The sequence below is a fragment of the Paracoccus sp. MA genome (assembly GCF_020990385.1).
Classification (GTDB): domain Bacteria; phylum Pseudomonadota; class Alphaproteobacteria; order Rhodobacterales; family Rhodobacteraceae; genus Paracoccus.
Genome location: NZ_CP087597.1, coordinates 1140876 through 1196457, shown reverse-complemented (window position 1 = coordinate 1196457; position 55582 = coordinate 1140876). Strand labels below are relative to the sequence as shown.

The 55582-nt window shown below is 67.7% G+C and carries 48 protein-coding genes, 1 tRNA gene and 1 other RNA gene (1 of these 50 running past the window's edge); 27 read left to right on the top strand and 23 right to left on the bottom strand.

Annotation, left to right across the window (positions count from 1 at the left end):
• Positions 1-139 precede the first annotated feature (139 nt).
• A complete protein-coding gene (locus LOS78_RS05985) occupies positions 140-1525 on the bottom strand; it encodes a M20/M25/M40 family metallo-hydrolase (RefSeq protein ID WP_230376137.1) in 1386 nt (461 codons plus the stop codon).
• 170 nt (positions 1526-1695) lie between these two features.
• On the opposite strand from LOS78_RS05985, the gene hemA reads away from it, so the two are divergent.
• From hemA to ispG, 3 genes are all read left to right on the top strand, one after another.
• A complete protein-coding gene (gene hemA / locus LOS78_RS05980) occupies positions 1696-2925 on the top strand; it encodes a 5-aminolevulinate synthase (RefSeq protein WP_028711415.1) in 1230 nt (409 codons plus the stop codon).
• 109 nt (positions 2926-3034) lie between these two features.
• Positions 3035-4255, top strand: coding sequence for a helix-turn-helix domain-containing protein (locus tag LOS78_RS05975; RefSeq protein WP_230376136.1), 1221 nt, complete (start codon positions 3035-3037; stop codon positions 4253-4255).
• 130 nt (positions 4256-4385) lie between these two features.
• Entirely contained in the window at positions 4386-5510 is a 1125-nt protein-coding gene (ispG, locus tag LOS78_RS05970) for a flavodoxin-dependent (E)-4-hydroxy-3-methylbut-2-enyl-diphosphate synthase (RefSeq protein ID WP_230376135.1), read from the top strand.
• A gap of 89 nt (positions 5511-5599) precedes the next feature.
• Here the strand turns inward: ispG and LOS78_RS05965 are convergent, their stop codons facing one another.
• The gene (locus tag LOS78_RS05965) at positions 5600-6352 is read right to left on the bottom strand and encodes a DsbA family protein (protein ID WP_230376130.1); all 753 of its coding nucleotides are present in this window, start codon (positions 6350-6352) and stop codon (positions 5600-5602) included.
• Positions 6353-6487: 135 nt separating this feature from the next.
• On the opposite strand from LOS78_RS05965, the gene LOS78_RS05960 reads away from it, so the two are divergent.
• The 5 genes from LOS78_RS05960 to LOS78_RS05940 all read left to right on the top strand — a co-directional run bounded on the left by LOS78_RS05960 (position 6488) and on the right by LOS78_RS05940 (position 13903).
• Positions 6488-7624 (top strand): pyridoxal phosphate-dependent aminotransferase, encoded by a 1137-nt coding sequence (locus LOS78_RS05960; protein WP_230376123.1) that lies wholly within the window; start codon positions 6488-6490, stop codon positions 7622-7624.
• Positions 7621-8856 (top strand): N-acetylmuramoyl-L-alanine amidase, encoded by a 1236-nt coding sequence (locus LOS78_RS05955; RefSeq protein WP_230376121.1) that lies wholly within the window; start codon positions 7621-7623, stop codon positions 8854-8856. The genes LOS78_RS05960 and LOS78_RS05955 overlap by 4 nt, the downstream gene beginning before the upstream one ends.
• Before the next feature lie 70 nt (positions 8857-8926).
• A complete protein-coding gene (locus tag LOS78_RS05950) occupies positions 8927-11464 on the top strand; it encodes a penicillin-binding protein 1A (RefSeq protein WP_230376119.1) in 2538 nt (845 codons plus the stop codon).
• Positions 11465-11541: 77 nt separating this feature from the next.
• Positions 11542-12669, top strand: a complete 1128-nt coding sequence (prfB, locus tag LOS78_RS05945; RefSeq protein WP_028711408.1) for a peptide chain release factor 2 — start codon at positions 11542-11544, stop codon at positions 12667-12669.
• 178 nt (positions 12670-12847) lie between these two features.
• On the top strand, positions 12848-13903 hold the full coding sequence (locus LOS78_RS05940; protein WP_028711407.1) for a patatin-like phospholipase family protein: 1056 nt from the start codon (positions 12848-12850) through the stop codon (positions 13901-13903).
• Here the strand turns inward: LOS78_RS05940 and LOS78_RS05935 are convergent.
• The 4 genes from LOS78_RS05935 to LOS78_RS05920 form a co-directional block, all read right to left on the bottom strand.
• Complete coding sequence (locus LOS78_RS05935; protein WP_230376117.1) at positions 13900-14814, bottom strand: pseudouridine-5'-phosphate glycosidase; 915 nt, start codon at positions 14812-14814, stop codon at positions 13900-13902. The two genes, LOS78_RS05940 and LOS78_RS05935, sit on opposite strands and share 4 nt — an antisense overlap.
• Positions 14811-15707, bottom strand: a complete 897-nt coding sequence (locus LOS78_RS05930; RefSeq protein ID WP_230376115.1) for a PfkB family carbohydrate kinase — start codon at positions 15705-15707, stop codon at positions 14811-14813. Before LOS78_RS05930 ends, LOS78_RS05935 begins: the two co-directional genes overlap by 4 nt.
• A gap of 66 nt (positions 15708-15773) precedes the next feature.
• Positions 15774-15870, bottom strand: an RNA gene (gene ffs, locus LOS78_RS05925) — signal recognition particle sRNA small type.
• 47 nt (positions 15871-15917) lie between these two features.
• The gene (locus LOS78_RS05920; protein WP_230376111.1) at positions 15918-17774 is read right to left on the bottom strand and encodes a bifunctional 2',3'-cyclic-nucleotide 2'-phosphodiesterase/3'-nucleotidase; all 1857 of its coding nucleotides are present in this window, start codon (positions 17772-17774) and stop codon (positions 15918-15920) included.
• Between the two features lie 157 nt (positions 17775-17931).
• On the opposite strand from LOS78_RS05920, the gene LOS78_RS05915 reads away from it, so the two are divergent.
• On the top strand, positions 17932-18393 hold the full coding sequence (locus LOS78_RS05915) for a hypothetical protein (RefSeq protein ID WP_230376108.1): 462 nt from the start codon (positions 17932-17934) through the stop codon (positions 18391-18393).
• Between the two features lie 32 nt (positions 18394-18425).
• Here LOS78_RS05915 and LOS78_RS05910 read toward each other — a convergent pair whose 3' ends face one another.
• Positions 18426-19316, bottom strand: coding sequence for a prephenate dehydratase (locus LOS78_RS05910; RefSeq protein ID WP_230376107.1), 891 nt, complete (start codon positions 19314-19316; stop codon positions 18426-18428).
• Between the two features lie 154 nt (positions 19317-19470).
• Here LOS78_RS05910 and LOS78_RS05905 point away from each other — a divergent pair, with 154 nt between their 5' ends.
• The 6 genes from LOS78_RS05905 (at position 19471) to LOS78_RS05880 (ending at position 27144) form a co-directional block, all read left to right on the top strand.
• Positions 19471-19995, top strand: a complete 525-nt coding sequence (locus tag LOS78_RS05905) for a cytochrome c family protein (protein ID WP_230376106.1) — start codon at positions 19471-19473, stop codon at positions 19993-19995.
• A 191-nt stretch (positions 19996-20186) separates the two neighbouring features.
• Positions 20187-22049, top strand: coding sequence for an extracellular solute-binding protein (locus LOS78_RS05900; protein WP_371824696.1), 1863 nt, complete (start codon positions 20187-20189; stop codon positions 22047-22049).
• 43 nt (positions 22050-22092) lie between these two features.
• Complete coding sequence (locus tag LOS78_RS05895; RefSeq protein WP_230376104.1) at positions 22093-23232, top strand: microcin C ABC transporter permease YejB; 1140 nt, start codon at positions 22093-22095, stop codon at positions 23230-23232.
• Positions 23232-24338, top strand: a complete 1107-nt coding sequence (locus LOS78_RS05890; RefSeq protein WP_230376103.1) for an ABC transporter permease — start codon at positions 23232-23234, stop codon at positions 24336-24338. Before LOS78_RS05895 ends, LOS78_RS05890 begins: the two co-directional genes overlap by 1 nt.
• Positions 24335-25930, top strand: coding sequence for an ABC transporter ATP-binding protein (locus LOS78_RS05885; protein ID WP_230376102.1), 1596 nt, complete (start codon positions 24335-24337; stop codon positions 25928-25930). The genes LOS78_RS05890 and LOS78_RS05885 overlap by 4 nt, the downstream gene beginning before the upstream one ends.
• The gene (locus LOS78_RS05880; RefSeq protein ID WP_230376100.1) at positions 25927-27144 is read left to right on the top strand and encodes a glycosyltransferase; all 1218 of its coding nucleotides are present in this window, start codon (positions 25927-25929) and stop codon (positions 27142-27144) included. Before LOS78_RS05885 ends, LOS78_RS05880 begins: the two co-directional genes overlap by 4 nt.
• A gap of 42 nt (positions 27145-27186) precedes the next feature.
• Here LOS78_RS05880 and LOS78_RS05875 read toward each other — a convergent pair whose 3' ends face one another.
• The 6 genes from LOS78_RS05875 to LOS78_RS05850 form a co-directional block, all read right to left on the bottom strand.
• Positions 27187-27684, bottom strand: coding sequence for a hypothetical protein (locus LOS78_RS05875; protein WP_230376098.1), 498 nt, complete (start codon positions 27682-27684; stop codon positions 27187-27189).
• 56 nt (positions 27685-27740) lie between these two features.
• Positions 27741-28466: a molecular chaperone DjiA gene (locus tag LOS78_RS05870; RefSeq protein ID WP_028711395.1), complete on the bottom strand. Its 726-nt coding sequence runs from the start codon at positions 28464-28466 to the stop codon at positions 27741-27743.
• A gap of 61 nt (positions 28467-28527) precedes the next feature.
• A complete protein-coding gene (gene cysW / locus LOS78_RS05865) occupies positions 28528-29352 on the bottom strand; it encodes a sulfate ABC transporter permease subunit CysW (RefSeq protein ID WP_028711394.1) in 825 nt (274 codons plus the stop codon).
• Positions 29352-30197, bottom strand: coding sequence for a sulfate ABC transporter permease subunit CysT (cysT, locus tag LOS78_RS05860; RefSeq protein WP_028711393.1), 846 nt, complete (start codon positions 30195-30197; stop codon positions 29352-29354). Before cysT ends, cysW begins: the two co-directional genes overlap by 1 nt.
• Positions 30194-31192: a sulfate ABC transporter substrate-binding protein gene (locus tag LOS78_RS05855; protein WP_230376096.1), complete on the bottom strand. Its 999-nt coding sequence runs from the start codon at positions 31190-31192 to the stop codon at positions 30194-30196. The genes cysT and LOS78_RS05855 overlap by 4 nt, the downstream gene beginning before the upstream one ends.
• The gene (locus LOS78_RS05850) at positions 31189-32289 is read right to left on the bottom strand and encodes a sulfate/molybdate ABC transporter ATP-binding protein (RefSeq protein ID WP_230376094.1); all 1101 of its coding nucleotides are present in this window, start codon (positions 32287-32289) and stop codon (positions 31189-31191) included. Before LOS78_RS05850 ends, LOS78_RS05855 begins: the two co-directional genes overlap by 4 nt.
• Positions 32290-32567: 278 nt before the next feature.
• Here LOS78_RS05850 and LOS78_RS05845 point away from each other — a divergent pair, with 278 nt between their 5' ends.
• Positions 32568-33050, top strand: a complete 483-nt coding sequence (locus LOS78_RS05845) for a GNAT family N-acetyltransferase (protein WP_230376093.1) — start codon at positions 32568-32570, stop codon at positions 33048-33050.
• A 44-nt stretch (positions 33051-33094) separates the two neighbouring features.
• Positions 33095-33171, top strand: a tRNA-Arg gene (locus LOS78_RS05840).
• A 345-nt stretch (positions 33172-33516) separates the two neighbouring features.
• Here the strand turns inward: LOS78_RS05840 and LOS78_RS05835 are convergent.
• From LOS78_RS05835 to LOS78_RS05825, 3 genes are all read right to left on the bottom strand, one after another.
• A complete protein-coding gene (locus tag LOS78_RS05835) occupies positions 33517-34710 on the bottom strand; it encodes a Hint domain-containing protein (protein WP_198019300.1) in 1194 nt (397 codons plus the stop codon).
• 445 nt (positions 34711-35155) lie between these two features.
• A complete protein-coding gene (locus LOS78_RS05830) occupies positions 35156-35926 on the bottom strand; it encodes a Bax inhibitor-1/YccA family protein (protein ID WP_028711389.1) in 771 nt (256 codons plus the stop codon).
• A gap of 122 nt (positions 35927-36048) precedes the next feature.
• Positions 36049-37017, bottom strand: a complete 969-nt coding sequence (locus tag LOS78_RS05825; RefSeq protein WP_230376091.1) for an NADPH:quinone oxidoreductase family protein — start codon at positions 37015-37017, stop codon at positions 36049-36051.
• 178 nt (positions 37018-37195) lie between these two features.
• Between LOS78_RS05825 and LOS78_RS05820 the strand changes: the two genes are divergently transcribed.
• From LOS78_RS05820 to LOS78_RS05790, 7 genes are all read left to right on the top strand, one after another.
• Entirely contained in the window at positions 37196-37555 is a 360-nt protein-coding gene (locus LOS78_RS05820) for a helix-turn-helix domain-containing protein (protein ID WP_028711387.1), read from the top strand.
• An 84-nt stretch (positions 37556-37639) separates the two neighbouring features.
• A complete protein-coding gene (locus tag LOS78_RS05815) occupies positions 37640-38455 on the top strand; it encodes an inositol monophosphatase family protein (RefSeq protein WP_028711386.1) in 816 nt (271 codons plus the stop codon).
• A gap of 67 nt (positions 38456-38522) precedes the next feature.
• Complete coding sequence (gene mgtE / locus LOS78_RS05810) at positions 38523-39908, top strand: magnesium transporter (protein WP_028711385.1); 1386 nt, start codon at positions 38523-38525, stop codon at positions 39906-39908.
• Positions 39905-40477: a 5-formyltetrahydrofolate cyclo-ligase gene (locus tag LOS78_RS05805; protein ID WP_230376090.1), complete on the top strand. Its 573-nt coding sequence runs from the start codon at positions 39905-39907 to the stop codon at positions 40475-40477. The genes mgtE and LOS78_RS05805 overlap by 4 nt, the downstream gene beginning before the upstream one ends.
• Positions 40478-40881: 404 nt before the next feature.
• Positions 40882-44499 carry a vitamin B12-dependent ribonucleotide reductase gene (locus tag LOS78_RS05800; protein WP_230376089.1) on the top strand — a complete coding sequence of 1206 codons (3618 nt, stop codon included), beginning with the start codon at positions 40882-40884 and terminating at the stop codon, positions 44497-44499.
• A 62-nt stretch (positions 44500-44561) separates the two neighbouring features.
• On the top strand, positions 44562-44813 hold the full coding sequence (locus tag LOS78_RS05795; RefSeq protein ID WP_028711382.1) for a hypothetical protein: 252 nt from the start codon (positions 44562-44564) through the stop codon (positions 44811-44813).
• Between the two features lie 213 nt (positions 44814-45026).
• Positions 45027-46571 carry a DegQ family serine endoprotease gene (locus tag LOS78_RS05790; RefSeq protein ID WP_230376087.1) on the top strand — a complete coding sequence of 515 codons (1545 nt, stop codon included), beginning with the start codon at positions 45027-45029 and terminating at the stop codon, positions 46569-46571.
• A 74-nt stretch (positions 46572-46645) separates the two neighbouring features.
• Here the strand turns inward: LOS78_RS05790 and LOS78_RS05785 are convergent, their stop codons facing one another.
• Positions 46646-47395 carry an invasion associated locus B family protein gene (locus tag LOS78_RS05785; RefSeq protein ID WP_230376085.1) on the bottom strand — a complete coding sequence of 250 codons (750 nt, stop codon included), beginning with the start codon at positions 47393-47395 and terminating at the stop codon, positions 46646-46648.
• A gap of 507 nt (positions 47396-47902) precedes the next feature.
• Between LOS78_RS05785 and LOS78_RS05780 the strand changes: the two genes are divergently transcribed.
• Positions 47903-49486: a helicase HerA-like domain-containing protein gene (locus LOS78_RS05780; protein WP_230376082.1), complete on the top strand. Its 1584-nt coding sequence runs from the start codon at positions 47903-47905 to the stop codon at positions 49484-49486.
• Here the strand turns inward: LOS78_RS05780 and LOS78_RS05775 are convergent.
• Positions 49473-49808 (bottom strand): DUF6477 family protein, encoded by a 336-nt coding sequence (locus tag LOS78_RS05775; protein WP_230376078.1) that lies wholly within the window; start codon positions 49806-49808, stop codon positions 49473-49475. The two genes, LOS78_RS05780 and LOS78_RS05775, sit on opposite strands and share 14 nt — an antisense overlap.
• Before the next feature lie 212 nt (positions 49809-50020).
• Here LOS78_RS05775 and LOS78_RS05770 point away from each other — a divergent pair, with 212 nt between their 5' ends.
• Positions 50021-51205, top strand: a complete 1185-nt coding sequence (locus LOS78_RS05770; RefSeq protein WP_230376076.1) for a DUF6456 domain-containing protein — start codon at positions 50021-50023, stop codon at positions 51203-51205.
• Positions 51206-51277: 72 nt separating this feature from the next.
• Here LOS78_RS05770 and LOS78_RS05765 read toward each other — a convergent pair whose 3' ends face one another.
• Entirely contained in the window at positions 51278-51826 is a 549-nt protein-coding gene (locus tag LOS78_RS05765) for a peroxiredoxin (protein WP_230376074.1), read from the bottom strand.
• A gap of 141 nt (positions 51827-51967) precedes the next feature.
• Here LOS78_RS05765 and lipA point away from each other — a divergent pair, with 141 nt between their 5' ends.
• Positions 51968-52915 (top strand): lipoyl synthase, encoded by a 948-nt coding sequence (gene lipA, locus LOS78_RS05760; RefSeq protein ID WP_028711375.1) that lies wholly within the window; start codon positions 51968-51970, stop codon positions 52913-52915.
• A 169-nt stretch (positions 52916-53084) separates the two neighbouring features.
• Here the strand turns inward: lipA and LOS78_RS05755 are convergent, their stop codons facing one another.
• From LOS78_RS05755 to LOS78_RS05740, 4 genes are all read right to left on the bottom strand, one after another.
• A complete protein-coding gene (locus LOS78_RS05755) occupies positions 53085-54077 on the bottom strand; it encodes a tyrosine-type recombinase/integrase (RefSeq protein WP_230376072.1) in 993 nt (330 codons plus the stop codon).
• Positions 54078-54372: 295 nt separating this feature from the next.
• Positions 54373-54579, bottom strand: a complete 207-nt coding sequence (locus tag LOS78_RS05750; RefSeq protein WP_230376070.1) for a hypothetical protein — start codon at positions 54577-54579, stop codon at positions 54373-54375.
• A gap of 63 nt (positions 54580-54642) precedes the next feature.
• Complete coding sequence (locus LOS78_RS05745) at positions 54643-55404, bottom strand: hypothetical protein (protein ID WP_230376069.1); 762 nt, start codon at positions 55402-55404, stop codon at positions 54643-54645.
• On the bottom strand, positions 55401-55582 hold the 3' portion of the coding sequence (locus LOS78_RS05740; protein WP_230376068.1) for a hypothetical protein. It continues 445 nt past the right edge of the window; 182 of the gene's 627 nt are visible here — the last part of the coding sequence; its start codon lies off the right edge, out of view — the gene reads right to left on this strand; the stop codon is at positions 55401-55403. The genes LOS78_RS05745 and LOS78_RS05740 overlap by 4 nt, the downstream gene beginning before the upstream one ends.

Genomic DNA, 55582 nt, shown 5'->3' with positions numbered 1-55582 from the left:
GCGCGCAGCGAGGATGCGCGCCTTTGCCGGTGCTGCCGACATGAACAACGCGGCCGCATCCGGGCGGGCAGGATGCGCTGGGGCGCACCCCGCGAAGCATCCTGCGGCCCTTGGGGCCGGGATGCCTGCGCCGCCGGGTTCAGGCCAAGGCCGCGAGGATGCGCGCCCAGCTGCGCGCGCCCTTGGCAAAGCTCTGCAGGTCGTATTTCTCGTTCGGCGAATGGATGCGGTCGTCGTCGCGGGCAAAGCCGATCAGCATGGAATCCATGCCTAGGATCTCCTTGAAATCGCCGGCGATGGGGATCGAGCCGCCGGCGCCGATATAGGCCGCCTCGCGGCCCCATTCCTGCGTCAGCGCCGCCTTGGCCGCCGCGAAGGCCGGGTCCGAGATGTCCATGCGGCTGGCCGGGCTGGCGCCATGGCCGTGGAAGGCCACCGTGCAATCGGCGGGCAAGGCGGCGCGGACATGGGCGCGAAAACTCTCGCGGATGCGCTCGGGGTCCTGCGCGCCGGTCAGGCGGAAGCTGACCTTGGCGCGGGCCTCGGCGGGCAGGACGGTCTTGAAGCCCTCGCCGGTATAACCGCCGCTGATGCCGTTGATCTCGAAAGTGGGGCGGTTCCAGATCATCTCAAGCCCGGTGCGGCCCGCTTCGCCGACCGGATGCTTCAGCCCGACCCGCGACAGGAACTCGCCCGCATCGAAGCCGAGCGCCGCCCAATCGGCGCGCAGCTCGTCCGAAAGCTCCTCGACGCCGTCGTAGAAGCCGGGCAGGGTGACGCGGCCGCTGGCATCCTTGGCCGTCGCCAGCGCATTGACCAGCACCTGGATCGGGTTCGCCGCCAGCCCGCCGAAACTGCCCGAATGCAGGTCGCGGTCGGCCGCCCGCACCACGATCTCGTCGCCATAGAGGCCGCGCAGCTGGGTGGTGATGGCGGGGCGGCCGTCGGCGTAAAGCCCGGTGTCGCAGATCATGGCGATGCCGGCGCGCAGCTCTTCGGCATTCTCGCGCAGGAAGGGGCGCAGGCTGGGCGAACCGGATTCCTCCTCGCCCTCGAACAGCAGCACCAGGTCCGAGGGCAGGCTGCCATGCACCGCCTTCCAGGCCCGGAACGCCTCGACGAAGGTCATCAGCTGGCCCTTGTCGTCCGAGGCGCCGCGGCCGCGGATCACCTTGCCCTGCGGCGTGTCCTCGATCTGTGGCTCGAAGGGCGGGCGCTCCCACAGCTCCAGCGGATCGACCGGCTGCACGTCATAATGGCCGTAGAACAGCAGCGGCCGCCGGTCGCCCCGGGGCGAATGGGCGACGACCATCGGATGGCCGGGCGTGTCGCGGACCGAGGCGTCGAAACCCAGCGCGGCCAGCTCGGCGCAAAGCCATTCCGCTGCCCGCCGCACCTCGCCCGCATAGGCCGGATCGGTCGAGATCGAGGGGATGCGGAGGAACTCGGCCAGCCGGTCAAGCGCCCGGGGCAATTCCTCATCCAGCGTTGAAAGCACTTCGTCGATTCTGGAATTGTCCTTCATTCTCTGCCTTTCCTGATTGGTTTTCTCGGAGAAAATTGTCTGCGATCTTGGTCCCAGTGCGACATTTTTGCGCTATATTTTCCTTGAATTGACACGTATCAAGTCACGACCCGCGGGATCGGAGCATGATCCCCCAAGCAAGCAAGTTCAAGCAAGGCAAGGGATCTGTCATGGACTACTCAGCCGCCCTCGACCAGGCCATCGGCAAGTTGCACGAGGAGGGCCGCTACCGGACCTTCATCGACATCGAACGCCGCAAGGGGGCCTATCCGCAGGCGGTCTGGACGCGGCCGGACGGCACCGAGACCGAGATCACCGTCTGGTGCGGCAACGATTACCTGGGCATGGGCCAGCATCCGGTGGTGCTGGCGGCGATGCACGAGGCGCTGGATGCCACCGGGGCGGGTTCCGGCGGCACGCGCAACATCTCGGGCACGACGGTCTATCACAAGCGGCTCGAGGCGGAACTGGCCGACCTGCACCAGAAAGAGGCCTCGCTGGTCTTTTCCAGCGCCTATATCGCCAATGACGCGACGCTCTCGACCCTGCGCAAGCTGTTTCCCGGGCTGATCATCTATTCCGACGCGCTGAACCACGCCTCGATGATCGAGGGCATCAAGCGTTTCGACGGCGCCAAGCGCATCTTCCGTCACAATGACGTGGCGCATCTGCGCGAGCTGCTGGAGGCAGACGATCCCGAGGCGCCGAAACTGATCGCCTTCGAATCGATCTATTCCATGGATGGCGATTTCGGCCCCATCGCCGCGATCTGCGACCTCGCGGACGAGTTCAACGCCCTCACCTATCTGGACGAGGTCCATGCCGTCGGCATGTATGGTCCGCGCGGCGGCGGCGTGGCCGAGCGCGACGGGCTGAGCCACCGCATCGACATCTTCAACGGCACGCTGGGCAAGGCCTTCGGCGTCTTCGGCGGCTATATCGCCGCCTCGGCCAAGATGGTGGACGCGATCCGCTCCTATGCGCCGGGCTTCATCTTCACCACCTCGCTGCCGCCGGCGGTGGCGGCGGGCGCGGCGGCCTCGATCGCCTTCCTGAAGACGGCCGAGGGGCAGCTGCTGCGCGACCGCCAGCAGCTGAACGCCCGCATCCTCAAGATGCGGCTGCGCGGCCTCGGCATGCCGATCATGGACCATGGCAGCCATATCGTGCCGGTGCATGTCGGCCACCCGGTGCATTGCAAGGCGCTGTCCGACATGCTGCTGGCCGATTTCGGCATCTACGTGCAGCCGATCAACTTCCCCACCGTGCCGCGCGGCACCGAGCGGCTGCGCTTCACGCCCTCGCCGGTGCATGACCCCAAGCAGATCGACCATCTGGTGCGGGCTATGGACAATCTGTGGTCGCAGTGCAAACTGAACCGTTCAACTTCGGCTGCCTGACGCGGTTTCGGGGTGAAGACCTCTCGCGCCCGTGATAACCTTGCTTTAATCAAGTTGTGAGAGTCTTCCGATTCGGGGAGGACGAGCAGCAAAGAATGGGGCAGGCGCGATGATCGGGCTAAGGGGGAATCCCCCGTCGCATGGCCATGAGGAACCGGCGGCATTGCCGCCCGGTTTCGACGATCCTGATATTCGTCTCGGCGACCTGATGCGGGGCGAACGGGCCACGCTGGGCAAGTCGCTGCTGGATGTCCAGCGCGAGTTGCGCATTCGCGCCTCCTATGTCGCCGCCATTGAGAATTGCGACATCTCGGCCTTCGACACGCCCAGTTTCATCGCCGGCTATGTGCGCTCCTATGCGCGCTATCTGGGCATGGATGCCGACTGGACCTTCCGCCGCTTCTGCCAGGAATCGGGCTTTCAGCCCACGCATGGCATGGCGCCCGCCGCCGCCGGGCCCAAGCCGCAGCGCCGGCCCGCCGACCCGGCCGAGGCGCTGGCCAATCCGCATCCGATCTTCCTGCCCAGGCAGGAAAGCCTCTGGAGCTCCATCGAGCCGCGCGCCATCGGCTCGCTTCTGGTCATGGTCGCGCTGGCCTGCGGTCTGGGCTATGGCGGCTGGGCCGTGCTGCAAGAGGTGCAGAAGGTCAACCTGACCCCCGGCGACCAGGCCCCCGGCGTGATCGCAGCACTCGACCCGGTGCAGGAGGCGGCCGAACCCGAGACGGTCGAATCGGCCCAGGTCAACCTGCCGCGTCCCGAGGGGCTGGACCGCACCTATCGCCCGCAGGCGCTGGAGGTGCCGGTGCTGATCGCCCGCGACGGTCCCATCGCCGCCATCGATCCCGGGCTGAACGCGCCGGCCATGCAGCCCGAAAGCACCGAGCCCGCGAACCGGACCGCCTTGGCCCAGGACCGAGTCTACGGGCCGCAGATGCCGGCCGAGCAGGCCGCGGTGCGCACCGTGGCCCCCGACGCGCCGGAAGTCGAGATCCTCGCCGCCCGGCCGGCCTGGGTGCGGGTGACCTCGGCCGATGGCACGGTGCTGCTGGAAAAGACCATGGATGCGGGCGAGCGTTTCGCCCTGCCCAAGCTCGAGGCGCCGCCGGTGCTGCGCGCGGGCAATTCCGGCGCGATCTATTTCGCGGTGAACGGCCGCACCTACGGCCCTGCCGCGCCGGGCGCCAAGGTGGTCAAGAATGTCGAGCTTTCGCCCAATGCGCTGACGGCGAAATTCGCCTTTGCCGACCTCGCCAAGGACCCGCAGCTGGCCGAGATGGTCGCGCTGGCCTCTGCCGGCCAGCCGGAACAGCCCCCCGTGCAGGAGTGATCTGCGCCCGCGCGCCGGTCACGGATGCGATAGCAGGCGCCCCGCCGGGACCGCACGGCTTGCCCGCAGGCCCGCATCGGCCTATTTCTCACGGGTGAATCCGCCTCTGGCGCAGGAAAAGGCTCCAGCCATGTCGCATAATCCGATCCGCCCCTGGCGCAATATCGACCGGCGCAAGTCGCGCCAGATCATGGTCGGCGCGGTGCCGGTGGGGGGCGATGCGCCGATCAGCGTGCAGACCATGACCAATACGGATACCAGCGACGTCAAGGCGACGCTGGACCAGATCCTGCGCGCCGCCGACGTGGGCGCCGATATCGTGCGCGTCTCGACCCCCGATCAGGCCTCGACCCGGGCGCTGCGCGAGATCTGCCGCGAAAGCCCGGTGCCGATCGTGGCCGACATCCATTTCCACTACAAGCGCGCCATCGAGGCCGCCGAGGCGGGCGCCGCCTGCCTGCGCATCAACCCCGGCAATATCGGCGATGCCGCCCGGGTGCGCGAGGTCATCAGAGCCGCCCGCGACCATGGCTGCTCGATCCGCATCGGCGTGAATGCCGGCAGCCTGGAACGGCACCTGCTGGAGAAATACGGCGAGCCCTGCCCGGATGCGATGGTGGAATCCGGCCTCGACCACATCAGGATCCTGCAGGACAACGACTTCCACGAATTCAAGATCAGCGTGAAGGCCAGCGACGTCTTCCTCGCCGCCGCCGCCTATCAGCAACTGGCCGAGGCGACCGACGCGCCGATCCACTTGGGCATCACCGAGGCGGGCGGGCTGATGTCCGGCACGGTGAAATCCGCCATCGGCCTCGGCAACCTCTTGTGGATGGGCATCGGCGACACGATCCGCGTCAGCCTGTCCGCCGATCCGGTCGAGGAGGTCAAGGTCGGCTTCGAGATCCTGAAATCGCTGGGCCTGCGCACCCGCGGCGTGCAGATCATCTCTTGCCCCAGCTGCGCGCGGCAAGGCTTCGACGTGATCCGGACGGTCGAGATCCTGGAAAAGCGCCTCGAACACATCAAGACCCCGATGAGCCTGTCGATCATCGGCTGCGTGGTGAACGGCCCGGGCGAGGCGCTGATGACCGATATCGGCTTCACCGGCGGCGGTGCGGGCTCCGGCATGGTCTATCTGGCCGGCAGGCAGGACCACAAGATGACCAACGACCAGATGGTCGATCACATCGTCGAACTGGTCGAGAAACGCGCCGCCGAACTCGAGGCCGCGCAAGCCGCCGCCGCCGAATAGGCGAAAGGGCGGTCGAGGCGCCGCCCTCTGCCATTCACCGTTTTCCAAATACTCCTGCCGCCCGCGCAACCTGCACCGGCGGCACCGGCTCAGCCCTCGGCCTCGGCCGCACGCGCCCGGGCGATGGCGCCTTCCAGCCCCTCGGCCGGCACGCCGCGCAGCATCTCGCCGCCGATGATGAAGGTCGGCGTGCCCATGATCCGCATCTGCTCGGCCAGCTGGTGGTTCTTGCGCAGCACGGCCGAGACCTCCTCGGTGTTCATCCGGTTCAGCACCGCCTTGCCGTCCACGCCCAGATCGCCGGCCAGCGCGGTCAGGCTTTCCAGATTGACCGGCCCGCGCGATTCCATCAGCGCGTCATGCGCCTTCTTGTAGGCCTCGGGCCCGGCCTCCTGCTGCACCGCGATGGCGAAACGCGCGGCCATGTCGCTTTCCTGGGTCAGGATCGGGAATTCCTTCAGGATCCAGCGGATGTTGCCATCGGCCGAGATCAGCTTTTCCAGCTCCGGGTTCACCCGCTTGCACACCCCGCAGCGGTAATCGATGAACTCGACCAGGGTCACGTCGCCCTCGGGATTGCCGCCGATCCAGCTGTGGCCGTCGTCGAAGATCGCCTCCCTGTTGTTCTCGACCAGCAGTTGGTCGTTCTTCGCCTCGTCGGCGGCGCGGCGCTCTTCCAGCACGTTGATCGACTCGATCAGCACGTCGGGATTGGCCATCAGGTAATCGCGCACCGCCTCGCCGAAGGCGGCCTTTTCGGCCTCGGTCATGTTCGCCGGATCGAAGGCGAAAGAGGGCAGGGCGGTTGCCGTCAGCAGCGCGGCGGTCAAAAGGGCTTTCATCCGAGGATCCTTTCCAGTTGCCGGCAACTTGGCCTGTCCGGGACAGTGTTGCAAGCGATCCGCCCCGGTCTCACGCGGGCTTGACCGGGCCGCCCGCAGGTCCGATACCCGGCCAAAACCATGAGGCAGGCAGACATGAGACAATCCCGCCGCGGGCAGGTCGACCCCTTCATCGTCATGGATGTCATGGAGGCCGCTCGCAAGGCCGAGGCCGGGGGCCGCCGCATCATCCATATGGAGGTCGGCCAGCCCTCGACCCCGGCCCCCGAGGGCGCGCGCCGGGCGCTGGCCGCCGCGCTGGACCGGCCGCTGGGCTATACGGTCGCGCTTGGCCTGCCAGAGCTGCGCGCCGGCATCGCCGGGCTTTACCGGCGCTGGTATGGGCTCGACCTCGACCCGAGCCGCGTGGTGGTGACGCCGGGCTCCTCGGGCGGCTTCATCCTGGCCTTCTCGGCGCTGTTCGACGCGGGCGAGCGGGTGGCCTTGGGCGAGCCGGGCTATCCCAGCTATCGCCAGATCCTGCGCGCCATGTCGCTGGAACCCGTCGGCATCCCGACCCGGGCCGAGGACCGCTACCAGCCGCGGCCGCAGGACCTGCCGGCGGATGCGCAGGGGCTGATCCTCGCCTCGCCCGGCAACCCCTCGGGCACCGTGCTGCGGCGCGAGGAACTGGCGGGGCTGACCGCGCGGGCGGCGGAGCTGGGCATGAGCGTGATCTCGGACGAGATCTATCACGGGCTCGACTATGGCGCCGGCTTCCATTCGGCGCTGGAAGTGACGGATGAGGTTTTCGTCATCAACAGCTTCTCGAAATATTTCAGCATGACCGGCTGGCGCGTCGGCTGGATGGTGGTGCCGGACAGCATGATCCGCACCGTCGAGCGCATCGCGCAGAACATGTTCATCTGCCCGCCCCATGCCAGCCAGGTCGCGGCGCTGGCCGCGCTGGATTGCGTGGAGGAGGCCGAGGCGAACCTGGCCGTCTACGCGCAAAATCGCCGGCTGATGCTGGAGCGCCTGCCGCAGATCGGCTTCTCGCGCATCGCTCCGCCGGAAGGCGCCTTCTACATCTATGCCGATGTGTCCGACCTGACCGGGGACAGCCTGAGCTTCGCCGCGGAAATTCTTGAAAAGGCGGGTGTCGCTGTCACGCCGGGCCTGGACTTCGACCCGCATCGCGGCGCCCGCACCCTGCGCTTCAGCTATGCTGCGGGGACGGCCGAGATTGCCGAGGGGCTGGAGCGGCTGGCAGCCTTCATGGCGGCGCGATGAGATGGCTCTGGGCCCTGCTGCTGGTCTGGCTGGCGCTGCCGGCGCTGGCCGATGACGGCACGCGCTCGGCCCTGGCGACGGTCGATCTGGCGGGCTCCTCGCTGGCGGCCGAGGGCCGCGACCGCGGCAGACCGCGGCCGATGGAACTGCGGCTGACCATCAGCCAGCCGGTGCCCTACCGGGTCTATTTCCTCGACGGCCCGCCGCGCCTGGTGGTCGATTTCCGCGAGATCGACTTTTCCGGCACCAGCGCCGAGGATCTGCCCGGCCGCGAGCTGGTGCCGGCGCTGCGCTGGGGCCGGTTCCGGCCCGGCTGGTCGCGGCTGGTGATGGAACTGCCTGGCCCCTATGCGCTGCGCACCGCCGTGCAAAGCCCGGCCGAGGGCGGCGCCCGGGGCGCGCTGGTCAAGCTGCGCATCGAGCCGGTGAAGCCCCAGGCCTTCGTCACCCGCGGCAATGCGCTTTCGGCGCTCTGGGACCTGCCCAGCCCGGCCGAGGTGACGCCGCTGCCGCCGCGCCGCACCGCCAAGCGGCCGTTGCGCGTCGCCCTCGACCCCGGCCATGGCGGCCACGATCCCGGCGCCCAGGTCGGCGCCATCTACGAGGCGGCGCTGATGCTGGGCTTTGCCCGCGAACTGGCCGAGATCCTGACCCGCGCCGGTTTCGAGGTCGTCCCCACCCGCGAGGATGACAGCTTCGTCCCGCTGGAGCGGCGCATGACCATCGCCCGCGCCGCGCAGGCCGACCTGTTCATCTCGTTGCATGCCGATGCGCTGCCGGCGGGCGAGGCGGCGGGGCTGTCGATCTATGTCTGGAACCCGCAGGCCGACGACCGCGCCACGCGCGAGCTGGCGATGCGCCACGACCGCGCCGACCTGCTGGCCGGGCTGGACCTGGCGGGCACCGACGACCAGCTGGCCGACGTGCTGATGGACCTGGCGCGGACCGAGACGCATCCGCGCTCGGAAGCCTTCGCCAAGTTCGCGGTTTCCGAGCTCAATCGCGCGGGCGTCGGCATGCATCGCACCCCGGTGCGCGGCGCGGCCTTCTCGGTGCTGAAATCGCCCGACATCCCCTCGGTGCTGATCGAGCTGGGCTTCCTGACCGATGCGGGCGACCGGACGAACCTGTTCGACCCGGACTGGCGCGCGCGCACCGCGCAGGCCTTGGCCCAGGCGATCGGCCTCTGGGCGCAGGATGACGCCGCCCGCGCCGCGCTGTCGCGAAAGTAGCGCAAGGTTGCTTTGACGGGACCGGCCCCGCTGTCTATAGAGACGCAGGTTATCCCCAGAGGCTTGCCCATTGCTGCGCTTCCTTCTGTCCTTCATCGGTGCGATCTTTTCCTGGTTCGTGACCGCCGTCTTCTTCATCGCCCTGACCGTCGGGGCGGTGTTCTGGATGTATTCGCGCGACCTGCCGAGCCATGAGCAGCTGGCGCAATATGCGCCCAAGACCATCAGCCGGGTCTATTCCGGCGAGGGGCGGCTGATCGACGAATTCGCCGAGGAGCGCCGCATCTTCGTGCCGATCGACGACATCCCGCCGCTGGTCAAGGAGGCCTTCATCAGCGCCGAGGACAAGAATTTCTACCATCACCACGGTTTCGATCCGCGCGGCATGATGGGCGCGCTGGTGCAGGCGGTCCGCACCCGGGGCGAGAACGTGCGCGGCGCCTCGACCATCACCCAGCAGGTGATGAAGAACTTCCTGCTCTCCAGCGACCGCAGCGTCGAGCGCAAGATCAAGGAACTGATCCTGGCCACCCGGCTGGAATCGACCCTGTCCAAGGACCAGATCCTCGAACTTTACCTGAACGAGATCTTTCTGGGGCAGAACAGTTTCGGCGTCGCCGCCGCCGCGCAGACCTATTTCAACAAGCCCCTGACCGAGCTTGCCCCGCATGAGGCCGCGACGCTGGCCGCGATGCCGCAGGCGCCGGGCCGCTATCACCCCGTCCGCGCCAAGGAGCGGGTGACCGAGCGGCGCAACTACGTCCTGCGCGAGATGTGGCAGAACGGCTATATCGACCAGGCGACCTACGAGGCGGAATCGCAATTGCCGCTGCGCTCGGTGCAGAACGGCGATTTCCCCGCCTTCCAGCAGCAGCTGCCGGCGCGCGACTATTTCACCGACGAGATCCGCCGCCAGCTTTCGGCGCAGTTCGGCGAGGAGGAATTCTTCGGCGGCGGCCTGGCGATCCGCGCCACCGTCGACCCCAGGCTGCAGAAGGTCGCCGCGCGCGCCCTGCAGCAGGCGCTGGAGAAATACGACCGCGGCCGCGGCGTCTGGCGCGGCACCCGCGTCTCGATCCCGGCCGAGCGGCTCGGCAGCGAGCAGGACTGGCGCGCCGCGCTGGCCGAGACCCGCGTGCCGCGCGACATCGAGGGCTGGTTCCCGGCCGTGGTGCTGTCCCTGGAAGGCAGCGACGCCACCATCGGCATCGAGGATCAGGAGGGCACCGCGACCATTCCCGCCAAGGACGTGCAATGGGCCAGGAAGCGCCGCGCCGACGGCACGCTGGCGCCCAAGGCCAAGGTGGCCTCGGACCTGCTGGAGGTCGGCGAGGTGGTGCTGGTGCGCCGCATGACCAGCGACAGCGACGGCAGCTTCATCCGCTGGACCCTGCGGCAGGTGCCCGAGGTGCAGGGCGGCTTCATGGCCATGGACGTGAATACCGGCCGGGTCATCGCCATGCAGGGCGGATTTTCCTATCAAAGCTCGGTCTTCAACCGCGCGACCCAGGCGCAGCGCCAGCCCGGCTCCAGCTTCAAGCCCTTCGTCTATGCGGCGGCGCTGGATTCCGGCTTCAACCCGGCCACCATCGTGGTGGACGAGCCGATCACCGTGAACACGCCGCAGGGGCTGTGGACCCCCAAGAACGCCAGCGGCAAGTTCTACGGCCCCACGCCGATGCGCACCGGGATCGAGCAGTCGCGCAACCTGATGACCATCCGCATCGCCCGCGATATCGGCATGGATACCGTCGCGTCCTATGCCGAGAAATTCGGGGTCTACGACAATCTCGGCCATTTCCTCGCCAATTCCCTGGGTGCGCAGGAGACGACGCTGTTCAAGATGGTCGCCGCCTATGCCATGTTCGCCAATGGCGGCGAGCGGGTGGAACCCACGCTGGTCGACCGCGTGCAGGACCGCCGCGGCCGCACCATCTATCGCCACGATCGCCGCGACTGCGTGACCTGCGGCCAGCCGACCCTGCCCGCCGGCGCCGCGCCCGAGATCCGTTCCAACCGCGAGCGGGTGATGGATGCGATCACCGCCTATCAGCTGACCTCGATGCTCGAGGGCGTGGTCAAGCGCGGCTCGGGGCGCGGGGTGAACCTGCCGGTGCCTGTGGCCGGCAAGACCGGCACCACCAACGACGCCAAGGATGTCTGGTTCATCGGCTTCACCTCGAACCTCGTCGCCGGCTGCTATCTGGGCTATGACCAGCCGCGCACGCTGGGGTCCAACGCCTATGGCGGCACGCTTTGCGTGCCGGTCTTCAACGAGTTCATGCAGGAGGCGGTGAAGGAATTCGGCGGCACCGAGTTCAAGGTTCCGCCGGGCGGGCATTTCGTCAACATCGACCGCTTCACCGGCGCGATCCTCGGCCCCGACGCCAAGGGCGACAATGTCATCGCCGAATATTTCCGCGACGGCCAGTCGCTGACCGGCATCGCGCTGGTCGACGGCGGCTTCGGCCGGGCCGATCCGGGCACGCTGCCGCTGTTCACCCAGGGCCGCGACGGCGGGCAGGCGGTGACCACCTCGACCGGCAAGAAGAGAGTGATCCCGAAGAAGGCCGATTTCGGCACCCTGTCCTCGGGCGGGCTGTATTGAGGGCCGGCGCTTGCCGCCGCCCGCCGCCCGCGTTATCTGTCTTGCCCTGATCCGAAATCCGAACCCAGAGAGTGCCCATGCGCGCCGAAACCCAAGCCACCATCGAGGCGATCCGCAAATCGCTGAAACTGCTCGGCCAGCGCATGGACTGGGAGACCGCGCCGCACCGGCTGGAAGAGCTGAACGCCATGATCGAGGCGGGCGACATCTGGTCCGACCCGGCCCGCGCCCAGAAGCTGATGCGCGACCGGCAGATGCTGTCGGATGCGGTCGAGACCTATCGCCGGATCGAGACCGAGCTGAAGGACAATGCCGAACTGATCGAGCTGGGCGAGGCCGAGGACGATGCCGAGATCGTCGCCGAGGCCGAGACCTCGCTGAAATCGCTGGCCGAACTGGCCGCGCAGAAGGAGCTGGAGGCGCTGCTGAACGGCGAGGCCGACGGCAACGACACCTTCCTGGAGATCAATGCCGGCGCCGGCGGCACGGAAAGCGCCGACTGGGCCAGCATGCTGGCGCGCATGTATGTCCGCTGGGCCGAGAAGAAGGGCTATGATGTCGAGCTGCTTTCCGAGACACCGGGCGAGGAGGCGGGCATCCGTTCCGCCGCCTACAAGATCTCCGGCCCCAACGCCTATGGCTGGCTGAAGTCGGAATCGGGCGTGCATCGGCTGGTGCGCATCTCGCCCTATGATTCGGCGGCGCGGCGGCACACCTCGTTTTCCTCGGTCTGGGTCTATCCGGTGGTGGACGACAATATCGAGATCACCATCCCCGACAACGAGATCCGGATCGACACCTACCGCTCCTCGGGCGCCGGCGGGCAGCATGTCAACACCACCGATTCGGCGGTGCGCATCACCCACCTGCCGACCGGGATCGTGGTGACGAGCTCCGAGAAGTCGCAGCACCAGAACCGCGCGAACGCCATGGCGGCGCTGAAGGCGCGGCTGTATCAGCTGGAGCTGGACAAGCGCAATGCCGCGATCAACGCCCAGCACGAGGCCAAGGGCGAGGCGGGCTGGGGCAACCAGATCCGCTCATACGTGCTGCATCCCTATCAGATGGTGAAGGACCTGCGGACCGGGCACGAGACCTCGGACACGCAAGGGGTGCTGGACGGCGACCTGGATGCCTTCATGGCCGCGACGCTGGCGCTGGATGTCGCGGGCAAGTCGCGGGCCGAGGCGCAGGCCGAGGACTGATCCGCCGCGCCTGTTGCGCGGCCGCACGAGTATTTGGGAAACGGTGAAGCCCAGGCTTGCGCATCGCGGGGCGGGCCGCGACTGTGGCGCCCATGCACCTTTTCGCCGGCGCGGGAACGCCGCGGTTGGATGCTGCGTCGCGGCATTGTATGCTGCGAGTGCGAAATGCGGGGTGGGCATGGACGTGAAGCGGATCAACCTGGCGCTTCAGGGCGGCGGCGCGCATGGCGCGTTCGCCTGGGGCGTGCTGGACCGGCTGCTGGACGAGCCCGCGATCGAGATCCGCGGCATCAGCGGCACCTCGGCCGGGGCGCTGAACGGCGCGGCTCTGGCGGCCGGCCTGTCCTGCGGGCCGGGCCGGCGCGGGCGCGAGGCGGCGCGGCAGAACCTGGCCTATATCTGGTCGCAGGTCGGGCAGGTCAGCGACAATTCCGTGGTGCGCTGGCTGCATTCCATGTTTCCTGCGCCGCGCGCCTGGCAGCGGCTGACCGAGCTTTTCTCGCCCGTGGCCTGGCTTGGTTCGCTGACGCGGGTGTTCAGCCCCTATGATTCGGGGCCGTTCTACACCAACCCGCTGGCCGCCATCCTGCGCGAGATGCCGCATCCCCGGCTGGGCCGCGAGGAGGGGCCGGCCTTTTTCGTCACCGCGACCAATGTGCGCACCGGGCTGGTGCGGGTCTTCGGCGGCGCCGAGGTGACGGTGGACACCATCCTGGCCTCGGCCTGCCTGCCCGAGCTGTTCCGCGCCGTCGAGATCGACGATCCACTGACCGGCCGGCGCGAGGCCTATTGGGACGGCGGCTATTCCGGCAATCCGGCGCTGTTCCCGCTGTATCGCGGCGACCTGCCGCGCGATATCGTCATCGTGAACATCAACCCGATGCTGCGCGACGCGATCCCCAAGACCCCGGCCGCGATCCAGGACCGGGTGAACGAGATCAGCTTCAACGCCGCACTTCTGGCCGAGCTGCGGGCGATCAATTTCGTCAAGCGGCTGCATGCCGAGGACCGGCTGACCGGCCGGCCGATGAAGAACGTGCTGCTGCATGCGATCATGGACGAGGAGTTGATGAACTCGCTGAGCGCCAGCACCAAGCTGATCCCGAATCCCGGCCTGTTGCAGCGCATGCACGATGCCGGGGTCGAGGCGGCCGACCGGTTCCTGGAACGCGATGCCGGCAATATCGGCGAGCGCGATTCCTACGACCTGGCGCAGCTGTTCGGCCGCCGCTAGCGGGTCATGGCCGCGGCGATGCGCGCGGCCAGCCGGGCGTTGTTCAGCACCAGCGCGATATTGGCGTCGAGCGAGCGGCCCCGGGTCAGGTCGAAGATGCGCTGCAGCAGGAAGGGCGTGACCGCCTTGGCGGCGATGCGCTGCGCCTCGGCCTCGGACAGCGCCTGCTCGACGATGGGGATCATCTCGGCGCGCGGGATCTCGGCCTCTGGCGGGATCGGGTTCACCACCAGCTGGCCGCCTCCGAGGCCCAGTTCGCGGCGCAGCCGGGCGCTGGCGGCGATCTGGACCGGGTCGTCCATGCGCAAGGGCGCCGGCAGGCCCGATTCGCGCGACCAGAAGGCCGGCAGCTGGTCCTGGCCAAAGGCGATCACCGGCACGCCCAGCGTTTCCAGCACCTCGAGCGTCTTGGGCAGGTCCAGAATCGCCTTGGCCCCGGCCGCGACCACGGTGACCGGGCTTTGCGCCAGTTCCTGCAGGTCGGCCGAGATGTCGAAGCTGGTTTCGGCGCCGCGATGCACGCCGCCGATGCCGCCGGTGGCGAAGACCTCGATCCCGGCCAGATGGGCGCAGATCATCGTCGCCGCCACCGTCGTGGCCCCGGTCCGCCCCAGCGCCAGGCAGGCGGCGAGATCGGCGCGCGACAGCTTCATCACCTGCGCGGCCGGGGTCGAGGCCAGCGCCTCGAGCGTCTCGGCATCGAGGCCGACGCGAATGCGCCCGGCCATCACCGCGATGGTGGCGGGCACGGCGCCTGCCTCGCGCACCGCGGCCTCGACCTGTTGCGCGACCTGCAGGTTCTGCGGATAGGGCATGCCATGGGTGATGATGGTCGATTCCAGCACCACGACCGGCCGGCCCTCGGCCAGGGCCTGCGAGATTTCGGGGGAAAGCGCGATCAGGGGGTTCATGGCTGGTCCTTTCCACAGACATGGTCGGATGCGGCGTTCATGGCGCGGGTCAGGGCCTCGGCGCGGGTGGCGCCGCGGCTTTCGGCCGCAAGATGCGCGGCGAGGAAGCTGTCGCCCGCACCGGTGACGCGGATGGCCGCCACCGGGCGCGGCGTCGCGGTCAGCGTGGGCGCGCCTTGCGCCGCATCGGCGGCGGTGCCGGCGCCGTCGGTCACCAGCACCCGGCGGGCGCCGAGCGCCAGCACGGCCTCGGCGGCGCGGGCGGCGTCGGGCAGGCTGCGGCCGGCCAGGGCCTCGGCCTCGGCGCGGTTCAGGTGGAAGATGGCGCGGGGATCGTCGATCAGCACCCGCAGCCGGGCCGCCTTGTCGGGGCTGGCGGGCACGATGCGCAGGTCGGCATCGGCAAGGCAGGGATCGCGGGCGATTTCGGTCAGCACCGGCGCGGAGGGGTTGCCGTCCACCACCAGCGTGCCTCGCCAGGGCCGGGCGGCATCGCCCAGCCGGCCGTCGCGCAGCGGCGCGAGGAGGGCCGTGCCGGCGGTTTCCAGCGCCCGGGCATCGGCGATGGCCGCGACCAGCCCCTCCGGGCTTTCGATGGCCAGATAGCTGTCGGTGACAAGGCCGGTGTCGCGCCAGAGCCAGCGGGTGTCGACGCCGCGCCGGCCGGCCTCGGCCACCAGCGCCTCGCCCGCCGGGTCGCGGCCGACGGCGGAAAGCATGGCGGGTTCCAGCCCCTGCCGGGCCAGAGCCAGCGCCACGTTCAGCGCCACGCCGCCGGGCTGGCGGGTGATGCGTCCCGGCAGGTCGGCGCCGGGCAGAACCCGCACCGCGCTGCGCCCGATCACGTCCCAAAGCATGGCGCCGAGGCAGAGAATGCGGGGAGGGGCGGTCATCGGGGAGGGCCTTCGGGCGGGTTGCGCCGGCGCAGGCTAGCTTCTGGCGATGCCGGGGAAAAGGGGGGTGAGAGGCTGGACAGCGACCCAGACGGGACTCGTTACGGCTGCTTCCTTCCGGACCTGACCGGTTTGGCGAGACGCCTGCCCGCGCCAACCTCTCGCCGCCTAGATAGGCGCGCGCGCGGCCGGATGCAAGCGGCTTGCCCGCTAGAGATGCAGGCGCAGGCGCAGGAAACCGTCCGGGCCCATGCCCGCCGGCTCGACCCGCGCGGAAAGCCCGTCCAGATGCCGCGCGGCGGCCGGCCCGGTCTCGAACAGGACCGAGGTGCCGGGCAGGGGGCGGAAGCTCCAGCCGGCGCGGGAATCGGGTGCCAGCACGCGGCGCTGCGCGACATAGCGCCGCAGCACCTCGCGGGTGCGCGAGGTGCCGTCCAGCAGCACCGGCCGTCCCGCCGCCACCGGGGCGAACAGCCCGCAATCGGACAGCCGGTAGCTGTTCGTCACCAGGATGAAGGGCTGGTCCGGCGCCACCGGGCGGCTGCGATGCGAAAGCGCGCCGATGCGGCGCGAATCGGCATGGGCCAGGCGGCCGTCCGGGGCGTAGCGCGGCGGGCGGCTGAGGTCGATCTGCCAGTCCAGCCCGTCGATGATATCGAAATTGTAGCTGGGGAATTCCGGGTCGATCAGCGGCTGGTCGGGCTTGCCCGGCTCGATGCGCAGGAACAGGCTGGCCGAGCGTTCCAGCCATTCGTGCAGTTCGGCCCCGGTCAGGCGGATGGCGCAGATCCGGTTCGGGAACAGGTAGAGATCGGCGATGTTGCGCAGCGTCAGCCGCCCGGCCGGCACGTCGGTATAATGCTGCGGCCCGCCGCGCCCGCCGGCGCGGAACGGGGCGGCGGCCGAAAGGATCGGCAGGTCCTGCCAGCGCGTGCCGCGCAGCGCGCGCCGCACATGCCAGCGCTGCGCCATGGTCACCAGCCGCAGGCCCGGATCCTCGCCGATGAGGGCGAAATAGCTGCTCAGCGGCCGCTCGGTCCTGCCGATGCGGCGGCGGAAATGCCGCAGGGTCCGGCGATGCGCCGCCAGCGCCGGGCCGGTGACGGCGGGGTGGTCCTCCTCGGCGCCGACCGGCTCGGCGCGGCAGGTGAAATCGGCGATGCGCCAGCCCTGGCCCGCGGGTTCCAGCCGCAGGTCGATCAGACCCAGATGCGAGCCCCAGAAGCCGGGCATCACCGCCGGCTTGCCGGCCAGCGTGCCGCGCCGGGCGTCGATCCCCGGCCCCTGCGGATGGTCCGGCGAGGGAAAGACCCGATGCGTATGCCCGGCGATCACCAGGTCGATACCGGGAAGGGCGGCCAGCGCGGTGGCGGCGTTCTCCATCATCGGCGCGGGGGCAAGCGCGCCGATGCCGCTATGCGACAGTGCCACCACCAGATGCGCGCCCTGCCGACGCAGCGCCGCGATGCCGGCCCGCGCCGCCAGCAGGATGTCCTGCACCTCGATCTCGGCCTTCAGCCCCGGCTCCCATTCCACGGTCTGCGGCGGCAGAAAGCCCAGCACGCCGATGCGCAGCCGCTGGGGGCGGCCCCGGCGGTCGCGGAACTGCCGCTCCAGCAGGACATGGTTCTGCACCGGCAGCGGGCGGCGCGGGCGCAGGTTGCTGGCGACGAAGGGGAATTCCGCCTCGTCCAGCGTGCGGCGCAGAAAGCCGAGGCCGAAGCTGAAATCATGGTTGCCGACCGTGGCGGCGTCATAGCGCAGCGCATTCATCGCCGCGATGGCGGGATGCGGCTGGCGCGGTCCCAGGGCGCCCGCCTCGGCCAGGTAATCGCCCATCGGGCTGCCCTGCAACCCGTCGCCATTGTCGAACAGCAGGCAGTTGGGCGCCGATTGCCGCGCCTTGGCGATCAGCGCCGCCGCCCGCGACAGGCCCAGCCGCCCCGAGGGTCGATCCGCGAAATAGTCGTAGCCCAGCACATGCATGTGCAGGTCCGTGGTCGCCAGGATGCGAAGGTCGAGGGCATCGCCGGGCTGCGGATCGGGCGGAGGGATTTCGGACGTCATGCTGTCTGCATGCGGTCATTATCGACATAATGCAACCATGGATTGCATTTCTGCCCTGGTTCCGCTTAGCGGATGTGGCAGCCTTGCATGCTGCGGTGCAACATGGGATTAACCGGGGCCAAGGTTCAGCGCCCCCTCTTGTTCGATCGGATAAGCGATGAAGTTCTCGACCCGACAGGATACCGACCTTGCCGCGGAAGGGCTGTTCCGCGCGGTCAGCAATTTCCACGCCATCGAGCGGCTTTTGCTGCGGCGCGGCGCCACGGTGCGCCGGCTGGACGACCTGGCCGAGCCGGGCGTCGGCATGCGCTGGCTGATCGGCTTCGACTGGCGCGGCCGGCATCGCGAGCTGACCGCCGAGGTCACCCGGCTGGACGCGCCCGAGGTGGTGGCCATCGACGCGCGGTCCGAGCAGTTCGAGGTCACGCTGCGCATGACCGTGGTGGCGCTGACCAAGGCGAAATCGCGGCTGATCTTCGAGACGGACATCCATCCGCGCGGCATGAAGGCGCGGCTGCTGCTGCAGACGGCCAAGCTGGGCAAGGCGCAGCTGGACCGCAAGTTCGCCAAGCGCGTGGGCGAATTCGTCACCCACCTGGCCGCGGGCGAGCACGCCTGAACCCGGCTGCCCGCCGCCGCCGCGGGCCGGCGCTATTGCGGCGCGGCTGCCTGCAGCTGCGCCGCGCGCAGCGGATCGGCCGGATAGACGCCCAGGATGTTCAGGCTGGAGGTGAAATAGTCCAGCTCCTCCAGCGCGCGGGCGACATGCGGGTCCTCGGGGTGGCCTTCGATATCGGCGTAGAACTGCGTCGCGGTGAAGACGCCGTCCACCATGTAGCTTTCCAGCTTGGTCATGTTGACGCCGTTGGTGGCGAAGCCGCCGAGCGCCTTGTAAAGCGCCGCCGGGATGTTGCGCACCCGGAAGACGAAGCTGGTCATCATGGTGGTGCCGCCCTGGGCATTGGTGCGGCGGCTGAAATCGGGCTGCCGCGCCATGACCAGGAAGCGGGTGGTGTTGTTTTGGCGGTCCTCGATCCCCGAGGCGAGCTCTTCGAGGCCGTAGATCTCGCCGGCCAGGGGCGCGGCCAGCGCCGCCAGCGCCTTTTCGCCGCGCCGCGCCACTTCCAGCGCCGAGCCGGCGGTGTCGGCCCCGACGAGGCCGCGGATGGCGTGGCGGCGCAGGAAGCCGCGGCACTGGCCCAGAAGCACCGGGTGGCTCATCGCATCGGTGACCTCGGACAGGCGGGTGCCGGGCACCGCCAGCAGGCTGATGCGGACCCGCACGAAGCCCTCGTCGATGATGTGCAGGCCGGTTTCGGGCAGCAGGTGATGGATGTCGGCCACCCGGCCATAGGTCGAGTTCTCGACCGGCAGCATGGCCAGCTCGGCCCGGCCGCCGCGCACCGCCTCGATCGTGTCCTCGAAGGTGCGGCAGGGCAGGGCCTCCATCTGCGGACGATAGAGGCGGCAGGCCTGATGGCTGTATGCGCCGGGTTCGCCCTGGAATGCGATCACGTTCTGGTTCGGGACATCATCGGTCATGGCTCACACCTCGGCTTGGGGCGGCGCGCGCCCCGTATCGGGGCGGTTCTACCCCGGTTTTGTGTTCTGCGAGCGACAACTATACCTTGAACCGACGGAACAAAAGCGGATAGATACGGCCAAATCCACGGACAGACCCAAGGGATCCGCAGACATGTTCGACACCATGACCGTCACCAAGGCAGCCGGGGCTCTGATCGGCTCGCTTCTGTTCCTTCTGCTGATGGGCTGGGCGGCCTCGGGCATCTATCACGTCGGTCCCGCCGGTCATGGTGACGAGGAACATGCGCAGGCCTATTCCATCCCGGTCGAGGATGCGGGCGCCGATGCCGGCGAGGCCGAGGAGGAGGGCATCGATTTCGCCGCCGTCATGGCCTCGGCCGATGCAGCCGCCGGCGAGAAGGTCTTCGGCAAGTGCAAGGCCTGCCACAAGATGGACGGCACCGACGGCACCGGCCCGCATCTGAACGGCGTCGTCGGCCGCCCGGTCGCCGGGATCGACGGCTTCAACTATTCGGACGGCATGAAGGCGCATGGCGGCGACTGGACGCATGACGCGCTGCAGGAATTCCTGACCAACCCGAAAGCCGTGGTCAAGGGCACCAAGATGGCCTTTGCCGGCCTGCCCAAGGTCGAGGACCGCGCCAACCTGATCGCTTATCTGGAAGCCCATCCCTAAGGCCCCTGCGTGCCGCAAAACCATGGCGGGCGTCCCCTTGGGGCGCCCTTTTTCTTGCCGGCACGGCGGCTTGCACGGGGCTGGCCGGGCGGATCACGCATTTGCATGTTGAACCGGGGCGGATGGCTGCTAGCCTTGCGCCCGAGGCGGCCGATGCCCGAGCCGGACAGAACAAGGATCAGCAAGACCCGATGACGATGCCCTTCCTGCGACATGCCCCGATGGTTGCGCTTATGGCTCTGATGCCCGGCTGGTCCCTGGCGCAGGAGCAGCCGCAACCCGGAACCATCCGCTCGCATGGAATCGCGATCTTCGGCACGCCGGAACTGCCTGCGGACTTCCCGCATCTGCGCTATGTGAACCCCGAGGCGCCGAAGGGCGGCGAGATCTCGGAATGGGCCAGCGGCGGCTTCGACAGCTACAATCCCTATACCCATCGCGGCCGCGCGGCGGCGCTGTCCAACGCCATGCTGGAGCCGCTGATGGAAAGCGTGGCCGACGAGATCGGCACCGCCTATTGCCTGCTTTGCGAGACCATCGAATACCCCGAAAGCCGCGACTGGGTGATCTTCCACCTGCGCCCCGAGGCGAAATTCTCGGACGGAACGCCGGTGACCGCGCATGACGTGCTGTTTTCCTTCGAGCTCTTGCGCGACAAGGGCCTGTCCTCCTATCGCACGATCATCTCGAAGATCGTCGCCAAGGCCGAGGTGATCGACGATCACAGCATCAAGTTCATCTTCCGGCCGGATTATCCGCGCCGCGACGTGATCCAGTCGGTGGGCGGCCAGATCGTCTTCTCGCGCGAGGATTTCCGCAAGAACAAGCGCGACATCGAACAGTCGAGCAATATCCCCTTCGTCGGCTCGGGGCCCTATATGTTCGACCGCGCCGACATGGGCCGCTCGATCACCCTGCGCCGCAATCCCGATTACTGGGGCAAGGACCTGCCGATCAATGTCGGGCGGCACAATTTCGACCGCATCCGCGTCGAGTATTTCGGCGATTACGACAGCGCCTTCGAGGCCTTCAAGGCCGGGGTCTACACGTTCCGCAACGAGGCGAGCTCGATCCACTGGGCGACGCGCTACGATTTCCCCGCCGTGCAGTCCGGCGCGGTGAAGAAGGAGGCGCTGCCCGACGGCACCATCGCCTCGGGCCAGGGCTGGGTCTTCAACCTGCGCCGGCCGAAGTTCCAGGACATCCGCGTGCGCGAGGCCATCGGGCTCATGTTCAATTTCGAATGGTCGAACGAGACGCTGTTCTATGGGCTCTACGAGCGGGTGAACTCGCCCTGGGAAAACAGCCCGCTCATGGCCGAGGGCAAGCCCAGCGAAGCCGAGCTGGCGCTGCTGCAGCCGCTGGCCAAGGATCTGCCGCCGGGCGTGCTGACCGATGACGCCGTGCTGCAGCCGGTTTCGGGCAAGACGCAGCTTGACCGCAGGAACATGCGCGAGGCCGCCCGGCTGCTGGACGAGGCGGGCTGGAAGCCGGGCGCGGACGGGCTGCGCCGCAATGCCAAGGGCGAGCTGCTGCGGGTCGAGTTCCTGAACGACAGCGCCACCTTCGACCGAGTGATCAACCCCTTCGTGCAGAACCTGCGCGCCGTGGGCATCGACGCGGTGAACCTGCGGGTGGACGATGCGCAACTGACGGCGCGCACCCGCAGCCATGATTTCGACATCGTGACGGATCAGCTGGCCCAGAGCTATTTCCTGTCCGGAGACACCGAGCAGACCTTCGGTTCGGAAAATGTCGGCGACGTGTTCAACCCGATGGGCCTGGCCAATCCGGCCATCGACCGGCTGATCCAGCTGGGCATCGAGGCGACCACGCAGGAAGAGATGACCACCGTTGCCCATGCGCTGGACCGCAGCCTGCGCGCCCTGCGCTTCTGGGTGCCGCAATGGTTCAAGGCCGAGCATACCGTCGCCTATTACGACATCTTCGGCCATCCCGAGACCTTGCCGCCCTATGCGCTGGGCGAGCTTGATTTCTGGTGGCATGACGCGGATAAGGCGGCAAAGCTGAAACAATCCGGCGCGCTGCGCTAGGGCCTTCGGGACCGGCGCGGATCAAGGCGGAGCAAGGGGACGGATGGCAGCCTATATCCTGCGGCGCTTGCTGCTGATCATACCCACGCTGATCGGCATCATGCTGGTCAATTTCACGCTGACGCAATTCGTCCCCGGCGGCCCGATCGAACAGATCATCGCCCGCGTCCAGGGCGAGGGCGACGCGCTGCGCAACATCACCGGCGGCGCCGGCGAGGCGCCGCAGAACACCGAATATGCCGGCGCCCGCGGCATCCCGCCCGAGCTGCTGGACCAGCTGGAAGTGCAGATGGGCTTTGCCAAGATCGTCTGCGCGTCCGATCATCAGGGCGAGCCTGACCTGAGGTCGCCCGATTGCGACAAGGAAAAGATCGGCGCGGCCGAGCGTTTCCTGATCATGCTGGGCAATTACGTCCGCTTCGATTTCGGCATCAGTTTCTTCCGCTCGATCTCGGTGATCGACCTGGTGCTGGAAAAGATGCCGGTCTCGATCACGCTGGGGCTGTGGTCGACGCTGATCGCCTATCTGATCTCGATCCCGCTGGGCATCCGCAAGGCGGTCCGGAACGGCACGCCCTTCGACACCTGGACTTCGGGTGCGATCATCGTCGGCTATGCCATCCCGGCCTTCCTGTTCGCGGTGCTGCTGATGGTGCTGTTCGCGGGCGGCAGCTACTGGCAGATCTTTCCGCTGCGCGGGCTGACCTCGGACAACTGGGCCGATCTGAGCCTTTGGGGCAAGGTCAAGGACTACCTGTGGCACATCGCCCTGCCGGTGACGGCCACCACCATCTCCAGCTTCGCCACGCTGACGCTCTTGACCAAGAACAGCTTCCTGGACGAGATCAACAAGCAATATGTGATGACCGCCCGCGCCAAGGGCCTGACCGAGGGCCGGGTTCTTTACGGCCATGTGTTCCGCAACGCCATGCTGATCGTGATCGCCGGGTTTCCGTCGATGTTCCTCGGCGTGTTCTTCGGCTCCTCGATCCTGATCGAGACCATCTTCTCGCTCGACGGCCTCGGGCGGCTGGGCTTCGAGGCGGCGGTGCAGCGCGACTACCCGGTGATCTTCGGCACGCTTTACGTCTTCGGCCTGCTGGGCCTGCTGGTCGGGATCCTCTCGGACCTGATGTATGTGCTGGTCGACCCGCGCATCGATTTCGAGCGGAGGGCCGGCTGATGGCGATGACCGAGCTGAACCGCCGCCGGCTGCGCAATTTCCGCCGCAACAAGCGCGCCTTCTGGTCGCTGGTCGTCTTCACCATCCTGTTCGTCGCCTCGCTGTTCGCGGAACTGATCGCCAACGACAAGCCGATCCTAGTCAGCTATCGGGGCGAGCTGCATTTCCCCGTCTATCGCTTCTATCCCGAGACCGCCTTCGGCGGCGATTTCGGCACCGAGGCGATCTATACCGATCCGGGCGTGCAATGCCTGATCCGCACCGGCGGAAGGCCCGAATGCTGGGACGACCCCGAGGCGACCGAGCAGGAGGCGCGCGAAACCGGCACGGTCGCGGGCGAGCCGATCGAGAAGGGCTGGATGCTCTGGCCGCCGATCCCCTATCACTATCGCACCATCAACAATGTCGGCACCGCCCCCAGCGCGCCGGACAGCGCCCATTGGCTGGGCACCGACGACACCTCGCGCGATGTGCTGGCGCGGGTGATCTACGGCTTCCGCCTGTCGATCCTGTTCACGCTGATCGTGACCGTGGTCGCCTCGCTTCTGGGCATCGCGGCGGGCGCAGTGCAGGGCTATTTTGGCGGGCGCACCGATCTGGTCTTTCAGAGATTGCTTGAGATATGGAGCTCAACCCCTTCTCTTTACGTGATTATTATCCTGTTCGCGATCCTGGGGCGAAGTTTCTGGCTGCTGGTCTTCGTCTCGATCCTGTTCGGCTGGCCGGCATTGGTCGGCGTGGTGCGGGCCGAGTTCCTGCGGGCGCGCAACTTCGAATATGTCCGGGCGGCGCGGGCGCTGGGGGTGAATGACCGCACGATCATGTTCCGCCATATCCTGCCCAATGCCATGGTGGCGACGCTGACCATGCTGCCCTTCGTGGTCACCGGCACCATCTCGTCGCTGGCGGCGCTGGATTATCTGGGCTACGGCCTGCCCAGCTCGGCCCCATCGCTGGGCGAGCTGGCCCTGCAGGCCAAGCAGAACCTGCAGGCGCCCTGGCTGGGCTTCACCGCCTTCTTCAGCTTCGCCATCATGCTGTCGCTGCTGGTGTTCATCTTCGAGGGCGTGCGCGACGCCTTCGACCCAAGAAAGACCTTCCGATGACGCCGGTTCTGGAAGTCAGCGACCTGCGGGTGGGGTTCCGGCAGGACGGGCAATTGGTGCCCGCCGTCAAGGGCGTCAGCTTCACCGTGGGCAAGGGCGAGACGGTGGCGCTGGTCGGCGAATCCGGCTCGGGCAAGTCGGTCACCGCCCTGTCGACCGTGCGGCTGCTGGGCGAGGCGGCCGAGGTCGCGGGCTCGGTCCGCTACGGCGGGCGCGAGCTTCTGGGCGCTTCCGAGCCCGAGCTGCGCCGGGTGCGCGGCAATGACATCAGCTTCATCTTCCAGGAGCCGATGACCTCGCTGAACCCGCTGCACACGCTGGAGCGGCAGCTGGCCGAAAGCCTGGCGCTGCATCAGGGGCTGCGCGGTGCGGCGGCGCGGGCGCGGATCATCGAGCTGCTGACCCGCGTCGGCATCCGCGACCCGGAAACGCGGCTGGCCGATTATCCGCACCAGCTCTCCGGCGGCCAACGCCAGCGGGTGATGATCGCCATGGCGCTGGCGAACGGGCCGGAGTTGCTGATCGCCGACGAGCCGACGACGGCGCTGGACGTGACCATCCAGGCGCAGATCATGGAGCTGCTGGCCGAACTCAAGGCTGCCGAGGGGCTGTCGATGCTGTTCATCAGCCACGATCTTGGCCTGGTGCGCCGCATCGCCGACCGGGTCTGCGTGATGAAGGGCGGCGAGATCGTCGAGCAGGGCCCGGTCGAGCAGATATTCTCCGATCCGCAGCACGACTATACCCGCATGCTGCTGGCGGCCGAGCCCAAGGGCCGGGCCGAGCCGGTCACCGGCGATGCGCCGCAGATCGTGGCGACCCGGGACCTCAAGGTCTGGTTCCCGATCCAGCGCGGCTTCCTGCGCCGCACCGTCGGCCACGTCAAGGCGGTGAACGGCGCCACGCTGTCGGTCCGGGCAGGCGAGACGCTGGGCATCGTCGGCGAATCCGGCTCGGGCAAGACCACGCTGGCGCTGGCGATCATGCGGCTGATCGAAAGCGACGGGCCGATCCTCTACATGGGCCGCGACATTTCCAAGGTGCCGGGCCGGGCGCTGCGCGGCCTGCGCCGCGACATGCAGATCGTGTTCCAGGACCCCTATGGCAGCCTGTCGCCGCGCATGACGGTCGAGCAGATCATCGCCGAGGGCCTGGGCGTGCATGGCGTCGAACCCGGCCGCAACCGCCGCGAGATGGTGGACGAGATCATGCGCGAGGTCGGGCTGGACCCCGCCACTATGCACCGCTATCCACATGAATTCAGCGGCGGCCAGCGCCAGCGCATCGCCATCGCCCGCGCCATGATCCTGAATCCCAAGCTGGTGGTCCTGGACGAGCCGACCTCGGCGCTGGACATGACCGTGCAGGTGCAGATCGTCGAGCTGCTGCGCCGCTTGCAGAAAAAGCACGGGCTGGCCTTCCTGTTCATCAGCCATGACCTGCGCGTGGTGCGTGCCATGTCGCACCAGATCATGGTCATGCGCGCCGGCGAGGTGGTCGAGCAGGGCGCGACCCAGGCGGTCTTCGACCATCCGCAAAGCGACTATACCCGCCGCCTGATCGAGGCGGCCTTCCTGACGGCCATCGCATGAAAATCCTGTTCGTCCACCAGAATTTCCCGGCGCAGTTCCTGCATCTGGCGCCGGCCCTGGCGGCGCGCGGCCATCACGTGCTGGGCCTGACGGACGAGACGAACCCGCGCCCCTCGCCGGTCCGCGTGGTGCGCTACAAGGCGCCGGGCGAGCTGAAGCTGCCGCCGATGCTGGGCCGCACCTATAGCGACCATGCCGAGCGCGGCTGGCTGGCCGCGCGCGGCTGCCGGGCATTGCGCGACCGGCACGGCTATACGCCCGACGTGATCTTCGGCCATAGCGGCTGGGGCGAGACGCTGTTCCTGCGCGAGATCTGGCCCGAGGCGAAGCTGCTGGTCTATGCCGAACTCATGTATCGCACCCGTGGCCACGACGTCGGCTTCGACCCCGAGATCAGCCCGGACAGCGACGAGGGGCGGGTCAGCACCGTCGCCCGCTCGGCGCATCTGATCCAGGGGCTGGTGCAGGCCGATGCCGGGCTGGCGCCGACCGAATACCAGGCGAATTCCTTTCCGCCCGAGCTGCGCGGCAAGCTGACGGTGATCCATGACGGTATCGACACGCTGAAGGTCTGCCCCAATCCGCTGGCCGAATTCCTGCTGCCCGACGGGCGCAAGCTGCAGGCCGGGGACGAGGTGCTGACCTATGTCTCGCGTTCGCTGGAGCCCTATCGCGGCTTTCACCGCTTCATGCGCGCGCTGCCCGAAGTGCTGCGGGCGCGGCCGGATGCGCAGGTGGTGCTGGTCGGCGGCGACGGCGTCAGCTATGGCGGCCTGCCCCGGGACGCGGCCAGCTGGAAGGAAAAGCTGCTGGCGGAACTGGACGGCCGGCTGGACCCGGCGCGCGTGCATTTCATGGGCCGCGTGCCCTATCCGCAATATCTGGCGCTGCTGCAGGTCGCCCGGGTGCATTGCTACCTGACCTATCCCTTCGTGCTCAGCTGGTCGCTGACCGAGGCGATGGCGGCGGGCTGCTATGTCGTCGGCTCGGATACCGAGCCGGTGCGCGAACTGGTCCGCGACGGCGAGAACGGCCGGCTGGTGCCGTTCTTCGACCAGCCGGCGCTGGAGGCGGCGCTGATCCGCGGGCTGGCCGGCGATCCCGATGCCGCGCGGCTGCAGGCGGCGGCGCGGCAGACGATCCTGGACGGCTATGACCTGCACCGGCACAGCCTGCCGCGGCTGATCGACTGGGTCGAGAGCTTCGCGCCCTGAAGCGTTTCCGGGGACAATCGGCGTCCACCTGCTGGAAATGCCTTAAAGCTCGATCTCGCTTTCCGGGTCGCGCTCGGGCAGCGGCTGCGGCGCGCCGGGATCGTCCGGGCGCGGGTTCAGGCGCGGATCGTCCCCGGGCGGCGGGCGCAGCATGTCGCGCAGCGTATCGCCCACCGGCGGCGGGGGCGGCGCGTCGGCGCGGCGGCGGATCAGGATATCGCCGTTTTCCAGCCGCTCGGGCGCCTGGTAATGGCGCACGTCGTCCATCAGCTTGCCGATATCCTGCAGCACCGGCGCGACCGAGCCCAGCGTGTCGCCCAGGTCCCGGCCAAGCCGGTCCAGATGCGGTTCGGCCCGATCCAGCAGATTGCGCATGAAGTTTTCCAGACCGCGTTCCAGCGTGTCGGATTCCGGGGCGGGCGTCGCCTCGGGCGTCATCTCGGGCGGCGGCTCGTCGGCCAGCGGCGGCTCGTACTCCTGCGCCATGGCGGCGGGGGACATGAGCACGCAGAGCATCAGGGCGAGAACGGGATTGCGCATAGGCCGGTCCTTCGGCTGTTCGCAGGGGAAACGGGCGCCGGTCCGGGCGGGTTCCCTCAGGCCGGGCGCATCCGGTGCATGTTGCGGAAATTCTCCCAGGCCTCGTTCAGGGCGCGGGTGCGGGCCTCGGCCAGGCGGATCGCCTCGGGCGGCAGGCCGCGGGCCAGGGCGCGGTCGGGGTGGCTTTCACGCACCAGTTCGCGCCAGCGCCGCCGCGCCTCGGGCAGCGGCGTGTCGGGCGTCACGCCCAGCACCTCGCAGGAAGGGCAGCCCTGCCGGCGGTCGTGGCGGGCGCGGATCGCCGCCACCTGCGCGGGCGGCAGGCCGAAGATGCGCGCCACCTCGTCGATGAAGATGATCTCGGCTTCGTGCAGGTCGCTGTCGGCGACGGCGATGATGAACAGCCCCTCGACCACATCGGCCAGCACCGGGTCGCCCGGCGGGAACATGGCCGCGATGCGCCGCGCCCAGGCGTCGAAACCGGCGACATCCTGCCGCGCCAGGTCGAAGACCCGGGCGGCGTTCTTTTCCTCGGAACGGGGGATGATGAAGACGCGGCGAAAGGCCGCCACCTCGGAACGCGCCACGGCGCCGTCGGCCTTGGCGAGCTTGGCCCCCAGCGCGATCACCGCGATGGTGAAGGCCACCGATTTCTCGGGCGGGGTGGCGGCACGGCGCGCGCCGACGATCGCCGCCAGCCGGTCGGCGATGCGCTGCCAGAAGCTGCGCGGCTTGGGCAGTTCGGGGCAGGTCTTCTGCGGGTCCTTGATCGCGGCATCCATGGCAGCAGCCTAGGCGGGGCGGGATGCCAAGTCCACTGACATTCCCGCCAGTTACGAGGCGTTACCTGCGGCTTTCCAGCGCCGCCTTCACGACCAGCACCACCAGCGCAATGACGGTCAGGGTCGAGGCGGCGGCAAAGGCGCCGGTGGTGTTGAGGTCGTTGAACATCAGTTCGATCTGCAGCGGCAGGGTGTTGGTCTGGCCGCGGATCGAGCCCGAAACCACCGAGACTCCGCCGAATTCGCCCACTGCGCGGGCCGTGCACAGCACCGCGCCGTAAAGCAGCGCCCAGCGGATATTGGGCAGGGTGACGCGGGAAAACACCTGCCAGCCGCGCGCGCCCAGGGTGACTGCCGCCTGTTCCTGTTCCGAGCCCTGTGCCTGCATCAGCGGCAGCACCTCGCGCACCACGAAGGGGGCGGTGACGAACATGGTGACCAGCACGATGCCGGGCAGGGCAAACATCACCTTCAGGTCATGCGCGGCCAGCCAGGGGCCCAAGAGGCCCTGCCGGCCGTAAAGCAGCAGGTAGCAGATGCCGGCGATGATCGGCGAGATCGAGAAGGGGATCTCGATCAGCACCATCAGCAGCTTGCGCCCCGGAAAGCGGAAGCGGGCGATGGCCCAGGCGGCGGCGATGCCGAAGGCGATGTTGACCGGCACCACGATCACCGCGACCACCGTGGTCAGCCAGATCGCATGCAGGACCAGCGGATCGGCAATGTTCTTCAGATAGACCGCCCAGCCCTCGGCGAAGGCGCGCCAGAAGATGAAGGCCAGGGGCGCCACGACAAAGATCGCCGTCAGCACGAAGGCCAGCCCGATCAGCAGGCGCGGCACCGTGCGGCTTTGGCCGGGGGCATGGGTAAGGGCGAGGGTGCTCATCACCGGGCCTCCAGATGGCGGGCGGCCCGGAACTGGATCAGGTTCGACAGCGCCAGCAGGATCAGCGCAATGAGCAGCAGCACCAGCGCAATGGCGGCTGCGCCCTGATAGTCGTATTCCTCCAGCCGGATGAAAGCCAGCAGCGCCGCGATCTCGGTCTTGAAGGGCAGGTTGCCGGCGATGAACACCACCGCGCCGAACTCGCCCAGGGATCGGGCGAAGGCCACGGTCGAGCCCGCCAGCCAAGCCGGCAGGATCGCCGGCAGCACGACGCGGCGGAAGATGGCGAAGGGCCGGGCGCCCAGCGTCATCGCCGCCTGTTCCAGCGCCGGGTCCAGATCCTCCAGCACCGGCTGGATGGCGCGCACCACGAAGGGGATCGAGGTGAAGGTCATCGCCAGGATCACGCCGCCCAGCGTATAGACCAGCTCGATCCCCGCCCCGGTCAGCGGCGCGCCGAACCAGCCGTTCGCCGAATAAAGCGCGGTCAGCGAGATGCCGGCGACGGCGGTCGGCAGGGCGAAGGGAATGTCCATCAGCGCGTCGAGGATGCGCTTGCCCGGAAAGTCGTAGCGCGTCAGCACCCAGGCCATCAGCAGGCCGTAGAAGGCGTTGAAGACGGTGGCCGCGGCGGCGGCGGTCAGCGTCACCCGCAAGGCCGCCAGCGTGCGCGGCGCGGTGACGATGGCCCAGAACCGTGCCGGGCCGATCTCGGCCCCTTTCAGCACCAGCGCCACCACCGGGATCAGGATCACCAGCGCGACGTAAAGCAGCGTCGTGCCGAGGCTCAGCGAGAACCCCGGCAAAACGCGTTTCGCGCGGATGGGCGCGGCGGCGGCGGTCATTGGTTGACGAAGACCTTGTCGAGGATGCCGCCCTCGACCAGATGCTCGGCCGTGACCTTGTCCCAGCCGCCGAAGACCTCGTCCACGGTCAAGAGCTTCACCTCGGGGAACTCGGCGGCGTATTTCGCCGTCACCGCCTCGTCGGTGGTGCGGAAATGGTTCTCGGCCAGCGTCTCCTGCGCCTCGGGCGAATAGAGCCAGTTGAGATATTCCGTCGAGATTTCGGTGGTGCCGTTCTTCTCGGCATTCTCGGTCACCACGGCGACCGGGAAGGCGGCGAAGAGGCTGGTCGCCGGCGTCACCGCCTCGAAGCCCTGCGCCTCGTATTGCTTGGCAATGGCCTTGGTCTCGGCCTCGAAGGTGATGAGCACGTCGCCGATATTGCGCTCGGCGAAGGTCTGGGTGGCGGCGCGGCCGCCGGTGTCGAAGACCGGCACGTTGGCAAAGATCTTGCCCACGAATTCCTGCGCCTTCTCGGGCGTGCCGCCCTCTTGCGTCAGGGCATAGGCATAGGCGGCCAGATAGGTATAGCGCCCGTTGCCGCTGGTCTTAGGATTGGGGAACACCGCCTGCACGTCGTCGCGCGCCAGGTCCGCCCAGTCCTTGATGCCCTTGGGATTGCCCTCGCGCACCAGGAAGGCCGGCAGCGAGTAATAGGGCGAGGCGCCGTTGGGCAGGGCCTCGCGCCAGTTCTCGGCCACCAGCCCGCCCTCGGCCAGCACGTCCACGTCGGTTTCCTGGTTGAAGGTCACCACATCGGCCGGCAGCCCCTCGAGGATGGCGCGCGCCTGTTTCGACGAGCCGGCATGGCTTTGGTCGATGGTCACGTCGTGGCCGGTCTTGTCCTTCCAATAGGCCTGGAATTCGGGGTTCAGCGCCTCGAACAGCTCGCGGGCGATGTCATAGCTGACATTCAGGATCTTGTCCTGGGCCAGCGCCGGGGTGGACCCCAGCAGAAGCGCCAGCGCGGCGACGTGAATCTTGCGGATCATCATAGGCTTTTCTCCTTGCGGGGGAATTCGGCGGCGGCGGCCTGCGGCGGCAGGGCGCGGGGGCCGGGAAAGATCGTGCCCGCCTCGGGGCGCAGGTTGACGCGGGCGCCGGGGACGAGGCCCTGCGCCTCGGGCGCGCGGCGGGGCAGGTCGATGCCGAAATGACCGGTGCCGTCGGTCAGGTCCAGCCGCAGCAGGGCGCCGTTGCTGGTGCGGTGCGCGACCTGCCAGCGCCCGGCGGGATCGGCCAGCGGGGTCACGTCGGCGGGGCGCAGGAACAGCGTGGCCGGCCCGTCGGGCAGGGCGCGGCGCGGCAGGCGGCTGCTGTCCAGCCCCTGCGCCTCGGCGCGGCCGGCCTGCAGCACCACCGGCAATTCGATGGTCGCGCCCATGAAGCGGGCGACGAAGGGGCTGGCGGGGTGGTCGTGGATCTGGTCGGCATTGCCGATCTGCTCGATCCGGCCCTCGCCCATCACCACGACGCGGTCGGCCAGCTCGAAGGCTTCCTCCTGGTCATGGGTGACGAAGATCGTGGTCGAGCCGGTCTCGTCATGGACATCGCGCAGCCAGGCGCGCAGGTCGCGGCGCACGGCGGCGTCCAGCGCACCGAAAGGCTCGTCGAGCAGCAGCACCGTGGGCTCGATGGCCAGCGCCCGGCCAAGCGCGACGCGCTGGCGCTGCCCGCCCGAAAGCTGCGCCGGGTAGCGGTCGCCCAGATGCGCGATCTGCAGAAACTCCAGCAGCTGGTCCACCTTGGCCGCGATGACCGCCTTGCCCGGCCGCTGGGCGCGCGGGCGCACGGTCAGGCCGAAGGCGATATTGTCGCGCACGCTCATATGCGGGAACAGCGCGTAATGCTGGAAGACGAAGCCGATGCGGCGGTCCTGCGCCGCCAGGTGCAGCCAGTCCGCGCCATGCACCACCAACCCGCCCGAATTCGGCCATTCCAGCCCGGCGATGATCTTCAGCAGCGTGGTCTTGCCCGAACCCGAGGGCCCGAGCAGCGCCACCAGCTCGCCCGATTCGATGGTCAGGTCGATGCCGCGCAGCACCGCGGTGCCGTCGAAGCTTTTGGTCATGTGCTCGATGACGATGGACATGGCGCCTCCGTTTTCGGGCCAGAGGTAACGGGCCGGCCGGGGCCCGGCAAGGCGGCCGGGCCTCTGGCGCATGGGCGGGCGGCGAATGTTTTCCCAAGCCCGGCCGGGCGGAGGACCGCTGTTCCCGGCCCGCCGGGCCCCGGGCGGAAACCGTCCGGGCCGGGGCAGGCGCGCAAGCGCATTCTTCCTTATTTTTCATGCCGCCCTGCGGCGCGGGGCTTCGCAATCCCGCGGGCCGCTGCTAGGGTCCGGCGCGCAGGCGGAAAGGACGGCGGACGATGGATGGCGGGGATCTGGTGATCAGGCGGGAAAGCCCCTTGGGCGGGGATCTGGCGCTGCTTTTTCAGCGCCATACTGCCGACATGCATGCCGACACGCCGCCGGAATCAATCCACATGCTGCCGCGCGCCGCGCTCGACACGCCCGAGATCGCCTTCTTCGTGCTGCGCGAGGGCGGCGTGCCCCTGGGCATGGGCGCGGTCAAGCGCATCGCCGCCGATCATGGCGAGATCAAGTCCATGCATGTGCTGGCCGAGGCCCGCGGCCGCGGCCATTCCCGCTGTATGCTTCAGGCGCTGATCGACCATGCCCGGTCCGAGGGGATGGCGCGGCTGAGCCTTGAGACCGGGGTGCAGCCGACCTTCATCGCCGCGCGCGGGCTTTACTTGCGGGCGGGTTTCGTCGAATGCCCGCCCTTCGGCGATTACCGGCACGATCCGAACAGCGTCTACATGACGATTGGCCTGGGCGGTTCGGATTGAACGGTTGATTCAGCCGCCATCCTGCGCCATGACTGCCGCCGTGCGGGCCCGTAGCTCAACTGGATAGAGCAGGGACCTTCTAAGTCCAAGGTTGAGGGTTCGAGCCCTTCCGGGCCCGCCAATGGCATCATGACGCTTTGGGCCGACATGCAGCGGCCGGCTTTCCTATAAAGCGGGCTCGTATCAGGCCGCTCTGCTCCGCTGCCTTCCGGGCGTCACGCCGGAGCGGATGCCGCGGCCTTCCCTTCCACAGCCAGCCGGCATCATAAGGCGGTGTCGCCGTCTCGCCGCGGCGGCGTTTGGCGGGCAGCAGCGGGCGCGGCAGCATCAGGCCCGGCTGCCGGATAGGCGACCGAAGCCCGGCAGCCGGCCTTCGCCGGCGCAGGATCGCCGTCCGGGGGCGGCGGGGGCCAGAAAAAAGGCCGGCCAATGGCCGGCCCCAGGTGCCTTGCGGCTGGCCCGGCGCTTACTGCACCAGGGCCTTGTGATGCTGGGCGTGGCGCACCGCCAGCTTGCGGCCCATCCGTCCCGAGGCCAGCAGGCGCGCGCCCTGCGGCAGGTCGTCCTCGGCCCGGTCGCGCAGCTCCGGGAACAGCGCGAAGATCTCGGCCTGGGCCTCGCGGCCGACGGATTTCAGCGCCTCGGGGCCGGTGTAAAGCGACTCGGTCTCGGCGCCTTCGGACAGCACGATCTCGTGCCGGTCGAAAAGGAAGTGGAAATATTCCACCGCCTCGATCTCCTGGGCAATGTCGATGCCGTCGATCTGCAGAAGCTGCTTGGCGGCGACCAGAACCTCGGCGGCGCCGAACATCTTCTGCGCGATCTTCGAGCGCACCAGGATGCGATGCTGGGGCGAGACGATCAGGTCGCGCCCGGGCAGACCCTGTCCGAGCGCGCCGGCCGAGATGCGGATCGGGCGCAGGTTCGGGCTGGTCTCCAGCATGCGGCTGCCCACCACGCGCGAGCCGACCCAGCGCACCGGCTGCAGCCCGTGGTCGCGGGTCATCACCAGCATGCCGGGCCGCAGTTCCTCGACCGGAAGCGGGCCGTGCTCGGTCTCGATCAGCGTGCCGCGGGCAAAGCAGGGGAAGCAATGCCGGTCGACGAAGATGCCGTCATAGCACAGGTCGTAATTGCTCGACTTGCTGGGGAAGTTGACCGAGACGATGGGCCGGGTGGTCAGCGCCTCGACCTCGGCCGCCGACGCGCCCTTGGGCGGCGGCATCAGGAAGGTGTGGCCGGCCGAATCCTGCATGATGCGGACCGGCAGGTGCAGCGTCTCGTAGCTGCCGTCCGGGTTGCGGAAGGTCACTGCGGTGTTCTTGACGATGAAGGTCGAATCGACCTTGTAGCTCGAGACGTTGCCGTCGCCATCCGCGTCATGGCGGATCGGCTCCGACAGAAAGCCGAAGGGGCCGTCATTGGTGCGGATGACGCCGTCGCGGTTGACGTCGACGGCGCTGACCTCGACCAGGTTGCGCGCCAGCGGGTCGGTCTGCGAGCCGAAGCTCTTGCCGCCAAGGGTGCTGCTAGCCTTTTCGGCGCCGGGGGAAAATTCATTGGGATCCATATCGGGCAGCTTGCCGAGATAGATCATGTTTTCGCAGTCGGGGCCGGTCGGGCCGCAATGATGACCGTGGCCGCCATGCTTAAAAGACATATCAACACTCGCTATTCAGATACGCGCCCGTTCCCGGGGCCGCGTAATCGGTTGCCTCGCGCGTCTGGCTGCCGGGCAAGCGAGATCCTTCGCCGAAATCGACGTTCCAGCCGAAATTGGCCGGACAAGCCTGTCAGGAGGCGCGACGCGCAGTATCGGGTCAACAGGACGCCGACATCAATTTGTCTAGAATATGGCGATTTTATCGCAAGGGGAAAAACTGAACCGTTCGGTTAAAAATCTAGTAAATTCATAATGGTTAACGAGCCTGCGGGGGCGATATCGATGAATTGTCAGGGAAATTGTTCGCGGCCTCTTTCCGGCGTTATGTCGAAAAGATTGCGCACGGCCTGCGGCTGTGGCGCAAATGCGGCGGGGCTGGGGGCCGAAAAACGAAAGGGCCGGGCGAATGCCCGGCCCTCGCGATAGGTCCTGTCGGCTGCGATTATTCGCGATTGCCGAGGAACTGCAGCAGGAACATGAACAGGTTCAGGAAGTCCAGATAGAGCTGCAGCGCGCCCATGATCGCGGCCTTGCCGAGGAAGTCGCGGTCCGAATTCGCCAGCTGCAGATAGGTGTTCTTGATGTTCTGCGTGTCATAGGCGGTCAGGCCAGCAAAGATCAGCACGCCGATCGCCGAGATGGCGAACTGCATGGCGCTGGACTGCAGGAACAGGTTCACGATCATGGCGACGATCAGGCCGATCAGGCCCATCATCAGGAAGGTGCCCATCCCCGACAGGTCGCGCTTGGTCGTGTAGCCGTAAAGCGACAGCCCGGCGAAGGCGATCGCGGTGATCAGGAAGGTCTGCACGATCGAGAACGAGGTATAGGCGGCGAAGATCCAGCTGATCGAGATGCCCATCACCGCGGCGAAGGCATAGAACAGCGTCGTCGCGCCCTGCACCGACAGGCGGCTCAGCGCGGCGCCGAAGGCAAAGACCATGACCAGCGGCGCGAACATCACCAGCCATTTCACCGGCGACAGATACAGCGTCTTGCCGAATTCGGTCAGGTAATGGCCGTTGCCGAGCGCCCATTGCGTGGGCGTGTCGGACAGGGTCAGCCCGGCCATCCCCCAGGCGGTGCCGGCGGTGACCAGCATGCCCACGGCCATCAGGCCATAGACCTTGTTCATATAGGCGCGCAGGCCCTCATCCACGGCAGCCGAGCGCGTCGCGGTCCCGGCCGTGCGGATCGAATTGTAGTCTTGCATAGGTTCTCCCCGGTCGAAAATCGCGGTGCGGCCCGGATGGCCCACCATCCACGCAGATATTGGCGAAGGATGCAGATTTTTCAATGCGCGGGGAGAGGTTTCGGGGGCATTTGACGAAAATTTCAGATGCTAACGATCACCTTGCCCGTCGAACGCCGGCTTTCCAGCAGTTCATACCCCTCGGCCAGCCGTTCCAGCGGCAGGGTCGCGCCGACATGCGGCCGCAGGCGGCCGGCACTGTAGAGCGCGAAGAGCGCGGCGATGTCCTGGCGCAGCAGCGCGGGGTCGAGCTTGCGATAGCCGCCCCAATAGAAGCCGTGGACGGCGATGTTCTTGACCAGGGCATGGTTCAGCGGCAGGGCCGGGGGCTTGCCGCCGGCAAAGCCGATGACCAGGAAACGCCCGCCGGGGCGCAGGGCGCCGAAGGCGGCCTCGCCCGGCGCGTCGCCCACCGGGTCGTAGACCACGTCGACGCCGCCCAGATCGCGCAGCGCGGCGCGCAGGTCGGGGCAGGTGTCGCTGTCGATGCATTCCGCGGCCCCCGCCGCCCGCGCCACCGCCAGCTTTTCGGCGCCGCGCGCCACGGCGATCACCCGCGCGCCGAGCGCGGCCCCGATCTCGACCGCCGTCAGCCCGACGCCGCCCGCCGCGCCCAGGACCGCCAGCGTCTCGCCGGGGCGCAGTCCGGCGCGCAGCGTCAGCGCGAAATGGCTGGTGCCGTAGGCGATCAGGAAACCGGCCGCCTCCTCATAGCGCATCGCATCGGGAATCGGGTGGCAGCACTCGGCGGGAAACAGGTTGGCCTCGGCCATGGTGCCCTGGCTTTGGACCACGACGCGCGTGCCCGGCGCCAGCGCCACGCCGGGGCCGGCGGCCAGCACCTCGCCCGCGCCCTCCAGCCCGGGAATGAAGGGCAGGGGCGGGGTTTCCTGATAGCGCCCCCGGGTCATCAGCAGATCGGCGAAATTCAGCGCAGCCGCCCGCAGCCTGACCAGCACCTCGCCGGGGGCGGGCTGGGCCAGCGCCAGTTCACCCGCTACGGGAGAGCCGGACATTTCCTTGATTTGCATCATTTTCCAGGTCGTCTGCATGATTCCTCCTGCCCTGCCGCCGCGCCGGCTGCGCCGCTTTCTTCCATGTTTCCCGCGGGTTCGGCCAGCCTTTTTCAGGGCCTGTAATCGCTTGTCTTTTTGGACAAGTGGGCATTATCAAGCTCGAAAATTGCGTCAATCTGGTGTAGCGCCCGTTTAGATTGAGTGAGGTGTTACCATGAAACATAACGTGGATGTCCATGTCGGAAAGCGGATCCGTCATCGCCGATGGATGATCGGCATGACGCAGCAGCAGCTTGCCGAGAAGGTCGGGATCAAGTTCCAGCAGATCCAGAAATACGAGACCGGGATGAACCGCGTCTCGGCTTCGCGGCTTTGGGACATCGCGCAGGCGGTGGATGTGCCCGTCAGCTTCTTCTTCGAGGGGCTCGAGGACGGCCATGTGCAGAACACGGTCGAGGGCGACATCCTTGCCGACAAGGAGGCGCTGCAGCTGGTCCGCGCCTATTACGCCATGCCCGAGGCCCAGCGGCGCCAGATCTTCGAACTGGCCCGCGTGCTTTCGGACGCGGCCTGAGCCGGACCGCCGCCGTTCCCAGGCTTTCGCTTGCGGGACGCAGCGGCTAAACCTGCGCCCGAGGCAGAACTGCGGGGGCAGGCGATGACAAGCGCGAACAAGACCATTCCCGTCGAGGAGGCTGAGCGGATCGTGGCCGTGGCGCATCGCCTGGCCGATGCCGCGCGCGTCGAGACGCTGAGCCTGTTCCGCAGCCCGGCGCTGCGGCCCGACAACAAATCCGCCACCGGCTTCGACCCGGTGACCGAAGCCGACCGGGCCAGCGAGCGCGCCATGCGCGCCATCCTGGCCGCCGAGCGCCCCGAGGATGGCATCCTGGGCGAGGAATACGGTGTCCAGAACGGACAAAGCGGCCTGAGCTGGGTTCTTGATCCCATCGACGGCACCCGCGCCTTCATGGCGGGGGCGCCGAGCTGGGGCGTGCTGATCGGGGTCAGCGACGCGCGGGGGCCGATCTACGGCATCGTCGATCAGCCGCATCTGGACGAGCGTTTCGAGGGCGGGCTGGGCCATGCCCGGCTGATCTCGCGCGCGGGGACGGTGCCGCTTCGGGCGCGGCAGGGCGTCGCTCTGGCCCAGGCCACGCTGATGACCACCTATCCCGAGGTCGGCAGCCCCGCCGAGCACGCCGCCTTTTCGCGGGTCGCGGCCCGGGCGCGGCTGGTCCGCCACGGGCTGGACTGCTACGCCTATGCGCTGCTTGCCGCCGGCCATGTCGATCTGGTGATCGAGGCGGGGTTGCAGCCCTATGACGTGGTCGCGCCGATAGCGGTGGTGCAGGCGGCGGGCGGCGTGGTGACCGACTGGCAGGGCGGTCCCGCGCATGGCGGCGGCACCATCCTCGCCGCGGGTTCACAGGAATTGCACGCTGAGGCGCTAACGCTTCTGAAGGGCGATTGAGGCCCGTCCGCAAGGCCCCTATGGTGCCGCTAACCGTCCAGCCCCGAACTCCGAGAGGAGCCTGCCGATGACCGAGCCGCGCGACGCCGAGACCGAGACCTCGGAAGCCGATTTCCAGCTGAGCCGGCGGGATATCGACGCGATCAACAGGGCCATAGACGAGGCCGACGGCCCGGCGCTGGACGGGCTGCTCGAACCGATGCACGCCGCCGATATCGCCGACCTGATCGAGCAGCTGACTCCGGCCCGGCGGCGCGAGTTCCTGCAGCTCTATTCCGGCGAGATCGACGGCGAGATCCTGTCCGAGATCGACGAATCCATCCGCGAGGAGGTGATCGAGCAGCTGCCGCACGAGGTGGTGGCCGAAGCCGTGCGCGAGATGGACAGCGACGACGTCGTCGACCTGATCGAGGATATGGAGGCGCCCGAGCAGCAGGCGATCCTGGCGGCGCTGGACGAATCCGACCGGGCCGCCGTCGAACGCTCGCTGACCTGGCCGGAATATTCGGCCGGCCGCCTCATGCAGTCCGAGGTGGTCACGGCGCCCGAGCACTGGACCGTGGGCGAGACCATCGACTTCCTGCGTGCCGAGGAATGGCTGCCCGACCAGTTCTATCACGTCGTGCTGGTCGATCCGCGCCGCCACCCGACCGGCTATGTCACGCTGGGCAAGCTGCTGGCCTCGCGCCGCCATGTGCCCCTGCGCGACATCGCCGAGGACAGCTTCCGCACCATCTCGGCCCGCCAGGACGAGGGCGACGTGGCCTATGCCTTCAACAAGTATCACCTGATCTCGGCCCCGGTCGTGGACGACGACGACCGGCTGGTCGGGGTCATCACCATCGACGACGCCATGTCCGTGCTGGACGAGGAGCATGAGGAGGACTTTCTGCGCATGGCCCGCGTCTCGGACGAGAGCCATGTTTCGGACGGTCCCTTGCAGACCGCGCGCCAGCGGCTGCCCTGGCTGGTGATCAACCTTTGCACCGCCTCGCTTTCCGCGCTGGTGATCTCGCGCTTCGAATCCACGCTGGCGCAGCTTGTGATTTTGGCGGCGCTGATGCCCATCGTCGCCTCGACCGGCGGCATCGCCGGCACGCAGTCGCTGGCCGTGGCGGTGCGGGCGCTGGCCACGCGCGAGCTGACCAGGGCCAATGCCCGCCGCGTGATCTTGCGCGAGCTGGTGGCGGGGCTGCTGAACGGGTTGGGACTGGCCGTGCTGCTGACCCTGGCCGGAACGTTCATCCTGGGCAATCTGCAGATCGGTCTGGTGCTGGGCATGGCGATGATCGCCAACCAGATCGTTGCGGCCATGGGCGGGGTGCTGGTGCCGCTGGGCCTGAGCAAGCTGGGACTGGATCCGGCACTGGCATCCGGAACATTCGTCACCACCATGACCGACATGATGGGATTCTTTGCATTTCTGGGGCTGGCGACGTGGATCCTGATATGAAGGCCGCCTTGCGGCAGCAGGCGCTGGTGGCGCGGGTGCAGGGCGGCGACGATGCCGCGCTGACCCGGAACCTGACGGCGGCGCTGGCACCGCATCGCGGCAAGGTGCTCGCCGGCTACTGGCCGATGCGCGGCGAGGCCGATCCGCACCCGGCCATGGCGATCCATGACGGCCCGGTCTGCCTGCCGGTGGTGATCGGGCCGGCGCAGCCGCTGGAATTCCGTGCCTGGGACGGGCGGCTTGAACCCGGGCGATTCGGCACCAGCCACCCGCCGGCCGATTCGCCGGTGCTGCGCCCCGAGGTGCTGATCGTGCCGCTGGCCGGCTTCGACCGGGCGGGCCATCGGCTGGGCTATGGCGGCGGCTTCTACGACCGGACGCTGGCGCAGCTGCGCGCCGGGGCGCCGGTCGTGGCCATCGGGCTGGCCTATGCCGTGCAGGAGATTCGCGCCATCCCCGCCGAGCCGACCGACCAGCCGCTGGACCTGATCGTCACCGATGGGGGTGTCATCCTGCCGCAGCCGGAAAAATCGCATTGCGCGAGTTTGGGAACAAATTTGCAACCCTGACGCCCGGCGGCTGGGGATAAGCCTGTGGAAACCGCGTGAGCGGCGGCGGGGAACCTTGCCAGATCGCTTGGCTTTTCGGCTTTTGTCGGGATTTGCCAGTTGTTAACAATGCACTTGCAGCGAATCCCCGCCCCTGGCCGAGGGTCTGTTTCGACGCTGCTGTCCAGCAAAATTTTATGTTGAAAAGCGTCATCTCTCGGGTCAATTTGTGGCCCAGGCCGGTGGCGCCACCAGATCTTGTGTCCTTCCCGACATCCGATCCGGTTCGGCGGCAAGGGGCAGAGATCAGGAAATAAGCTTTCGGGGTGCCGGGCGATCCGGCTGCCGGACCCGTGCCTTGCGGCGCGGGCGGCGGCGGACCGGCTGCGCGGTCCGGGGCGCGGATGACGGGGGACAGTCAGGGCATGCGGATCGAACGGCGCTTTACCACGGCCGAAAGCGGGGCTTACGGCGCGCTTTCCTTTACCACCACCACCAGCGAGATCCGCAACCCCGACGGCAAGATCGTCTTCCGCAACGAGGCGGTGGAGGTGCCGCAGGGCTGGAGCCAGGTGGCCTCGGACGTCATCGCCCAGAAATATTTCCGCAAGGCCGGCGTGCCGGCGCGGCTCAAGCGCGTCAAGGAGAAGGGCGTGCCGGAATTCCTGTGGCGCTCGGTTCCCGACGAGGAGGCGCTGGCCGGGCTTCCCGAGGAGGCGCGCTATGGCGGCGAGACCAGCGCCCGGCAGGTCTTCGACCGGCTGGCCGGCGCCTGGGCCTATTGGGGCTGGAAGGGCGGGTATTTTTCGAACGAAGAAGACGCCCGTGCCTATTACGACGAGATGCGCTTCATGCTGGCGGCGCAGATGGGGGCGCCGAACAGCCCGCAATGGTTCAATACCGGACTGCACTGGGCCTATGGCATCGACGGACCGTCGCAGGGCCATTTCTATGTCGATTACAAGACCGGCAAGCTGGTCAAGTCGGACAGCGCCTATGAGCATCCGCAGCCGCATGCCTGCTTCATCCAGTCGGTCAGCGACGACCTGGTGAACGAGGGCGGCATCATGGACCTCTGGGTCCGCGAGGCGCGGCTTTTCAAATACGGCTCGGGCACGGGCACCAATTTTTCGTCCCTTCGAGGGGAGGGCGAGAAACTGTCGGGCGGCGGGAAATCTTCGGGGCTCATGGGCTTCCTGAAGATCGGAGACCGCGCAGCCGGCGCGATCAAATCGGGCGGAACGACCCGGCGCGCGGCAAAGATGGTGATCTGCGACATGGATCACCCCGACATCGAGCAGTTCATCAACTGGAAGGTCATCGAAGAGCAGAAGGTCGCCTCGCTGGTGGCCGGCTCCAAGATGCACGAACGGAAGCTGAACGAGATCTTCGCCGCGATCCGCGGCTGGGACGGCAGCATCGAGGATGCCACCGACCCGGCCCGGAACGCGGCGCTGAAATCGGCGATCCGTTCCGCCAAGCGCAGCATGATCCCGGAGACCTATGTCAACCGGGTTCTGCAATACGCCCGCCAGGGCTTTGATTCGATTGAGTTTCCGACCTATGATACCGATTGGGACTCGGAAGCCTATGTCTCGGTCTCGGGGCAGAATTCCAACAACTCGGTGCGGGTGACGGATGCCTTCCTGCGCGCGGTCCGCGACGACCTGCCCTGGGAACTGGTGCGCCGCACCGACGGCACGGTGGCGAAGACCGTGTCGGCGCGTGCGCTCTGGGATCAGATAGGCCATGCCGCATGGGCCTGCGCCGATCCGGGCATCCAGTTCCACGATACGATCAACGCCTGGCATACCTGCCCGGACCACGGGCCGATCCGGGCCTCGAACCCGTGCAGCGAATACATGTTCCTGGACGACACGGCCTGCAACCTGGCCTCGATGAACCTGCTGACCTTCTGGGACGGCAAGGAATTCGACGCCGACGGCTATGTCCATGCCAGCCGGCTGTGGACCGTCACGCTGGAGATCTCGGTGCTGATGGCGCAGTTCCCCAGCAAGGAGATCGCGCAGCGCAGCTACGATTTCCGCACGCTGGGCCTGGGCTATGCCAATATCGGCGGCCTCCTGATGAACATGGGCTTGGGCTATGACAGCGAGCAGGGCCGGGCGCTCTGCGGGGCGCTGACCGCGATCATGACCGGCGTGGCCTATGCCACCTCGGCCGAGATGGCGGCCGAGCTGGGGCCGTTCCCCGGCTACAAGAAGAACGCTCGCCACATGCTGCGGGTGATCCGCAACCACCGCGCCGCGGCGCATGGCACCGGCGCCTATGAGGGCGTGAACGTCCGCCCGGTCGAGCTGGACGCTGCGAACTGCCCCGACCCGCGGCTGGTGGCGCTGGCGCAGGGCGCCTGGGACGAGGCGCTGACCCTGGGCGAGGAGCACGGCTTCCGCAACGCCCAGGCGACGGTGATCGCGCCCACGGGGACCATCGGGCTGGTGATGGATTGCGACACCACCGGCATCGAGCCCGATTTCGCGCTGGTGAAGTTCAAGAAGCTGGCCGGCGGCGGCTATTTCAAGATCATCAACCGCTCGGTCCCGGCGGCGCTGGAGACGCTGGGCTATGGCTCGGCGCAGATCGAGGAGATCATCGCCTATGCCGTGGGCCATGCCAGCCTTGGCAATTGCCCGGGCATCAACCATGCCAGCCTGATCGGCCACGGTTTCGGTCCGCGCGAGCTGGAAAAGATCGATGCGGCGCTGGCCTCGGCCTTCGACATCCGCTTCGTCTTCAACCAGTGGACGCTGGGCGAGGCCTTCTGCCGCGAGACCCTGGGCATCCCGGCCGAGAAGCTGAACGACCCCGGCTTCGACCTGCTGCGGCATCTGGGCTTCACCCGGGCGCAGATCGACGCGGCGAACGACCATGTCTGCGGCACCATGACGCTGGAGGGCGCGCCGCATCTGGACCCTGCGCACTACCCGGTCTTCGACTGCGCCAATGCCTGCGGCAAGAAGGGCACCCGCTACCTGTCGGTTGACAGCCATATCCGCATGATGGCGGCGGCGCAGAGCTTCATTTCGGGCGCGATCTCCAAGACCATCAACATGCCGAACAGCGCCAGCATCGCCGATGCGCTGGCCGCCTATGAGCTGAGCTGGTCCCTGGGCATCAAGGCCAATGCGCTTTACCGCGACGGCTCTAAGCTGTCGCAGCCGCTGGCCTCGGCGCTGGTCGAGGATGACGAGGAGGCCGAGGAGATCCTGGCCAGCGGCAGCCTGCAGGAAAAGGTCGCGGTCGTCGCCGAGAAGGTGGTCGAGAAGATCATCGTCAAGGAGGCGGTGCGCAGCCATCGCGAGAAGCTGCCGCAGCGCCGCAAGGGCTATACCCAGAAGGCGATCATCGGGGGGCACAAGGTCTATCTGCGCACCGGCGAATATGACGACGGCAAGCTGGGCGAGATCTTCATCGACATGCACAAGGAAGGCGCGGGCTTCCGGGCGATGATGAACAATTTCGCCATCGCCGTCTCGGTGGGCCTGCAATACGGCGTGCCGCTGGAGGAGTTCGTCGACGCCTTCACCTTTACCCGCTTCGAGCCGGCGGGCATGGTGCAGGGCAATGACAGCATCAAGAATGCGACCTCGATCCTCGATTACGTGTTCCGCGAGCTGGCGGTTTCCTATCTGGACCGCACCGATCTGGCACATGTGAAGCCGCAGGGCGCGCGCTTCGACGATCTGGGCGGCGGCGAGAGCGAAAGCCAGCCCAATCTCGCCCCGGTCAGCGAAGGCGCCTCGCGTTCGCTGGAGATGCTGCGGCAGATCAGCTCGACCGGCTATTTGCGCAAGCGCCTGCCGCAGGATCTGGTGGCGCTGCAATCCGGGGTCTCGGTCGCGGCGGTTTCGACGGCGGAGGGTGCGGCTGCGGTGGGCGTCGTCACCCTGGATGCGCGTGCCAAGGCCCGGATGCAGGGTTATGAGGGCGATCCCTGCGGCGAATGCGGCAATTACACGCTGGTCCGCAACGGCACCTGCATGAAGTGCAACACCTGCGGCGCGACCAGCGGCTGCAGCTGAAGCGGGCCCCCGGGTCCGGGCGCATGGTGCGGCCGGGCCTTCCCGAAACGAAAGGGCAAGCCATGGAACTGCTCGTCGGCGTGCGGCGCATCACCCCCGCCGCCATTCACCCGATCCCCGGCGGGGTCGAGGCCGAGCTGCGCGGCGATGCGGTCCTGTCGCTGCTGGATGCCGCCTTTCACGGCGCGGGCCGGATCGAGATCCTGGGCGGCGAGCTGGACCGCCGGCCGATGGACGTGGCGGGGATCGAGATGCGCGGCGCCTCGACCCTCGTCACGCTGCTTTGCGCCGGCGAGGCCGCGCGGCTGAACTGAAGATCATCGCTGCGATGAAACCTGTTCCGCGTCCCTCGGGCCGCGGAACTTTTTTCATGTTCCGGCCCCTGCGCCCGGCATTGCCCGCAAGTCACGATCAGTTCATCCTTTGCGAGCGTGGTTCATTTGCAACGGGGTCGAAAATCCCCTTGAACATGAGCATATTGCCGGGGTGCCGGCATCTCCGCCCCGGCCTGGAAGGAGACAATCCAGATGAACAGACCTTCGTCCCGCCATCTTCTGACCGCTTCGGGTCTTGCGCTGCTGCTGGCGCTGTCGCCCGCCATCGCGCAAGAGCCGGGGGCGCCCGCGGCCCAGTCCGCGCAGGAGGCGGCGAACAACAACCAGCCGCTGACCGCGCCCGAAAGCCAGGCCCGCCAGCAGCGGGTCATGCCGGAAAGCTTTGCCGATCTGGTCGAGCAGGTCAGCCCGGCGGTCGTGAACATCACCACCACCTCGACGGTCTCGACGCCTCTGGCCCGCGGGCCGCAGCTGCCCGAAGGCAGCCCGTTCAGCGACCTGTTCCGCGAATTCGGCTTTCCCGGCTTCCCCCCCGGCGAGGACAACCCCTTCCAGCGCGGGCCGCAGCGCGAGCAGCGCTCGAACGCGCTGGGTTCGGGCTTCGTCGTCTCGCCCGAGGGGCTGATCGTGACCAACAATCACGTCATCGACGGCGCCGACGAGATCGAGGTCGAATTCTTCTCGGGCCAGCGGCTGCCGGCCAAGGTGATCGGCAAGGACGACAAGACCGATGTCGCCGTGCTCAAGGTGGAAAGCCCCGAGCCCTTGCCCTTCGTCAAGTTCGGCGACAGCGACCAGGCGCGGGTGGGCGACTGGGTGCTGGCGCTTGGCAACCCGCTAGGGCAGGGCTTCTCGGCCTCGACCGGGATCGTCTCGGCCCGCAACCGGGCGCTGTCGGGCACCTATGACGATTTCATCCAGACCGATGCGGCGATCAACCGGGGCAATTCCGGCGGGCCGCTCTTCAACATGGACGGCGAGGTGATCGGCGTGAACACCGCGATCCTGTCGCCGAATGGCGGCTCGATCGGCATCGGCTTCTCGATGGCTTCGAACGTGGTCAGCAAGGTGGTCGAGCAGCTCGAGGCCTTTGGCGAGACGCGGCGCGGCTGGCTGGGCGTCAAGATCCAGCCGGTGACCGACGACATCGCCGAATCGCTGGGCCTGGCCGACGCCCGGGGCGCCATGGTCACCGATGTGCCGGCCGGTCCCGCCGCCGATGCCGGGATGAAGGCCGGCGACGTGATCACCAGCTTCGCCGGCGGCGAGGTCAAGGACCCGCGCGACCTGGTGCGCCGGGTGGCCGACGCGCCGGTGGGCGAGGCGGTCGATGTCGTGGTGCAGCGCGACGGCAAGCCGGTCGAGCTGCAGGTGACGCTGGGCCGGCGCGAGTTGGCCGAGGGCACCGGCAGCGGCAAGGTGGACAGCGCCGAAGAGGCCGCGAGCGACCTGATGGGCATGACACTGGCGCCGCTGACGCCGGAGATCGCAGGCGAGCTTGGGGTGTCGCGCGACATGCAGGGGCTGGTGGTGCAATCGGTCGATCCGGCCGGCGCCGCCTCGGACAAGGGCCTGGTCGCCGGCGACGTGATCACCGAGGCGGGCCAGCAGCCGGTGGCCACGCTGGCCGATCTGGAGGCGCGCATCAAGGAGGCGCGCGAGGCCGGGCGCAAGTCCATCCTGGTCATGGTGCGCCGCGCCGGCGAGCCGCGCTTCGTCGCCCTGCCGGTCGAATGAGCGCATGAAAAAGGGCCGGGAGTGACCCGGCCCGATGCGAAGGGGGCGCCGGCGGCGCCCCTTGCCGTTTCGGCTTACTGCTGCTGGGGCGCCTCGGCCGGAGCCTCGGCCGGGGCCTCAGCCGGTGCGGCGGCCGGTGCGGCGGCGAGGTTCTTGTTTGCCTCGACCAGCGCGTTCATGCCGGCGGTAAAGCCCTTGAGCGACAGGTCCAGCTTGACCAGCTGCTCTTTCGGCGCGCCGAAGGGCAGGACCGAGACGGTGGCCTTGTTGCCCTTTTTCAACGGGCCCAGTTCGGCATCCGCCAGGCCGATGCGCGAGATGCAGCCGACCGGCGCGCAGAGCATGAAGGGATAGCGCGATTCCTTGGCGGCATCGACCTGCAGGCCCAGCCCGGCCTGAAGGTCGGTTTCCAGCGGCGCGATGAAGGTGATGACGGCCTGAACGTTGCCGCTCATCGGGATCACCGAGGCCTCGGCCACCGGCGAATCGTTCTGGTCCTTGAGTAGCTGGTAAAGCTCGCAGGGATCGTTGCCCTCCTGCGTCTTCATGCAGCGCAGGGTCCAGTCGCCATGCGTCGATCTGGCATAGGGCTGACCGACCTGCGTCTCGCCCTCGGCGGCGGCTTCCGGCGCAGCTTCGGCTTCAGCTTCGGCGGCGGCCGGCGCCTCGGCTTCCGGGGTGGCAGGGGCGGGCGCTTCGGCCGCGGGGGCTTCGGCGGCTGGCTGGGCCGGGGTCTCGGTGCTCGCGTCTTGCGCCATCACGCTGGTGGTGCCCGCCAGGGTGAAGAGGGCGGCGATCAGTGCCGCGGACGTCCTGTTGACCATGTTCTCTTCCTTTGGTCCATGCATCGGCCCCGGTCCTAACATGCGCATGCTGGCTTGTCAGGGCGGATCGCATCGCACGCCGTCACCTTTGCGTTGGAAGATGGGTTGGAAGATGCGCGGCAAGGCCCAGGGTCGCGCGGAACGGCAGGGGCGAGGCCGCAGAAGCGAGGGACCCGGAGCGTAAGACAGCCGCCCCGGGTCCCCATGCTTACCTTCCCTGCCGGACTGGCCGGTCATCATTGCGCCGAAGGCTAGAGCCAGCGAGGGAAGCCGTCAACTGTCCTAAACGTCAATGATGACATCGGCGCGACAAGGCCGTGAACTGGGCAGATCGCAGGCATCCGCGGCGAAAAAATGCCGCGCCCGAAGGCGCGGCAGTCCAACAGGGAGGAAGCCGGCCATCCGCCGATGCGGGGTCCGGCAAGGAACAGACTGGCACAAAATCGTTACGGTTGTATTGTCCTTTCGTCCCAAGCCCGCGCTTTTTTGCCGATCCGAGGAGGAAAAATGACAGAAATCGTCGATCTGGACGCCGGAACGGTCTTCGTGGGCGGAGGCGGCGCGGATTACGCGGCGCCGCAGCTGCTGCTGCTGAAATACGCCAACCGCCACGGGCTGATCGCCGGAGCGACGGGGACCGGCAAGACGGTGACCTTGCAGACGCTGGCCGAATCGTTCTCGCGCGCCGGGGTGCCGGTCTTCATGGCCGATGTGAAGGGCGACCTGGCCGGCATCGCCAAGCCGGGCCTGGCCGAGGGCAAGCTGCACGAGAGCTTTCTCAGCCGCGCCGAGCAGATCGGCGTCGCCCTGGACTACCAGGCCTTTCCCGTCACCTTCTGGGACATCTGGGGCCAGCGCGGCCACCCGGTCCGCACCACCCCGGCCGAGATGGGGCCGCTGCTGCTCTCGCGGCTGATGGGGCTGAGCGATGCGCAGGAGGGGGTGATGAACATCGCCTTCCGCGTCGCCGACGAGGAGGGGCTGGCGCTGCTGGATCTCAAGGACCTGCAGGCCATGCTGGTCTGGGTCGGGCAGAACGCCAAGGACCTGTCGCTGAAATACGGCAATGTCTCGACCGCCTCGGTGGGCGCCATCCAGCGCGCGCTCATGGTGCTGGAGAACGAGGGCGGCGGCTTGCTGTTCGGCGAGCCGGCGCTGGAACTTGCGGACATGATGCGGTTGGACGCCTCGGGCAAGGGGATGATCAACATCCTCTCGGCCGAGAAACTGATGAACGCGCCGCGCCTTTACGCGACCTTCCTGCTTTGGCTGATGGCCGAGCTGTTCGAGCAGCTGCCCGAGGTCGGCGACCCGGACAAGCCGAAGATCGCCTTTTTCTTCGACGAAGCGCATCTGTTGTTCGACGACGCGCCGCCGGCGCTGGTGGACAAGATCGAGCAGGTGGCGCGGCTGATCCGGTCCAAGGGCGTCAGCCTGTGGTTCATCAGCCAGAACCCGGCCGACCTGCCGGAATCGGTGCTGGGCCAGCTGGGCAACCGGGTGCAGCACGCGCTGCGCGCCTTTACCGCCAAGGACCAGAAGGCGCTGCGGCTGGCGGCGCAGAACTATCGCGCGAATCCGGATTTCGACACGGCCGAGGCGATCCAGGCCGTCGGCACCGGCGAGGCGGTGACCTCGCTTCTGGAGGCCAAGGGCGTGCCGGGCATCGTGCAGCGCACGCTGATTCGCCCGCCGCTGTCGCAACTCGGTCCGATCCCGGATACCGAGCGCGCGGCGATCAACGCCGCCTCGCCCATGGCGTTGAAATACGGCACGCCGCTCGACCGGGAATCGGCGGCCGAGATCCTGGCCAAGCGCGCCGAGGCCGCGGCCGCGAGCGCCAGCACCGGGCCGGGGGCAGGGGCCGGAGGCTTGGACGACGACCTCTGGAAGATGGACCGCGAGCATGCCCGCGGCCGTCGCTACGATCCCGCCGCCCGGCTCCCGGCCGAGCCCAAGCCGCGCGCCCGCCGCTCGAACAGCGATTCGATTGCCACGACCTTCGGCAAGAGCCTGGCCCGGCAGCTGGGCACCAAGACCGGGCAGGCGCTGGTGCGCGGCGTTCTGGGCTCGCTGTTCAGGGGCAAGTAAGCGGCGCCGGGCAGGTCGCGGCCCCGGCGGCTTCGGCCGTCTCGGCCAGGATCGCGATCAGCAGCATGATGTGGCGATGCATGTCATAGCCGGCCTGGCCCTGGCGCCGGGCCATTTCCAGGCGTTCTTCTTCGGCGCGCAGCCGGGCAAGGGCCGAGCCGGCGGCGGGCAGAGCCTCGCATTTCAGCACCCGGCGCAGGTCGCGCTTGCGGCTCCAGCCCTGAAGGCCCGCCCGCGCGGCCCGCACCAGCAGGCGCGGGCGGCGCAGATGCGGCTGGGCCGGGCGCGGCTGGAAGGCAATCACATTGCTCATCATCGTCATGGCGATTTTCCCCGTCAGCTGGTTCCGGGGGGATTATCTGCAACCTGAACGTGTGTTGCGCCGCAGGGCCGAACTGCGCGCGCCGCAGCAAGGAATCTTTAGGAATTCTTAGCAAATACTGCCGCATCTCGACCTGATCCCGTTCCGGTGGACAGGGACGGGAGACAACCCATGGGCGAGCATCTGCCCGCTCGTCTGCAGGAAGCGAAGGAATGACCATGACGATTTTGACGGGAGATTTCGCCCCGGACGCCTTGATTGCCGCCCTGCCCGCCGGCATCGACGCCACGGCCTGCAATCCGCCCGATCCCCAGCCCGAGGACAGCGACCTGAAGCTTTACCTGCGCCATGTCGAGGGCGGCGAGTCGATCCGCGCCCTGGCGCGCGAGACGGGCTGCCATGCCTCCACCATCCTGCGCCGCATCCGCCGCTTCGAAGCGCGCCGCGACGATCCGCTGGTCGATCGCGCGGTGGAACGCGCCGCGGGCAATCGCAAGAGCCACGCCCTGGTCGCGCCGGGGCAGACGGGCATGAAGCAGATCACCCGCATCCTGCGCCGGCTGGCCGAGCCGGGGGCGCAGCTGGTCGTGGCCGAGGGCATGGACAAGGCCATCGTCGTGCGCGACGACATCCGCACCGCCATCCTGGACCGCGAGCTGGCCGAGCATATGGCGATCCGCGCCTGGGTGCAGCTTGTCGGGCAGGGGCGGGTCAGCCGCTATGCCATCTCGGCGCAGGGACGCGAGGCGCTGCGGGCGATGCTGGCCGCCCGGCGCAGCAATGCCCTGCCGCGGGGCGAGGATTTCGTCATGGCCGATCCGGTCGGTCCCGGCCCGGGCGCCCCCCAGCCGGGGGGATGCGCCGAAGCCCCCGCCGGCTTCACCCATGCCGACCGCCACCGCACTTGGGAAGAACGCGAGATCACCGATCCCGAGGACGGCCGCCGCCGCCGCGCCCGCGTCAACATCGCCGAAAGCCCGCTCTTGATGCTGGCCCGGCGGCGCGAGCCGGACGGCCGTCCCTTCCTCGCGCCCGAACTGGTCGCGGCCGGCGAACGCCTGCGCGAGGATTTCGAGCTGGCGCAGATGGGCCCGCGCATCACCCAGAACTGGGACCGGTTCCTGACTGCCGGGGTCGATGTCTCGCGCGTCTCGGCCGCCCATGGCGGCGGTTCGGAAGGGGCGCGCAACCGCGTCGCCGCCGCGCTGCGCGAGCTGGGCCCGGGCATGGGCGACATGTGCCTGCGGGTCTGCTGCTTTCTCGAAGGCATCGAGATGACCGAGCGGCGGCTGGGCTGGTCGGCCCGTTCGGGCAAGATCGTGCTGCGCCTTGGCCTGATGCGGCTGGAACGCCACTACCGCGAGACCTATGGCTCGGGCGCGCCGCTGATCGGATAGCCGATCCGGTCAGGGCCATGAAAAAGGGCGCCCCGGCGGCGCCCTTTCGCGTTTGCGGCCTGCGATTCCCGATCAGGCCGCGGCCTTGGCGGGATTGGCGCGCAGCCAGTCCAGAACCGCTTCCGGGGCGCTGGCGCCATAGGGGTCCTCGGGGCAGTCGTCCATGCGGCCGGGCTCCTCGAACCAGGCCTCGACGCGGCCGTCGTTGACGATGGCGGCATAGCGCCAGCTGCGGGCGCCGAAGCCCAGATTGTCCTTGCGCACCAGCATACCGACCTTTTCGGTGAACTCGCCCGAACCGTCCGGGATCACCCCGACATGCTGCAGGTTCTGGGACTTCGCCCATTGGTTCATCACGAAACTGTCGTTCACCGACAGGCAGTAGATGGCGTCGATGCCCAGCTCGGTCATCTCGGCGGCGGCCTTCTCGAAGCCCGGCAGCTGATAGGTCGAGCAGGTGGGCGTGAAGGCGCCGGGCAGCGAGAACAGCACCGCGCGCTTGCCCCTGAAATAGTCGGCCGTGGTCATGTCCTGCCAGCAATAGGGGTTCGGCCCCGCGATCGATTCGTCGCGGACACGGGTCCGGAAGGTCACGTCGGGAAGCAGATCGCCTTGTTTCATCCTTGGTCCTTTCCTCATCCACTCCTCCCTCGTTTCGATGCTGCGTCGCGGCATCGAAGCGTCATACATGCACCCCGCATTGGCGTTGATCAAGACCGGGAAAACCCTTAAGTTCGGCTGACCCCAGCAAAGGATGCCGAAATGGCGGATATGCCCCCGGTTCTGCGCCACCCCGAAAAGGCCCACCGTCCCGACCAGCCCCAGCCGAAAAAGCCGGACTGGATTCGCGTCAAGGCGCCGACCAGCCAGGGATACAAGGACACCCGCGACATCCTGCGCACCAACCGCCTCTCGACCGTCTGCGAAGAGGCCGGCTGCCCCAATGTCGGCGAATGCTGGAGCCAGGGCCACGCCACCATGATGATCATGGGCGAGATCTGCACCCGCGGCTGTTCCTTCTGCAACGTGATGACCGGCAAGCCCAACGCGCTCGACGCGTTCGAGCCGGGCCGCGTCGCCCATGCCGTGCAGAAGCTGGGGCTGAAGCATGTCGTCATCACCTCGGTGGACCGCGACGACCTCGATGACGGCGGGGCCGAGCATTTCGCCCAGACCATCCGCGCGATCCGCCACCGCTCGCCCGCCTCGACCATCGAGGTGCTGACGCCCGACTTCCTCAAGTCGAAGCCCGGCGCGCTGGAGATCGTGGTCGAGGCGCGGCCCGACGTATTCAACCACAATCTCGAAACGGTGCCCGGCCTTTATCCCACGGTCCGCCCCGGCGCGCGCTATTTCCACAGCCTGCGGCTCTTGCAGCGGGTGAAGGAGCTGGATCCCGGCATGTTCACCAAGTCGGGCATCATGGTGGGCCTGGGCGAGGATCGCCAGGGCGTGCTGCAGGTCATGGACGACATGCGCGCCGCCGATGTGGATTTCATCACCATCGGGCAATATCTGCAGCCGACGTCCAAGCATCACCGCGTGGACCGCTTTGTCACCCCCGAGGAGTTCAAGGGCTACGAAAAAGCTGCCTATGGCAAGGGATTCCTGATGGTCTCGGCGACGCCGCTGACGCGTTCGTCCTATCATGCCGGCGACGATTTCGCCCGGCTGCGCGACGCCCGCTTGGCCAAGCTGGGCCGGGCCTGAAGGGGCTTGCAAAAGCCGGCATTGCGCCTTAGGCGAATGACGGAAGGCCCGAGTGGCGGAATGGTAGACGCAGCGGATTCAAAAGCCCAAGCAAGCGCCTGATTCAGATTATCATTCCGTTGCGAAAACGGCCAGACAAATCGGAAACAAACGGTGAAAGTTGCGAGCGTCATTTTCGGCGCTCCTGCGCTTCGATGGCCCTGACTTTCTGCCGCGCCGGACCTGCGTATTTCCGGACCATTGCGACGGTGGTGTGCCCGGTGACGGCGGCAATCAACTCGTCGCTGCAACCGGCTGCCGCCATCTCTGCCGCCGCCGCGTAGCGCAGGCCGTGAATGTCGTAATTCTCCGCGCCTATCTCCTTCCGAACAGCCATGATGCGTTGCGCCGCTGCCCGATATGACAAGGGCTTTCCCCGGCCATGCGCGCAGATCGTCACGCCGCGCTTGGGGGTTGCAGACAGGACCGCGCGAAGGCGGGGGGTGAACGGCACCCACAGGCGCGCCTGGGTCTTGCCTTGGGTGACGTTGATCCCATCCCCCTCGATATCGGACCAGCGCATTTTCAGCACGTCTCCGATTCGTTGGCCCGTGCCAAGGCATAGCTCGAATACCAGGAGGGTGTGGCCGTCTGCCCTCTCTCGGAACGCGTCTATCTTGTCGGCGGGCCACGGTTCGCGCGGAACGGTATCTGCCTTGATCAGGCCGACGCCCTTGGCCGGGTTCTTTCCGGTTTCGACCCACCCTATGTCTTGGGCATGTTCGAACAGGATGCGGAGGACCTGCACGATGTAGCTGGCGAATCGCGCCTTGTCGGAATTGGCATCCCGCGCCCTGATCACGTCCTTGCGCTGCATCCTCTCGACGGGAAGATGCCCGATCTTGTCTTTGACCCAGATCAGAACCTTGTCGTAGTCCTTTGCGGTGCGTGGCGCGAGTTTCCGGTATCGCTGGCTCCTGATATAATCGGCCGTCAGGGCGCTGAACGTCCTTGCAGTGGCCTCCGGGGCCAGCCGCGCTCCGTTCAGCAAGGCAGCATATTCCAGCGCAAATTCCGGTGTCCCGGCCTCGGCTTTGATCCGCGCAGTTGGCCAGCCGCGGCGCTGGAAATACAGCACGCCCTTCTTGTCGTAGACGTGCGCGGGCAGGGCGCGCTTCGTCATCGGCGCATGTCCACAAGATCAAAGTCGTCGGCCGGCGGTTGCTGACTTGCGGGCGAAACGATGATGGCTCCGTCAGGGTCAATCCTGACATGGAATCCCTGCGCGGCCCACTCGGATACCGCCCGGCGAAGATCTGACGGTTTCATGATCGGCTCATGCCTCCCCATCTACGCCTCCCTCTGTGCGGGGCGGCGGTATTCGTGCTGCCCTGCGAATGGCAGAAGCCAGCGACCAAGCGCGGTGTCTCTGAGCCAGAACGGCGCGCGCATCCAGAAAGTGTATGCAAGGCGACCCATCACCCCTTCTCCCCCGTGCTGGTCAGGGCTGTGCGAGCGGCGACAACTTCCGGCAGGCTGCGCGTTCCCTCGTCACTGTCATAGAGGCCGACCATGCCGCGCAGCGCCTCCCGCAGCCTCCGGTTTTCCTCGGCCAGCGCGGTGAAATCTCGCCTCAGTTCTCCAATCAGATCAATCAGGGTGCCTTTGCTTAGATTATTAAGCATCGCTCTTTCCTTTCAGGGCGAGCATCTCCTGCCCCACCAATTCCCGCGCTTTGTCGTGATGGGTCATTTCAGCGTCTCCATTTCGGCGAGGATGGCGTCCATGATGTGCTTGCCGTGGTTAGCATCCTTGAACAGGCTCGCCGCCCGCTTCACCCCCTCTCGAACCTTCTCGCGGCCATAGGCTTCAAGGGCGGCTTTGGCATCGGCGGGGGTTAGGGCGCGGATTGACGCCGCGAGTGCCGTAATCGATGCCCGCTGATTGTATGGTGCGCCTTGCCCGAAGTTGAAGGCTTTATCCGCCGCCTGCTCAATCACCGCCGCGATCTGCGCCCGCGCTTCGTCGCGCTCAATTGCAGCTTGCATTGCTGCACCACGATACTCGTTGATTTCTGCCCTTGCCTTGTCACGCTCGGTTTTTAGCTTGTCGCCTCTGGCTTCTTCTAGTTTGCAATGCTCAAGCAAACCGTCACGCTCGGCTTCGGCTTTATCGGCGCGTTCGTCGGCCCTGTCGGCTTCCTCCGTCCGCTTTCGCAGCACTCCGCGCAACCTCTCAACCTCATCCTCGGCTTTCTCGGCGCGAGCCTTCCAGCCCTCGACAACCCCGACCAACTCGGATGCGTCCAGTCTACCCTCGGCCTGTCCGAGGCGCGCGGCCAGATCACTGATTTGGTTGACTGCTTCCGTTAGGGCATTGTTCAGCCGCTCGATTTCGGCGCGGGCTGCTTCTAGGTCAGAGTAGCGAACGTATTGCCCAGCAATGTCCGGGCGCATAGGCAACGGTTTCCAGTCAAGATCGCGGGGCGGGTCGAACCGATCAACCATCATTCACCGCCTTTCAGGGCGCGCAGGGCTTTGTTAAAAGCCATAGGCAAATCGCCCTCTTTTGCATCTTCACGCATCGCATCCCAAACAGATTGCCAGTTGACGCTGGAAGGATGAATTTGCGTATTCAGAATCACCGTTGCCGCCTCCGTGACCGGCTGGCTGGGCTGGGGCGGGTGGG

Excerpts from the sequence above, each read along its gene's own strand:
- LOS78_RS05985 (WP_230376137.1), bottom strand. The coding sequence starts at position 1,525 with ATGAAGGACAATTCCAGAATCGACGAAGTGCTTTCAACGCTGGATGAG.
- hemA (WP_028711415.1), top strand. The coding sequence starts at position 1,696 with ATGGACTACTCAGCCGCCCTCGACCAGGCCATCGGCAAGTTGCACGAG.
- LOS78_RS05975 (WP_230376136.1), top strand. The coding sequence starts at position 3,035 with ATGATCGGGCTAAGGGGGAATCCCCCGTCGCATGGCCATGAGGAACCG.
- ispG (WP_230376135.1), top strand. The coding sequence starts at position 4,386 with ATGTCGCATAATCCGATCCGCCCCTGGCGCAATATCGACCGGCGCAAG.
- LOS78_RS05965 (WP_230376130.1), bottom strand. The coding sequence starts at position 6,352 with ATGAAAGCCCTTTTGACCGCCGCGCTGCTGACGGCAACCGCCCTGCCC.
- LOS78_RS05960 (WP_230376123.1), top strand. The coding sequence starts at position 6,488 with ATGAGACAATCCCGCCGCGGGCAGGTCGACCCCTTCATCGTCATGGAT.
- LOS78_RS05955 (WP_230376121.1), top strand. The coding sequence starts at position 7,621 with ATGAGATGGCTCTGGGCCCTGCTGCTGGTCTGGCTGGCGCTGCCGGCG.
- prfB (WP_028711408.1), top strand. The coding sequence starts at position 11,542 with ATGCGCGCCGAAACCCAAGCCACCATCGAGGCGATCCGCAAATCGCTG.
- LOS78_RS05940 (WP_028711407.1), top strand. The coding sequence starts at position 12,848 with ATGGACGTGAAGCGGATCAACCTGGCGCTTCAGGGCGGCGGCGCGCAT.
- LOS78_RS05935 (WP_230376117.1), bottom strand. The coding sequence starts at position 14,814 with ATGAACCCCCTGATCGCGCTTTCCCCCGAAATCTCGCAGGCCCTGGCC.
- LOS78_RS05930 (WP_230376115.1), bottom strand. The coding sequence starts at position 15,707 with ATGACCGCCCCTCCCCGCATTCTCTGCCTCGGCGCCATGCTTTGGGAC.
- LOS78_RS05920 (WP_230376111.1), bottom strand. The coding sequence starts at position 17,774 with ATGACGTCCGAAATCCCTCCGCCCGATCCGCAGCCCGGCGATGCCCTC.
- LOS78_RS05915 (WP_230376108.1), top strand. The coding sequence starts at position 17,932 with ATGAAGTTCTCGACCCGACAGGATACCGACCTTGCCGCGGAAGGGCTG.
- LOS78_RS05910 (WP_230376107.1), bottom strand. The coding sequence starts at position 19,316 with ATGACCGATGATGTCCCGAACCAGAACGTGATCGCATTCCAGGGCGAA.
- LOS78_RS05905 (WP_230376106.1), top strand. The coding sequence starts at position 19,471 with ATGTTCGACACCATGACCGTCACCAAGGCAGCCGGGGCTCTGATCGGC.
- LOS78_RS05900 (WP_371824696.1), top strand. The coding sequence starts at position 20,187 with ATGACGATGCCCTTCCTGCGACATGCCCCGATGGTTGCGCTTATGGCT.
- LOS78_RS05895 (WP_230376104.1), top strand. The coding sequence starts at position 22,093 with ATGGCAGCCTATATCCTGCGGCGCTTGCTGCTGATCATACCCACGCTG.
- LOS78_RS05890 (WP_230376103.1), top strand. The coding sequence starts at position 23,232 with ATGGCGATGACCGAGCTGAACCGCCGCCGGCTGCGCAATTTCCGCCGC.
- LOS78_RS05885 (WP_230376102.1), top strand. The coding sequence starts at position 24,335 with ATGACGCCGGTTCTGGAAGTCAGCGACCTGCGGGTGGGGTTCCGGCAG.
- LOS78_RS05880 (WP_230376100.1), top strand. The coding sequence starts at position 25,927 with ATGAAAATCCTGTTCGTCCACCAGAATTTCCCGGCGCAGTTCCTGCAT.
- LOS78_RS05875 (WP_230376098.1), bottom strand. The coding sequence starts at position 27,684 with ATGCGCAATCCCGTTCTCGCCCTGATGCTCTGCGTGCTCATGTCCCCC.
- LOS78_RS05870 (WP_028711395.1), bottom strand. The coding sequence starts at position 28,466 with ATGGATGCCGCGATCAAGGACCCGCAGAAGACCTGCCCCGAACTGCCC.
- cysW (WP_028711394.1), bottom strand. The coding sequence starts at position 29,352 with ATGAGCACCCTCGCCCTTACCCATGCCCCCGGCCAAAGCCGCACGGTG.
- cysT (WP_028711393.1), bottom strand. The coding sequence starts at position 30,197 with ATGACCGCCGCCGCCGCGCCCATCCGCGCGAAACGCGTTTTGCCGGGG.
- LOS78_RS05855 (WP_230376096.1), bottom strand. The coding sequence starts at position 31,192 with ATGATGATCCGCAAGATTCACGTCGCCGCGCTGGCGCTTCTGCTGGGG.
- LOS78_RS05850 (WP_230376094.1), bottom strand. The coding sequence starts at position 32,289 with ATGTCCATCGTCATCGAGCACATGACCAAAAGCTTCGACGGCACCGCG.
- LOS78_RS05845 (WP_230376093.1), top strand. The coding sequence starts at position 32,568 with ATGGATGGCGGGGATCTGGTGATCAGGCGGGAAAGCCCCTTGGGCGGG.
- LOS78_RS05835 (WP_198019300.1), bottom strand. The coding sequence starts at position 34,710 with ATGTCTTTTAAGCATGGCGGCCACGGTCATCATTGCGGCCCGACCGGC.
- LOS78_RS05830 (WP_028711389.1), bottom strand. The coding sequence starts at position 35,926 with ATGCAAGACTACAATTCGATCCGCACGGCCGGGACCGCGACGCGCTCG.
- LOS78_RS05825 (WP_230376091.1), bottom strand. The coding sequence starts at position 37,017 with ATGCAGACGACCTGGAAAATGATGCAAATCAAGGAAATGTCCGGCTCT.
- LOS78_RS05820 (WP_028711387.1), top strand. The coding sequence starts at position 37,196 with ATGAAACATAACGTGGATGTCCATGTCGGAAAGCGGATCCGTCATCGC.
- LOS78_RS05815 (WP_028711386.1), top strand. The coding sequence starts at position 37,640 with ATGACAAGCGCGAACAAGACCATTCCCGTCGAGGAGGCTGAGCGGATC.
- mgtE (WP_028711385.1), top strand. The coding sequence starts at position 38,523 with ATGACCGAGCCGCGCGACGCCGAGACCGAGACCTCGGAAGCCGATTTC.
- LOS78_RS05805 (WP_230376090.1), top strand. The coding sequence starts at position 39,905 with ATGAAGGCCGCCTTGCGGCAGCAGGCGCTGGTGGCGCGGGTGCAGGGC.
- LOS78_RS05800 (WP_230376089.1), top strand. The coding sequence starts at position 40,882 with ATGCGGATCGAACGGCGCTTTACCACGGCCGAAAGCGGGGCTTACGGC.
- LOS78_RS05795 (WP_028711382.1), top strand. The coding sequence starts at position 44,562 with ATGGAACTGCTCGTCGGCGTGCGGCGCATCACCCCCGCCGCCATTCAC.
- LOS78_RS05790 (WP_230376087.1), top strand. The coding sequence starts at position 45,027 with ATGAACAGACCTTCGTCCCGCCATCTTCTGACCGCTTCGGGTCTTGCG.
- LOS78_RS05785 (WP_230376085.1), bottom strand. The coding sequence starts at position 47,395 with ATGGTCAACAGGACGTCCGCGGCACTGATCGCCGCCCTCTTCACCCTG.
- LOS78_RS05780 (WP_230376082.1), top strand. The coding sequence starts at position 47,903 with ATGACAGAAATCGTCGATCTGGACGCCGGAACGGTCTTCGTGGGCGGA.
- LOS78_RS05775 (WP_230376078.1), bottom strand. The coding sequence starts at position 49,808 with ATGACGATGATGAGCAATGTGATTGCCTTCCAGCCGCGCCCGGCCCAG.
- LOS78_RS05770 (WP_230376076.1), top strand. The coding sequence starts at position 50,021 with ATGACCATGACGATTTTGACGGGAGATTTCGCCCCGGACGCCTTGATT.
- LOS78_RS05765 (WP_230376074.1), bottom strand. The coding sequence starts at position 51,826 with ATGAAACAAGGCGATCTGCTTCCCGACGTGACCTTCCGGACCCGTGTC.
- lipA (WP_028711375.1), top strand. The coding sequence starts at position 51,968 with ATGGCGGATATGCCCCCGGTTCTGCGCCACCCCGAAAAGGCCCACCGT.
- LOS78_RS05755 (WP_230376072.1), bottom strand. The coding sequence starts at position 54,077 with ATGACGAAGCGCGCCCTGCCCGCGCACGTCTACGACAAGAAGGGCGTG.
- LOS78_RS05750 (WP_230376070.1), bottom strand. The coding sequence starts at position 54,579 with ATGCTTAATAATCTAAGCAAAGGCACCCTGATTGATCTGATTGGAGAA.
- LOS78_RS05745 (WP_230376069.1), bottom strand. The coding sequence starts at position 55,404 with ATGATGGTTGATCGGTTCGACCCGCCCCGCGATCTTGACTGGAAACCG.